This is a genomic window from Streptomyces sp. NPDC058051, assembly GCF_042885475.1.
GTDB lineage: Bacteria > Actinomycetota > Actinomycetes > Streptomycetales > Streptomycetaceae > Streptomyces.
Window position 1 is genome coordinate 1 of the sequence record NZ_JBHVRW010000008.1, and the last position, 56,707, is coordinate 56,707.

46 protein-coding genes and 2 pseudogenes (1 of these 48 cut by a window edge) are annotated in these 56,707 nt (G+C 71.1%); 15 read left to right on the forward strand and 33 right to left on the reverse strand.

Features of this window, described 5'->3' with window-relative positions:
- The first annotated feature begins 431 nt into the window (after nucleotides 1-431).
- Together ACFVUT_RS15145 and ACFVUT_RS15150 are read left to right on the forward strand one after the other, a co-directional pair.
- A complete protein-coding gene (locus ACFVUT_RS15145) occupies nucleotides 432-1,109 on the forward strand; it encodes a response regulator transcription factor (RefSeq protein ID WP_389660767.1) in 678 nt (225 codons plus the stop codon).
- Between the two features lies 1 nt (nucleotide 1,110).
- Nucleotides 1,111-2,487: a sensor histidine kinase gene (locus tag ACFVUT_RS15150; RefSeq protein WP_389660765.1), complete on the forward strand. Its 1,377-nt coding sequence runs from the start codon at nucleotides 1,111-1,113 to the stop codon at nucleotides 2,485-2,487.
- 31 nt (nucleotides 2,488-2,518) lie between these two features.
- On the opposite strand, the gene ACFVUT_RS15155 is transcribed toward ACFVUT_RS15150, so the two are convergent.
- Both ACFVUT_RS15155 and ACFVUT_RS15160 read right to left on the reverse strand, forming a co-directional pair.
- A complete protein-coding gene (locus ACFVUT_RS15155) occupies nucleotides 2,519-4,081 on the reverse strand; it encodes a N,N-dimethylformamidase beta subunit family domain-containing protein (protein ID WP_389660779.1) in 1,563 nt (520 codons plus the stop codon).
- 152 nt (nucleotides 4,082-4,233) lie between these two features.
- Nucleotides 4,234-4,389 carry a DUF6131 family protein gene (locus ACFVUT_RS15160; protein ID WP_389660763.1) on the reverse strand — a complete coding sequence of 52 codons (156 nt, stop codon included), beginning with the start codon at nucleotides 4,387-4,389 and terminating at the stop codon, nucleotides 4,234-4,236.
- A 508-nt stretch (nucleotides 4,390-4,897) separates the two neighbouring features.
- On the opposite strand from ACFVUT_RS15160, the gene ACFVUT_RS15165 reads away from it, so the two are divergent.
- Entirely contained in the window at nucleotides 4,898-5,944 is a 1,047-nt protein-coding gene (locus tag ACFVUT_RS15165; protein WP_389660761.1) for an AI-2E family transporter, read from the forward strand.
- Nucleotides 5,945-6,164: 220 nt separating this feature from the next.
- Here the strand turns inward: ACFVUT_RS15165 and ACFVUT_RS15170 are convergent, their stop codons facing one another.
- Nucleotides 6,165-8,288 carry a glycogen debranching N-terminal domain-containing protein gene (locus ACFVUT_RS15170; protein WP_389660759.1) on the reverse strand — a complete coding sequence of 708 codons (2,124 nt, stop codon included), beginning with the start codon at nucleotides 8,286-8,288 and terminating at the stop codon, nucleotides 6,165-6,167.
- A gap of 124 nt (nucleotides 8,289-8,412) precedes the next feature.
- On the opposite strand from ACFVUT_RS15170, the gene ACFVUT_RS15175 reads away from it, so the two are divergent.
- From ACFVUT_RS15175 to ACFVUT_RS15195, 5 genes are all read left to right on the forward strand, one after another.
- Complete coding sequence (locus ACFVUT_RS15175; protein ID WP_389660757.1) at nucleotides 8,413-9,462, forward strand: LacI family DNA-binding transcriptional regulator; 1,050 nt, start codon at nucleotides 8,413-8,415, stop codon at nucleotides 9,460-9,462.
- 137 nt (nucleotides 9,463-9,599) lie between these two features.
- Entirely contained in the window at nucleotides 9,600-10,844 is a 1,245-nt protein-coding gene (locus ACFVUT_RS15180; RefSeq protein ID WP_389660756.1) for an extracellular solute-binding protein, read from the forward strand.
- Between the two features lie 166 nt (nucleotides 10,845-11,010).
- Entirely contained in the window at nucleotides 11,011-11,997 is a 987-nt protein-coding gene (locus ACFVUT_RS15185) for a carbohydrate ABC transporter permease (protein WP_389660777.1), read from the forward strand.
- On the forward strand, nucleotides 11,994-12,932 hold the full coding sequence (locus tag ACFVUT_RS15190) for a carbohydrate ABC transporter permease (RefSeq protein WP_389660754.1): 939 nt from the start codon (nucleotides 11,994-11,996) through the stop codon (nucleotides 12,930-12,932). The genes ACFVUT_RS15185 and ACFVUT_RS15190 overlap by 4 nt, the downstream gene beginning before the upstream one ends.
- A 74-nt stretch (nucleotides 12,933-13,006) precedes the next feature.
- Nucleotides 13,007-13,627 (forward strand): L-threonylcarbamoyladenylate synthase, encoded by a 621-nt coding sequence (locus ACFVUT_RS15195; RefSeq protein ID WP_389660752.1) that lies wholly within the window; start codon nucleotides 13,007-13,009, stop codon nucleotides 13,625-13,627.
- On the opposite strand, the gene ACFVUT_RS15200 is transcribed toward ACFVUT_RS15195, so the two are convergent.
- From ACFVUT_RS15200 to ctaD, 4 genes are all read right to left on the reverse strand, one after another.
- Entirely contained in the window at nucleotides 13,557-16,604 is a 3,048-nt protein-coding gene (locus ACFVUT_RS15200) for a tetratricopeptide repeat protein (RefSeq protein ID WP_389660750.1), read from the reverse strand. The two genes, ACFVUT_RS15195 and ACFVUT_RS15200, sit on opposite strands and share 71 nt — an antisense overlap.
- Nucleotides 16,605-16,609: 5 nt before the next feature.
- The gene (locus tag ACFVUT_RS15205; protein ID WP_389660748.1) at nucleotides 16,610-16,924 is read right to left on the reverse strand and encodes a trypco2 family protein; all 315 of its coding nucleotides are present in this window, start codon (nucleotides 16,922-16,924) and stop codon (nucleotides 16,610-16,612) included.
- Nucleotides 16,925-17,090: 166 nt separating this feature from the next.
- Nucleotides 17,091-17,411 carry a hypothetical protein gene (locus ACFVUT_RS15210; RefSeq protein WP_389660746.1) on the reverse strand — a complete coding sequence of 107 codons (321 nt, stop codon included), beginning with the start codon at nucleotides 17,409-17,411 and terminating at the stop codon, nucleotides 17,091-17,093.
- A gap of 111 nt (nucleotides 17,412-17,522) precedes the next feature.
- Complete coding sequence (gene ctaD / locus ACFVUT_RS15215; RefSeq protein ID WP_389660775.1) at nucleotides 17,523-19,163, reverse strand: cytochrome c oxidase subunit I; 1,641 nt, start codon at nucleotides 19,161-19,163, stop codon at nucleotides 17,523-17,525.
- Nucleotides 19,164-19,822: 659 nt separating this feature from the next.
- Between ctaD and ACFVUT_RS15220 the strand changes: the two genes are divergently transcribed.
- Complete coding sequence (locus ACFVUT_RS15220; RefSeq protein ID WP_389660773.1) at nucleotides 19,823-21,649, forward strand: GAF domain-containing protein; 1,827 nt, start codon at nucleotides 19,823-19,825, stop codon at nucleotides 21,647-21,649.
- A gap of 28 nt (nucleotides 21,650-21,677) precedes the next feature.
- On the opposite strand, the gene ACFVUT_RS15225 is transcribed toward ACFVUT_RS15220, so the two are convergent.
- On the reverse strand, nucleotides 21,678-22,424 hold the full coding sequence (locus tag ACFVUT_RS15225; protein WP_389660745.1) for a response regulator: 747 nt from the start codon (nucleotides 22,422-22,424) through the stop codon (nucleotides 21,678-21,680).
- Between the two features lie 544 nt (nucleotides 22,425-22,968).
- On the opposite strand from ACFVUT_RS15225, the pseudogene ACFVUT_RS15230 reads away from it, so the two are divergent.
- A pseudogene (locus ACFVUT_RS15230) lies at nucleotides 22,969-23,073 on the forward strand (hypothetical protein); the annotation flags it as partial.
- 509 nt (nucleotides 23,074-23,582) lie between these two features.
- Here ACFVUT_RS15230 and ACFVUT_RS15235 read toward each other — a convergent pair.
- Nucleotides 23,583-24,335 carry a vitamin K epoxide reductase family protein gene (locus ACFVUT_RS15235; RefSeq protein WP_389660744.1) on the reverse strand — a complete coding sequence of 251 codons (753 nt, stop codon included), beginning with the start codon at nucleotides 24,333-24,335 and terminating at the stop codon, nucleotides 23,583-23,585.
- The gene (locus tag ACFVUT_RS15240) at nucleotides 24,332-24,811 is read right to left on the reverse strand and encodes a hypothetical protein (protein WP_389660743.1); all 480 of its coding nucleotides are present in this window, start codon (nucleotides 24,809-24,811) and stop codon (nucleotides 24,332-24,334) included. The genes ACFVUT_RS15235 and ACFVUT_RS15240 overlap by 4 nt, the downstream gene beginning before the upstream one ends.
- A gap of 286 nt (nucleotides 24,812-25,097) precedes the next feature.
- Here ACFVUT_RS15240 and ACFVUT_RS15245 point away from each other — a divergent pair, with 286 nt between their 5' ends.
- Entirely contained in the window at nucleotides 25,098-25,556 is a 459-nt protein-coding gene (locus ACFVUT_RS15245) for a pyridoxamine 5'-phosphate oxidase family protein (protein ID WP_389660771.1), read from the forward strand.
- A gap of 178 nt (nucleotides 25,557-25,734) precedes the next feature.
- On the opposite strand, the gene ACFVUT_RS15250 is transcribed toward ACFVUT_RS15245, so the two are convergent.
- From ACFVUT_RS15250 to ACFVUT_RS15270, 5 genes are all read right to left on the reverse strand, one after another.
- A complete protein-coding gene (locus ACFVUT_RS15250) occupies nucleotides 25,735-27,330 on the reverse strand; it encodes an MFS transporter (RefSeq protein WP_389660741.1) in 1,596 nt (531 codons plus the stop codon).
- 174 nt (nucleotides 27,331-27,504) lie between these two features.
- On the reverse strand, nucleotides 27,505-27,984 hold the full coding sequence (locus tag ACFVUT_RS15255) for a MarR family winged helix-turn-helix transcriptional regulator (protein ID WP_389660739.1): 480 nt from the start codon (nucleotides 27,982-27,984) through the stop codon (nucleotides 27,505-27,507).
- 886 nt (nucleotides 27,985-28,870) lie between these two features.
- A complete protein-coding gene (locus ACFVUT_RS15260; RefSeq protein ID WP_389660737.1) occupies nucleotides 28,871-29,728 on the reverse strand; it encodes a hypothetical protein in 858 nt (285 codons plus the stop codon).
- Nucleotides 29,729-30,196: 468 nt separating this feature from the next.
- On the reverse strand, nucleotides 30,197-30,736 hold the full coding sequence (locus tag ACFVUT_RS15265; RefSeq protein ID WP_389650433.1) for a transglycosylase SLT domain-containing protein: 540 nt from the start codon (nucleotides 30,734-30,736) through the stop codon (nucleotides 30,197-30,199).
- A gap of 585 nt (nucleotides 30,737-31,321) precedes the next feature.
- The gene (locus ACFVUT_RS15270; RefSeq protein WP_389650430.1) at nucleotides 31,322-31,837 is read right to left on the reverse strand and encodes a MarR family winged helix-turn-helix transcriptional regulator; all 516 of its coding nucleotides are present in this window, start codon (nucleotides 31,835-31,837) and stop codon (nucleotides 31,322-31,324) included.
- A 118-nt stretch (nucleotides 31,838-31,955) separates the two neighbouring features.
- Here ACFVUT_RS15270 and ACFVUT_RS15275 point away from each other — a divergent pair, with 118 nt between their 5' ends.
- On the forward strand, nucleotides 31,956-32,369 hold the full coding sequence (locus ACFVUT_RS15275) for an organic hydroperoxide resistance protein (RefSeq protein WP_389650422.1): 414 nt from the start codon (nucleotides 31,956-31,958) through the stop codon (nucleotides 32,367-32,369).
- Between the two features lie 305 nt (nucleotides 32,370-32,674).
- Here ACFVUT_RS15275 and ACFVUT_RS15280 read toward each other — a convergent pair whose 3' ends face one another.
- The 13 genes and pseudogenes from ACFVUT_RS15280 to ACFVUT_RS15340 all read right to left on the reverse strand — a co-directional run bounded on the left by ACFVUT_RS15280 (nucleotide 32,675) and on the right by ACFVUT_RS15340 (nucleotide 48,105).
- Nucleotides 32,675-33,202, reverse strand: a complete 528-nt coding sequence (locus tag ACFVUT_RS15280) for a flavin reductase family protein (protein ID WP_389650419.1) — start codon at nucleotides 33,200-33,202, stop codon at nucleotides 32,675-32,677.
- 104 nt (nucleotides 33,203-33,306) lie between these two features.
- Nucleotides 33,307-34,062, reverse strand: coding sequence for an alpha/beta hydrolase (locus ACFVUT_RS15285; RefSeq protein WP_389650416.1), 756 nt, complete (start codon nucleotides 34,060-34,062; stop codon nucleotides 33,307-33,309).
- Nucleotides 34,059-35,198, reverse strand: a complete 1,140-nt coding sequence (locus ACFVUT_RS15290) for an LLM class flavin-dependent oxidoreductase (protein ID WP_389650413.1) — start codon at nucleotides 35,196-35,198, stop codon at nucleotides 34,059-34,061. Before ACFVUT_RS15290 ends, ACFVUT_RS15285 begins: the two co-directional genes overlap by 4 nt.
- 139 nt (nucleotides 35,199-35,337) lie before the next feature.
- Entirely contained in the window at nucleotides 35,338-36,588 is a 1,251-nt protein-coding gene (locus ACFVUT_RS15295) for an acyl-CoA dehydrogenase family protein (RefSeq protein WP_389650410.1), read from the reverse strand.
- A complete protein-coding gene (locus tag ACFVUT_RS15300) occupies nucleotides 36,585-38,996 on the reverse strand; it encodes a molybdopterin-dependent oxidoreductase (protein ID WP_389650407.1) in 2,412 nt (803 codons plus the stop codon). Before ACFVUT_RS15300 ends, ACFVUT_RS15295 begins: the two co-directional genes overlap by 4 nt.
- Entirely contained in the window at nucleotides 38,993-40,153 is a 1,161-nt protein-coding gene (locus ACFVUT_RS15305; protein WP_389650404.1) for an LLM class flavin-dependent oxidoreductase, read from the reverse strand. Before ACFVUT_RS15305 ends, ACFVUT_RS15300 begins: the two co-directional genes overlap by 4 nt.
- A gap of 56 nt (nucleotides 40,154-40,209) precedes the next feature.
- On the reverse strand, nucleotides 40,210-41,268 hold the full coding sequence (locus ACFVUT_RS15310; RefSeq protein WP_389650401.1) for an ABC transporter ATP-binding protein: 1,059 nt from the start codon (nucleotides 41,266-41,268) through the stop codon (nucleotides 40,210-40,212).
- Nucleotides 41,265-42,314, reverse strand: coding sequence for an ABC transporter ATP-binding protein (locus ACFVUT_RS15315; protein WP_389650398.1), 1,050 nt, complete (start codon nucleotides 42,312-42,314; stop codon nucleotides 41,265-41,267). Before ACFVUT_RS15315 ends, ACFVUT_RS15310 begins: the two co-directional genes overlap by 4 nt.
- A gap of 211 nt (nucleotides 42,315-42,525) precedes the next feature.
- Nucleotides 42,526-43,413 (reverse strand): annotated as a pseudogene (locus tag ACFVUT_RS15320) (ABC transporter permease); the annotation flags it as partial.
- Entirely contained in the window at nucleotides 43,410-44,477 is a 1,068-nt protein-coding gene (locus ACFVUT_RS15325; RefSeq protein WP_389650396.1) for an ABC transporter permease, read from the reverse strand. The pseudogene ACFVUT_RS15320 and the gene ACFVUT_RS15325, both read right to left, overlap by 4 nt.
- A complete protein-coding gene (locus tag ACFVUT_RS15330) occupies nucleotides 44,474-46,054 on the reverse strand; it encodes an ABC transporter substrate-binding protein (protein ID WP_389650393.1) in 1,581 nt (526 codons plus the stop codon). Before ACFVUT_RS15330 ends, ACFVUT_RS15325 begins: the two co-directional genes overlap by 4 nt.
- Before the next feature lie 666 nt (nucleotides 46,055-46,720).
- Nucleotides 46,721-47,593 (reverse strand): DsbA family protein, encoded by an 873-nt coding sequence (locus ACFVUT_RS15335; RefSeq protein ID WP_389650391.1) that lies wholly within the window; start codon nucleotides 47,591-47,593, stop codon nucleotides 46,721-46,723.
- Between the two features lie 50 nt (nucleotides 47,594-47,643).
- Nucleotides 47,644-48,105 carry an RrF2 family transcriptional regulator gene (locus tag ACFVUT_RS15340; protein ID WP_389650388.1) on the reverse strand — a complete coding sequence of 154 codons (462 nt, stop codon included), beginning with the start codon at nucleotides 48,103-48,105 and terminating at the stop codon, nucleotides 47,644-47,646.
- A 315-nt stretch (nucleotides 48,106-48,420) separates the two neighbouring features.
- Here ACFVUT_RS15340 and ACFVUT_RS15345 point away from each other — a divergent pair, with 315 nt between their 5' ends.
- Nucleotides 48,421-48,984 carry a cupin domain-containing protein gene (locus tag ACFVUT_RS15345; protein WP_389650385.1) on the forward strand — a complete coding sequence of 188 codons (564 nt, stop codon included), beginning with the start codon at nucleotides 48,421-48,423 and terminating at the stop codon, nucleotides 48,982-48,984.
- Between the two features lie 193 nt (nucleotides 48,985-49,177).
- Here the strand turns inward: ACFVUT_RS15345 and ACFVUT_RS15350 are convergent, their stop codons facing one another.
- From ACFVUT_RS15350 to ACFVUT_RS15365, 4 genes are all read right to left on the reverse strand, one after another.
- Nucleotides 49,178-50,869 carry an acyl-CoA dehydrogenase family protein gene (locus tag ACFVUT_RS15350; RefSeq protein ID WP_389650382.1) on the reverse strand — a complete coding sequence of 564 codons (1,692 nt, stop codon included), beginning with the start codon at nucleotides 50,867-50,869 and terminating at the stop codon, nucleotides 49,178-49,180.
- A complete protein-coding gene (locus ACFVUT_RS15355; RefSeq protein ID WP_389650379.1) occupies nucleotides 50,866-51,510 on the reverse strand; it encodes a TetR/AcrR family transcriptional regulator in 645 nt (214 codons plus the stop codon). The genes ACFVUT_RS15350 and ACFVUT_RS15355 overlap by 4 nt, the downstream gene beginning before the upstream one ends.
- Nucleotides 51,511-51,766: 256 nt before the next feature.
- Complete coding sequence (locus tag ACFVUT_RS15360) at nucleotides 51,767-51,940, reverse strand: hypothetical protein (protein ID WP_389650377.1); 174 nt, start codon at nucleotides 51,938-51,940, stop codon at nucleotides 51,767-51,769.
- Between the two features lie 465 nt (nucleotides 51,941-52,405).
- Nucleotides 52,406-52,981, reverse strand: coding sequence for a hypothetical protein (locus ACFVUT_RS15365; protein WP_389650375.1), 576 nt, complete (start codon nucleotides 52,979-52,981; stop codon nucleotides 52,406-52,408).
- A 548-nt stretch (nucleotides 52,982-53,529) separates the two neighbouring features.
- Between ACFVUT_RS15365 and ACFVUT_RS15370 the strand changes: the two genes are divergently transcribed.
- A complete protein-coding gene (locus ACFVUT_RS15370; protein WP_389650372.1) occupies nucleotides 53,530-54,594 on the forward strand; it encodes an alpha/beta fold hydrolase in 1,065 nt (354 codons plus the stop codon).
- Between the two features lie 98 nt (nucleotides 54,595-54,692).
- On the opposite strand, the gene ACFVUT_RS15375 is transcribed toward ACFVUT_RS15370, so the two are convergent.
- Nucleotides 54,693-55,835: a mandelate racemase/muconate lactonizing enzyme family protein gene (locus ACFVUT_RS15375; protein WP_389650369.1), complete on the reverse strand. Its 1,143-nt coding sequence runs from the start codon at nucleotides 55,833-55,835 to the stop codon at nucleotides 54,693-54,695.
- Between the two features lie 187 nt (nucleotides 55,836-56,022).
- Between ACFVUT_RS15375 and ACFVUT_RS15380 the strand changes: the two genes are divergently transcribed.
- Nucleotides 56,023-56,707 carry the 5' portion of a LacI family DNA-binding transcriptional regulator gene (locus tag ACFVUT_RS15380; protein ID WP_389650366.1) on the forward strand. 299 nt of this gene lie beyond the right edge of the window, so 685 of the gene's 984 nt are visible here — the first part of the coding sequence; its start codon is at nucleotides 56,023-56,025; its stop codon lies off the right edge, out of view.

Below are 56,707 nucleotides of genomic sequence, written 5' to 3' on the forward strand. Positions count from 1 at the left end.
GGTCCGTACTCGATGGAGTACGGACCGGCCGCACCTGTCCCTCGGCTCCCTCGGCAGCCCTCGATTCCTCCGGCTGCCCGCGGTTCCGTCAGCCGAACGGCCGATCGGCGACGCGAGACCTGCGTACCAGGCGCTCCCGCGCTTCGGCCTTCGTCCTGTGCCGTCCCTCGGGCCGCCTGCGGTCCTGCGGGGCGGGGTTGCGCCGCTGGTCCCGGCCGTCTTCCTGTCCCCTGCTCTCCGGGGTGGCCTCGCGCCGGTCCCGGCTCCTGTCTCGAAGGTCCGTCACCGTGCTCACCCTTCCTGCCCTGTTTGCTTGATACCTCCAGGCTGTGATCGGGGCCCTGAGAGGAGGCTGAGAGCCGCCCCCCTCCTCAGCGTCCTCTCAGCACACAGCCGTTACGGTCCGAAGCTATGGTGGAGGAAGAGGCACCATGCGCATGCTGATCATCGAGGACGAGCGCGAACTCGCCGCGGCGATTGCCGACGGACTCGCCGCCGAGGGCTTCGTGGCCGATGTCGCACACGACGGACCCGAAGGACTGTGGCGGGCCCTCAACGAGCCCTACGACGTCATCCTTCTGGACATCATGCTGCCCGGCCTGTCCGGGTACGAGGTCCTGAAACGGCTGCGGGCGGCCAAGATCTGGACACCGGTGCTGATGCTCACGGCGAAGGACGGAGAGTACGACGAGGCGGACGCGCTCGACCTCGGCGCCGACGACTACCTGAGCAAGCCGTTCTCCTACGTGGTGCTCGTCGCTCGCCTCAGGGCCCTGCTGCGCCGCGGTGCGCCCGCCCGGCCCGCCGTGCTCGCCGTCGATGACCTCGCCCTGGATCCCGCACGCCGCCGCTGCCGCCGCGGGAATCGCGACATCGACCTGACCGCACGGGAATTCACGCTTCTGGAGTATCTGCTCAGGCACCCCGACGAGGTCATCAGCAAGACGGACATCCTCACCCACGTGTGGGACGAGCACTTCGACGGCGACACCAACATCGTCGAGGTGTACATCGGCTATCTGAGGCGCAAGATCGATGCTCCCTTCGACCGCCTGACCATCGAGACCGTCCGCGGTGCCGGCTACCGGCTGCGCAGCGGGGCGGGTTGAGATGGTCACCGGCGCCCGGTCCTGGTGGGCCCGCCGGTCGCTGCGGCTGCGGCTGACCGCCGCCGCGGCCCTGGTCATCGCGGCCGGGCTGGCCGGAGCCTCGGTGCTGCTGATCACCTGGCTGCACGCCAGCCTCATCAGCGGACTGGACCAGACCGCTCTGCAACGCGCCCAGATCGTGGCCTCGGACGTGAGCGGCAACCGGATCACCCCCGAACTGCCCATCACCGACCACGGAGAGGTCGCCGTGCAGGTCGTCGACAGCGAAGGGCACGTACGCGCCAGCTCCGCCAACCTGCGCGGGCGGCCACGCGTGTTCACCTTTCCGGCAAGCCCGTCGACCGACCCCCGGCCCCACACCGTCCACGACATTCCCCTGGGAGAGAACGGGACATGGCGCGCCGTCGGCGTGCCCGTCTCCGCACCCCACACGCACATGACCGTGTACGTGGCCGTGCCCACCGAGAGCGTCGACCACGGTCTCTCCCAGCTCAGCGCCGGGCTGGCCAGCACCGTGCCGGCCGTCGTCGCGCTGCTCACCGGCGTCGTATGGCTCCTCACCGGCCGCGCGCTGCGGCCCGTGGACGTGATGCGCGCCCAGACCGCTGAGATCACCACGTCCGACCTGAGCCGTCGGCTCTACGTGCCACCCGCCGACGACGCGCTCGGCCGACTGGCCAAGACGTTCAACGATCTGCTGGCCCGACTGGACACCGCGACCCGGCGGCAGCGCACGTTCATCGCGGACGCCGCCCACGAACTGCGCAGCCCCCTCAGCACCCTGCGCACCCGCCTCGATGTCGCCATCCAGCACCCCGGCTCCACGGACTGGCAGAACCTGGCACCCGGCCTGCTCCGGGAGACCGAACGGCTCAACCGGCTCGTCGACGACCTGCTGCGGCTCGCGCGGCTCGACGCCCGCCCCCGTCTCCGCGCGCGCCCCGTCGACCTGGACGAGATCGTCTTCGCCGAGGTGCGTGAGGCCCGTCGGCACACCCGGCTCGACATCGACCAGCGCGCCGTCGGTGCGGCACGGGTGGAGGGCGACGAGGACGCGCTCACCCGTGTCGTGCGCAATCTGCTGGAAAACGCTCTGCGCTACGCCCGGACGCGTGTCGACGTCAGCCTGCGGCTCGTCGGCCCCGCCGCGCGGCTGGTCGTCGCCGACGACGGACCCGGTGTCCCCGAGGCCGACAGGGAACGCGTCTTCGGGCGCTTCACCCGCTTGGACGACGCCCGTTCCCGGGGCACCGGCGGCAGCGGTCTCGGCCTCGCCATCGTGCGGGACATCGTCACGGCCCACCACGGCAGCGTCCATGTCGAGGACAACCGGCCCGGCGCCCGGTTCGTCGTCCTGCTGCGGGCGAGGGACCGGTGACCTCGGGCGGCGCGGTGCTGGGCCGTCGTGTTCAGCGAGCCGACGAGCCGTAGAGCGCGGCCACGTTGTCGCGGGGCTTCGGCCTGGTTCTGCCGCACGGCCCCGCCGCGAACGCGCGGAGCAGGTTCTCCGTGGCGCGGGTGACGAAGCGTCCGGTGCGGGCGTCCATGCCGTGGTTGCGTCCGTTGTCCCGGGTTCCGGCCATCAGGGCCTCCACCCACCGCATCGTCCCGGAAGCGAAGACGCCCGATCCGCTCGGCACGGTGTAGTACGCCGAGTCGGCGTGGCTGGACGTGCCGTTGCAGACCAGCGGGGAGTGCGCGACGACCTCCACGAGCGGCGGGGTGGGCATGTCCGGGGTGACCCGGTCGTACTCCACCCCGACCAGGTGGTCGAAGGAGTCTCCGCGCCCGACCCCGGTCCCTTCGAAGAGCCAGTGGTCACTGGCATGGACCACGTACGGGGCGTCGACCGGATATCCCTCGTAGAGGACGCCGGTCAGTGAGGACTCGGGGTCGGCCGCGGGCGGGTTCCGGAAGTCGTTGGTCGGCATGCCCGGATGGTCGGCGAGGTACGGGTCCTTGCGGTAGTCGGTTTTGTAGCAGACCACGGTGCGTGCGTCGCCGGTGGGCCCGCGCTCCAGCCTGACGCGACGGAAGCAGGCGTTGGCGCCGAGGAAGGCCACATTGGTACCGGAGTCGCGCGCCCGGGTCACGTGCTGCCGTTGTCGCGGGGTCCAGTACTCGTCGTGTCCCAGCGAGAGCACCGCGGCGGCACCGTGCAGCACGCCGGGCTCGCGGTGGACGTCCACCCCCGTGGTGTAGGCGAGGGGGATTCCCAGCCGCTCCGCGAGCACCACCGCCGCTCTCTCGTAGACCATGAACTTCTCGGCGCCGTCGGCGTCGTAGGGCCGGTCGAAGCTGACCGCGAGTGAACGCGTCGCGTACGCGCCGTCCTCACCGCGGTAGAGGCTGTACCCGCCCCACGTGTTGTACGCCTGCCAGGTCGCCGCGGCGTGCATCAGCACGGTCCGGCCCGCGCCCGACGTCGAGCGGACGATCAACGGGACGTAGCGCTGGTGCCCGTTGTCCGCGTCCAGCCGGAGCACGTAGGCGCCCTCCGGCCAGCCGTCGGCGCGCACGGCGAGCGTTCGGTTCCAGTCGGCCCGCACGGTACGCGTCGTCCCCAGCAGCCGGGGCCGGGACTGGACGGCACCGGCGACGCGATGCGATCGCCATACCAGGCGCGCCTGGTGCCCTCCGTACCAGCCGACCCGGTAGGCCGAGACGCGGAACCCGGATGCGGTGGTGGAGACGTACAGGCCGAACTGCTCACCCGGCAACACGCTGACTTTGTCGGTGTAGCCCTGGATGGCTTCGGGAGTTCCCTTCGAGCGGATGCGCCAGTCGGCGTCGCCCGCCCGGGTCCGCTCGCTCTCCGTGGTGGAAGGGGACGGGGTGTTCCCGGTGTCGGGATCCTTGCCCGTGACGGAACGGCAGCCGGCCGCCATCGCCCCGGCCATGGCGACGGCGAGGAAATGCCTGCGTTGCGGCCGGCCGTGCCCCCCGGTGTCCTGCCCCTCGGCCTGCTCCATGTCGTCCGCCAGGTGTTCCCGTCGTGGCACCGTCACGGCCCATCGTCACCTGTCAGGGACGCGTGGACGAACCGGAGCGGGCACATGGGCGTGTCCGCCGGCCCGGAACACCGTGCTCACGACGGCACGGTGTGCTGAGGCGTTCGGTCGTTCTACCAGTAATGGCGTCGCCCGCCCACGGCGTGCCCCAGAGCACCCAGGATCCACAGAATGACGCCGATCACGACGAGTGCGACACCGATGTTCCACAGGATCGAGATGCCTACCACCAGGCCGATGACGAGCAGAATGACACCGAGGATGATCATGTCGACCTCCTATGACACTTCTTTCAGTATGCGCCCGCCGGATTCGCGCAGCGACGCGGATCCGGCGGGGCGCGTGGTCTCCCGCCCCACGGCCGACACCGCCCGAACGGCCCAGGGGGTGCACGGGGAGCGGGACGGGCCGGGACATCCGTTCGTCCCGCCTCGGCGGGCAGCGGGCCCGCCGTGTCATCGCCCCCGGCCACCACCCGGCCCGGCTTCCCGGGGGAACGTCCCGGAGCTGTCGGCGGTCGGCGGCTCCGCCCGAAGAGTGACATCCCGCGCATGTCGCCGCAGGTGCCCGCGACGAGGCACTCCCTGCTGGTACCAGCAGGGAGTGCCCAGGTCATCGCATCCGCAACCCGACAACCCGGACCCCGGCGTACCGTCCGCGGGACGGCGGCGCCTCGTCCGCACGGCGTCGCGCCGGGCGCCGAGCGGCAGACGACGCCGTACGGCCCAACATCCGGGCGGGCACCACGATCCTCCCGGCCGGCGGTACGGGTCACGCGTGAACCCCACACTGGAGACGGCCGCTGCCCACGCCTGGCGCATCCTCGTCGTGGGAGCCGTCGTCTACGCCGTCTTCTCGGCGCTGGGGCGGTTCCACGAGGTGGCGGTGGCCGTCTTCCTCGGTCTCGTCGCCACCGCGATGCTGCGCCCGGTGGCGGATCTTCTGGCCGGTACGATGCCGCGGTCGCTCGCGGTCGCCGTGGCGCTGCTCGGCAGCATCGTCCTCGTCCTCGGCGTTCTGACGCTCACCGGCGAGACGGTGGCCGGAGAACGCGCCGGGCTGGAGCAGCAGTTCGGCGACGGGCTGCGCAGGATCGAGCGCTGGCTCGAAGGGCCGCCCTTCCGGCTGGATCCGAAGACGCTCGACGACCTCCAGTCGCGGATCGGGCAGTACCTGTCCAGCCATCGCTCCACCCTCATCAGCACGGCCGTCAGTGGCGTGGGCCGGCTGGTGGAGGTGCTGACGGTGTTCGTTCTCGCACTGTTCTGCTCGGTCTTCTTCATCCACTCGGGCGACCGGCAGTGGGCCTGGTTCTGCGACCAGCTTCCGGAGACGGCCCGGAGCCGGGTGGAGCTCGGGGGCCACGCGGCATGGCGGACGTTCACCGGGTACACGCACGGCATCGTCCTGGTCGCGGGGACCAACGCGGTGCTTGTCGGACTGGCCCTGTTCGCACTCGGAGTGCCGCTGGTGCTTCCTCTGACGCTGCTGGAGTTCTTCGCCGCCTTCATTCCACTGATCGGCTCACCCATCGCCCTCGCCGTCGCCGCCGTGGTGGCTCTGGCATCGAAAGGCCCGATCATCGCGGCTGTCATCATCGCGCTGATCGTGGTCATCGGCCAGATCGAGGGCCACCTCCTGCATCCGCTCGTGATGGGCTGGGCCGTCCGCCTGCACCCGGTGGTGGTCGCGCTGGCGGTGATCGGCGGCGCCATCGCGGCGGGGGTACTGGGCGCGGTGGTGGCGGTGCCGCTCGTGTCCGTCGTCTGGTCGGTCCGTCAGGCCCTGCGCGGGACGCGCGAGTCCGCGGGGACGAAGGACTGACGGGCCCACGAAGGCGCGGGCGGGTCCGAGGTCACCGGAGTCGGCGGCCGACCGGTCCCGGCACGGAACGGAAAGGAAGCGGGACGACCGGTGCGGATCGAGCCGTACCAGCGTTGCCTGACTCCCCCGAAGACCCGCGTCGGCTGCCTGACGCGTGGCGGAGGCCCGGTCCCGGCCCGCCGCGTCGGGGGGTGGGACCGGACGGCGCAGCCGCTCCGCGTCAACGGGGCGTCGTGTGCTGCCTCCTCACCACCAGGCCCTTCGGTGCCTCGATGTGCGCGCTGCCGTCGGCGTCGACCGAGATGTCCAACCGCTCGCCCGCGACGTCGAGACCCTCGACCTTCAGCGGCCGGTACGCCTTCGCGAAGGCGGGCGCGACCGTCAGCGTTCCGCCGGGGACATCGGCGGAAAGCCCGAGCACCGACTGGAGGATCATGACGGACGAGGCCGCCGCCCAGGCCTGCGGGCGGCAGGAGGCCGGATAGGGCGAGGGCACGGTGTCGGTCCCCGCGCCGTGACCGGCGAACAGTTCGGGAAGCCGTGCGTCGAAGGCTGCCGACGCGGTCAGCAGGCCCTCGGACAGCGACGCGGCCGCTTCCGGGAATCCTGCCTTCACCAGGCCGTGCACGGCGATCGCGGTGTCGTGCGGCCAGATGGAACCGATGTGGTAGCCGTACGGGTTGTAGATCACCGAGTCGCTGCTCAGGGTGCGCAGACCATGGCCCGAGTCGAGGTCGGGCGCGCCGAGCCTGGCGGCGAGCAGGGCGCTCTCCTCGTGGTCGAGCAGACCCGTGCCCAGCAGGTGGCCGAAGCCCGAGGTGACCGAGTCGACGGGCTTCCCCTCCCGGTCGAGCGCCACGGCCGGGTACGGTCCCCGCTCGTCCTCCACCCAGAAGCGGCTGCGGAAACGGTCCTTCAGTCGCTCGGCCCACTCCTCCCAGCGGTCGGCGCCGGGGCGGTCGAAGGCACGCAGCAGGGCCGCGCCGCCGCGGGCCGCCTCGTACGCGTACGCCTGGACCTCGCAGAGCGCGATCGGGGCTGCGGGGAAGCGCCCGTCACGGTAGCGGATGGAGTCGCCCGAGTCCTTCCAGCCCTGGTTGGCCAGACCCCGTCCCGAGTGGTCGATGTACTTCAGGAAGCCGTCCCCGGCCGCGTCGCCCTGGTCGCGCATCCACGCGAGGGCGGACTCCGCGTGCGGCAGGAGCTGTTCGACCTGCTCGGGCGCGAGTCCCCAGCGCCAGGAGTCGTGGAGCAGGGTGATCCAGAGCGGGGTGGCGTCGACGGTGCCGTAGTAGCAGGGCGGCAGGGCGAAGTTCTCGTTGAAGTTCTGCGTGGCACGGCGCACTTCGTGCAGGATCTTGCCGGGCTGTTCCTCGGTGTCCCGGTCCGTTCCGGTGCCCTGCCGGCGCGCGAGTGTGCGCAGCGTACCGGCGGCGAGACCGGTACCCAGCGGCAGCAGCATACGGGCCGCCCACAGGGAGTCGCGGCCGAAGAGCGTGAGGAACCACGGGGCTCCGGCGGCGAGGAACTGGTCGGCGGGCGCGGCCGGGTCGGTCAGCCGCAGCCGGTCGAGGTCGGCGGCCGACTGGTCGAGCCAGCGGTCGAAGCGCCGGTCCGCACTGCGCAGGACCGGTGTCCGCCAGGGGGTGCTGTCGGCGGGAGGTGCGGGGAACTGGTCGCCGTCCTCGTGCGTCGCGTCGCAGTGGAGCACGGCGCTCCACGACGCGCCGGGGGCCAGCTCGATGTCGTACTCCAGCCGTCCGGCGGCCGGGTCCAGGGTGGTGGGCCGCGGGGAACTGGTGAGGCGTACCGCGAAGGTGTCGCGGGACCAGTCGAGTCCGCCGCCGGTGGCAATGGCGGTGACCGGGGCCTGCGCCTGTCCGGACTTGACGCGCTCGATCGGGGCGAGGTCCGTGCCGACGGTGACGATCAGCCGGAGACGGACGTGCTCCCGTCCGGCGTTGCCGACTTCGAAGGTCTCCTCCAGGTGCCCGGGGGTGATGCGGCGCCGCCTGCGCAGGCCGACTGCCGGGTCCGGCGTCTGCTCGCCCAAGCCGCGCAGCACGCCGCGGAAGGCAGCCCGGTCCGCCCCTTCCGTCGCACCCCGGACCGGTGCGATCGCGACTCCGTCCGCCGCGACGGTCAGCACGGCGAGAGCCCTGCTGTCACCGTGGTAGAAGCCGTCCGCGGCACCGTCGATCTGTCCGTCCGCGTGGGAGATCGCGAAGCTCGGAGCGTACAGAGTCACACAGGAGTCGTGCAGGAACGGCTGGAGGCCCTCGGCCGCCGGGCCGCCCCCCGTTTCGGATTTCGTCAGGTCGTGGGTCTTGACAGTGGTGTCCAACAGAGCAGAACCTCTCAGGCATTGGAGCGTTCCAAGAACCCTAACGACGACTTCAGCACGTTGACAACGTTTTTGGAACGCTCCAATAAACTCGCCCGTTCGTACGACCGCTCTCGGAGAACTGATGCCCCGCTCCCCCGACACCCCCGCGCCCAAGGCCGGTTCAGTCACCCTGGCCACGGTCGCGCGGCGGGCCGGAGTCTCTCCGCAGACGGTGTCGAACGCGCTCAACTCGCCGGAACTGCTGCGACCCGAAACCCTGGAGCGGGTCCTCCGCACCATCGATGAGCTGGGCTATCGCCCGCACCGGGCGGCCCAGACCCTGCGTACCCGTTCCAGCAAGCTCATCGGGTACGGCATCCGGCCCACTCCGCCGGGTACCTCGGCGCCGGTCATGGACCGATTCCTGCACGCCCTGTCCCAGACCGCCGACGAGGCCGGATACCGGATCCTGCTCTTCGCCGCGCCGCCCGGCAGCGCCGGCCTCGACGGGTACGAGGAACTCCTCGACCTGCACAGCGTGGACGGTTTCGTGCTGAGCGGCACCGAGCGGGGCGACCAGCGCCAGACCTGGCTGGAGAAGCGCGGAGTCCCGTTCGTGGGCTTCGGCCGGATGTGGTCCGGCCGGCAGGTCGGCGACTGGGTGGACGTCGACGGCGCCTCGGGCACGGACGCCGCGGTCGAGCATCTGGTGAGTCTGGGACACCGCAGGATCGCGTTCCTCGGCTGGCCACGCGGCTCCGGCGTCGGCGACGACCGCGCCATGGGCTGGCAGCGCGCCATGCGGCGGCACGGCCTGCCGGTGCGCGGCAGGCGGGCACAGAGCATCGATGGCATCGCCGCCGCCCGGGACGCCGTCGGACCGCTGCTCGACGCGGGTGCGACGGCCGTGGTCGCCGCCAGCGACATGCTGGCCCTGGGCTGCTATCACGCCCTGCGCGAGCGGCGGACCGTGCCGGGCACGGATGTCGCCGTCGTCGGCTTCGACGACTCCCCCACGGCGTCGCTCCTCTCCCCCGGACTGTCCACCGTCGCCCAGCCACTGGAGGCCGTCGGCCGCGAATGCGTCCGACTGCTGCTGGCCCGGATGTCGGAACCTGACACTCCGCCCGAGCGCGTCCTGCTCGAACCGTCCCTCGTCCTGCGCGACAGCACATCCGCGTCGGACGGCTGAACCACCCCCGAGCTGAACCACCCCCGAGCCGAACAGCCCCCGCGCCGAACCACCCTCTCGCCCGTCCGCGGGCCCCGATCCACAGCACGCCCTTTCGGGCATCCGAGCCGCAAGCCCAATCCCCCTGGAGGACATTCATGGGAACCCGTACGGCCACCGCCGCCCTCGCCACCTGCGCAGCGCTCCTGGCCGCCACCGGCTGTTCGTCCAACTTCGGCGACGACAAGCAGCCGGAGCAGGACAAGGCCGCCCAGCAGAAACTGACCGTGCTCATCGCCACCTCGGGGGACGCCGAGACCCGCGCGGTCAAGGAGGCAGCCGCCGCGTACGCGAAGCAGTCCGGCAACTCGGTCACGGTCGAGGTCGCCAAGGACATGAACCAGCAACTTGCCCAGTCCTTCGCCGGGCACAAGCCGCCGGACGTCTTCTACGTCAACTCCGACCAGTTCGCGAACTACGCGAAGGGCGGCTCCCTGTACCCGTACGGGGACCGGATATCCGACGCCGACGACTTCTCCGAGCAGCTGCGCACCTCGTTCTCGTACGACGGGAAGCTGGTGTGCCTGCCGAAGGACACCTCCACTCTCGGTCTCGCCATCAACACCGATCTGTGGAAGAAGGCCGGGCTGACGGAGAAGGACTACCCGAAGACCTGGGCGGACCTGAAGACCGTCGCCGGCAAGCTCACGGGGAACGGCGTCACCGGTCTGGTCACGAGCGACGAGTACCAGCGGCTCGGGGTCTTCATGAAGCAGGCGGGCGGCTGGCTCACCGACGCGGACCAGAAGAAGATGACCGCCGACACCCCGGAGAACGCCAAGGGGCTCGATTTCGTCCAGTCCCTGCTCACGTCGGGCTCGATGAAGTTCGCCAAGCAGGTGGACACCAGCTGGGGCGGTGAGGCGCTCGGCAAGGGCAAGGCCGCCATGACGATCGAGGGCAACTGGCTCGAAGGCGGCATGAAGCTCGACTACCCCGACGTGAAGTACGCCGTCGCGCCGCTGCCCGCGGGGCCGGCGGGTCAGGGCACTCTCGCCTTCAGCAACTGCTGGGGCGTCGCCGCCGACAGCGCGCACCGCGATGCCGGGGTCGACCTCGTGAAGTACCTGACCTCGGCGAAGCAGCAGCTCGCATTCGCCGACGCGTTCGGTGTCATGCCGTCGCGGATGAGCGCGCTCAAGACGTACGCCGAGAAGCAGCCGGCCGCGAAGGCCTGGGTGGACGGCAGCACCTACGCACAGGGGCCGGTGACGATCGCCGGGTTCGACAAGGTCCTGAGCCAGTTCAACACCGACCTGCAGTCGCTGCGCACCGCCGACCCGGAGAAGATCCTCGCCGACCTCCAGCGCAACGGCGAACAGGCGATCGCGAAGGGCAACTAGCTCCATGCCCCTCCGCACGATGCACACACGCGGCATCCCCCGCACGGCCGGCTCGCCGGGCGCACCTGACGGCGCCCCGGGCAGAACCGGCACGACCGCGAAGGCCCGCGCCCGGCGCGCGGGCCTTCGCGGGGAGGGCACCTGGGGCTGGCTGTTCGTCAGCCCCATGGTGCTCGTCCTCGGCCTGTTCATGGTGCTTCCCATCCTGATGGCACTGTGGGTGAGCCTGCTGCACTGGGACGGGCAGTCCAATCCGTTCTCCGGTCAGGCCGATTTCGTCGGGCTGGACAACTACCGGACACTGCTGACCCAGGACGGACTGGATCGCACGCTCTTCGCCACGTCGCTGCGCAACAACGCCTACTACGTGCTCCTGACGGTTCCCCTGCAGACCTTGCTGGCGCTGGGTCTGGCCCTGATCGTCAACCAGAGACTGCTCCGGGCGCGCGGCGCCCTCCGTACGACGTTCTTCTTCCCGTCGGTCACCAGCTCCATCGCCGTGTCGACGGTCTTCCTCTTCCTCTTCCAGGGCAGCGGGGCCGTCAACTCCCTACTGTCCTGGATCGGGGTCAAGGGACCGAACTGGTTCGCGGACCCGCGCGGAATCCTCTCGCTGGTCCTGGGCGCCCTGGGCATCGTCGATCCCGAACGGCCCGCCGGGCTCCTGGCCGATCACTCCACGATGGGGCTGTCCTGGTTCGAGTGGCTCTCGGGCCCCTCGGTCGCGATGTGCACGCTCATCCTGCTCGCCGTCTGGACGACCTCGGGCACGTTCATGCTGATCTTCCTCGCGGCGCTCCAGAACATCCCGCGGGAGCTGGAGGAGTCGGCCGCCATGGAAGGCGTCAACCGCCGTCAGATGCTGCAGTACGTGACGCTTCCCGCGCTGCGCCCCGTACTCTTCCTGGTCCTGACCCTGGGGCTGATCTCCACCTGGCAGGTCTTCGACCAGGTGTACGTGATGGGGCAGGGCGCTCCGGGCAATACGACGCTCACGCCCGCCTTCCTGTCGTACTCCTCGGGCTTCGACGACGCGGACTTCGGGCAGGGCTCGGCGATCGCGTTCATCCTGCTCGCGCTGATCCTCATCCTGACCGCGTTCCAGCGCTGGGTGCTGCGGGAACGTGGCGCACGACCCGGGAGGAACCGATGACCGTCGCCACTACGCCCGTACGCCACCGGGCGCGACGCTCCCCGGGCCGCCGGGGCCGAAGCGACCGGGGCCGCCCGGTCCTGACCCGCTTCGGCCTGCCGTGGCGGCTGGTGGGGTACGCCGCGGTGCTGGGGCTGGGGCTGCTCTACCTGCTCCCGTTCGTCCTCCAGCTGGTGACCGGTTTCAAGACGGACCCGGACGCCGCCGCGCATCCGCTGTCCCTGCTGCCCACCACTCCGACCACGGCGGCCTACCAACGCCTGTTCGGGCTGGGCCAGGCCGTGGACGGGGTGCCCTTCCTGCGATGGCTGGGCAATTCGGCGCTGATCGCGGTGCTGGTGACGGCCGGCCGCGTGCTGTTCGACTCCATGGCGGGGTACGCGCTGGCGCGGCTCCGCTTCCGGGGCCGCTCGGTGCTGTTCGGCTTTGTGCTCGCCGTGATGGCGGTGCCCGGAGTGGCCCTGCTCATCCCGAAGTTCCTGGTGCTCAACACGTTCGGGCTCTTCGACTCGTACACCGGCATGATCCTGCCGTTGCTGGTGGACGCGGCGGGCATCTTCATCATGAAGCAGTTCTTCGAATCGGTGCCGCGCGAAGTCGAGGAGGCGGCACGGGTCGACGGGGCCGGTGTGTTCCGGATCTTCTGGTCCGTCGTCCTGCCGATGGCCAGGCCGGCCTTGATCACCCTGACGATCCTGTCGTTCCAGGGGTCGTGGAACGAGTTCACGCACTTCCTCGTCAGCACCCAGTCCGGCCAGTACGAGACGCTCACCACGGGCCTGGCCCGGTTCGTCTCGGGCGGGCTCGGCGGCGGAACGCAGTATCCGCTGAAGCTGGCGGCGGCGCTGCTCTCCACCCTTCCGGTGGCCGCGTTGTTCTTCTGCTTCCAGCGCTACTTCGTGAACGGGGCGAACGCGGGCGCCGTCAAGGAGTGAGCTCCGGCGCCGTCGGGATCCGACGGCGCCGGAACACCCGCCAGGCATCACGGGAAAGCCCTTAGACTCGGCGGATGGCCAAGTACTTCGACGTTCATCCCGAGAACCCTCAGGCGCGCACCATCCGCTCCGTGGCCGACAGCATCCGCTCCGGCGCGCTCATCGCGTACCCGACGGACTCCTGCTACGCACTGGGATGCCAGCTGGGCAGTCGTGACGGCATCAACCGCATCCGGTCGATCAGAAATCTCGACGACCGTCACCATTTCACTCTCGTGTGCCAGAACTTCTCGCAGCTGGGTCAGTTCGTGCACATCGACAACGACGTGTTCCGTGCGATCAAGGCGGCGACGCCCGGCAGTTACACCTTCATCCTCCCCGCGACGAAGGAGGTGCCGCGGCAGCTGCTGCACCCGAAGAAGAAGACGGTCGGAGTCCGGATTCCCGACCACGTCGTCACGCAGGCCCTGCTCGCCGACCTCGGCGAGCCGCTGCTGTCCAGCACCTTGCTCCTGCCCGACGAGGACGAGCCGCTGACGCAGGGCTGGGAGATCAAGGAACGGCTCGACCACGTGGTGGACGCCGTGGTCGACTCGGGCGACTGCGGCACCGACCCGACCACGGTCATCGACTTCTCCGGCGGTGAGGCCGAGATCGTGCGCCGAGGGGCCGGGGATCCCGCGCGGTTCGAGTAGCCGCGCCGCCGGCATCGTCCTGGGCCGGGGCCGCCTCGGCGCGGCCTTTGGGGCGGGGCCGTGGCAGCGCCGCGCGGGCCGGACGGTCCTCGCTCCGCAGGGCTGCCTGGTGTGCGGCACATTCGGTGAGCAGACGGCCGAAGACCGCGGGGCGTGCCGCCGCCAGGTTCTTGAGCATGGCGATGGCGCGTGTGACGGAGAGCAGCGCGTCTTCGCACAGCCCCATCTCCTCCTGCCTGACGGCGTGATTGCTCAGCGACACGGCGAGGTCGGGGAGGAACGCGTCCGGGTACGCGGTCGCCAGGCGCTCGCGGATCTCCACCGCGCGGCTGATCGCCGCGAGGGCTTCCTTGTTCCGGCCCAGCTCCGCCAGCCGGTTGGACTGGTTGTTCAGCGACAGGGCGAGGCCGGGCAGGAACACCTCGGGGCGTGCCGTCGCCAGCTCCTCACGGATCTCCACCGCACGCATGCTCGCCGCCAACGCCTCCTCATACCGCCCCAGCTCGGCGAGATCCGCCGACAAGTTGTTCAGCGACACCGCGAAGTCCGGCAGGAACACCTCAGGGCGCGCCGCCGCCAGCTCCTCACGGATCTCCACCGCACGCATGCTCGCCGCCAACGCCTCCTCATACCGCCCCAGCTCGGCGAGATCCGCCGACAGATTGTTCAGCGACACCGCGAAGTCCGGCAGAAACACCTCAGGGCGTGCCGCCGCCAGCTTCTCGCGGATCTCCACCGCTCTCGTGCCGGCCGCCAGTGCCTCGTCCCAGCGTCCCAGTTCGGCCAGCCGGTTCGAGAGGTTGTTCAGCGCGCGGGCGAGGTCCTCGCTGAGCGTGGTGTCCTTCCGGGTTCCCAGCTTCCGCCACCATGCGCGGGTGTCCAGGGCCTCGGTGTACTGGCTGACCTGACGGCCCGCCAGTGTCAGGGCGTGATCGGCCAGACGCTGGGTCTGCTCGGGCGTCGCGGCGTACAGCTGGTCGCGCAGCTCGTCCCGGAGCTGCGGGGACGAGCAGATCGGGTGCAGCGCGTCCAGCAGCGGTTCCGGGGTCTGGGCCTGCGGAGCGATGGTGATCGCGGGAAGCGCCAGCGCGACGGGGTGTGCGGCGATCAGGTCCCGCAGTCTGTCCTTGAGGGCCGCTGTGGGCAGTGGCAGTGCGAGCGCCCGGGTGAGAACGGTCAGGGCGTGGAGGGACTGGTCATGGGTGAGGTGCGGCAGGACCGCGTCGAGCAGCTCCGGGTGGTGGGTGAGGGCTCGGGCGAGGTGGTGCTCGGCCAGCCGGTCGGGGTGCACGCTTCCCCAGTAGACGTGTGGCGCGTCGGGCGGATACAGGTCGTGGATCCAGGTCGCGAGGCGCAGGCGGGTGTCTTCCGGGGTGTCGCGGAGGCCGGGTGCGAGTGCGAGCGTGTCGGCGGCCTGTGACCGGGTCGCCGCGCCCGTGAGGAGGGCTGCGGTCAGGGCGGTCAGCCGTTGTTGCTCCGAGCCGAGACCGTGGTGCTGGGCGGTGCGGCTCCAGTAGGAGTGCTCGTGGCTGAGGATGACGTCCTCGGGGCTCTCGCCCGCCGTGCCGTTGCCGGTGAGCAGTTCGGCGAGTGCGGACATGTGCAGCGTGAGGGCATGTCCGGCCCCTGGCACCGTGTCCTGGACACCGCCGGGCCCGGGGCCCGCCGCGTATCCGGGGACGCGGGCGAGCGCGGCGGCGAGCTGTCGGCGTGCCTGGTCCCGGGCGTCGGTGAGCAGGGCGCCGTCGGCGGCCTCCAGCAGGGGAAGCCGCAGCGGTTCCGGGCCGAGCGCGGCGGTGGGGGCGACGTCGCGGCGTAACTGCTGCCACCAGTCGCCGTCCGTCCGGCCCAGCATCAGGACGCGGACCGGGTGCCCGCTGGGGTGCAGGGCGAGGTGGTTGATCAGGGCCGTGGCGTACGCGGTGCGTGTCTCGGCGTAGTCGAGGATCAGCAGCAGCGGGCGGGCCGAGGACGCGAGTGCCCTGAGGTGCTCGGCGGACAGGTGCTCCGACTGGGCCGGCTGCCCCACCGCCCAGTCCACGGCGTCGAGACGAGAGGCCACCTCACGGGCCAGACGGGTCTTGCCCTGTCCGCCGGGCCCGGTCATCAGCAGACCGGACAGCATGGGCCCGGTACGGCACCACGCGAGCAGGGCGCCGAGTTCGACGCGGGGGCGGAAGGCGACGATCTCGTACTCGGGCCGCAGCAGGGAGGCCGGTGACGCGGGCGCGAGCGCCGGATACCAGGGAGTGAAGGCGTCCTGCATCTCGACCGGTTCGAGGACCAGGCGCCGGCCCGTCGCCCGCTCGACGATGCTCCGGAAGTCGCGCTGCCGTGCCAGGACTTCGACGGGTGTGGCGCTCAGGCGGTGCGAGGCGAAGCCGGGGGTGTCCTCGGTCACGACGCCCGTGATCAGGGATCCGCAGGTGACGGCCGCTCCGGAGATCCCCTGCCAGCCGGCTCGCCGGGCGTCGGGGGCCGGCCGGCCCTGGTCGGGGTGGTGGCCCGCGGTGATCAGGTGGTGATCTCCGCGCGATCCCGCCATCGGATTGATGTACCCGTCGACCTGGTCGATCTCCCGTTCGGTGCCGGTGGGTGTGAGGCTGTCCGGAAATCCGGCTGCCTGGCAGGCCACCCGGACGTCCTGGCCGATGAGACGTCCGAACCTGGCCGGCACCAGGCCGTCCGGCACATGCCAGGTGTCCGGTTCTCCGGCATCCGGCGCCGGCACGGCGAGCAGCGCCGCGTCGAGCACCGGATCCGCCCAGGCGACCCGTGCCGGACAGAGCCGCCCTCCGAGAAGGCGGACGAGCACGCGCTCGTACGTGTGGTTCCGCTCGTCGGCCACGACGTGCCAGGCGGTCAGTACGAGACGGCCGACGAGCAAGGTCCCGGTACCGAAGGAGGCCCCGCCACCGGCCTCGGGCGCCGCCCACACCTCGGCCAGACGGCGACGGTCGAACCATGCGCCTGCCATGACCCCTACTCGGCGGGCAGTTCGTCCACTCGGCTGCTCACCTTGGCCGGCCTGCCGTGGACGTCCGTCGGCTGCAGAGTGATCTTCAGCCGGTGCGCATCGGAGGTGGCCTTGCTCGCGCTGCCGCCGGCCGACAGGACGAACACCTTCGCGGTGGCGTCCCCGGCCCTCTCCTTGCGGACGTCCACCGCGAATTCGAGTTCGACGGGGCCGACTTCGAACCTGAGCGACTCGTCCCGGCCTGCGGCCATGGCCGCCTGCAGCTCTGCCCGCACCCCGCGCACGGCTTCCGCCAGACCGACCCAGACCTCGTCCGGCACCGGACACCCCCATGAGAATCGTGACGACCCGACAGGGCCCCACGCTACCGCTCGGGGTGAGCCGTACGTCACCGAACCCCCACTCCTGCCACCGGAGTCGCCGAACCCCCACTCCAACCACCGGACGCCGCCGACGGCGGGCGGGGTGGGGCGAGGCGTCGAGCGTCTACCGCAGGAGCGCGGCCCAGCGGGCCTCCTCCTCACGCTGCTCCCGGCCCCGGCGCAGTCTCGCCCGGACGGCCAGGCCCAGGGTCGCCGTGGTGCCCGCGACCACGACCGGCGCGACGGCGGACAGAGGGACCGGCAGGAGCAGGGTGAGCATCGCGAGGGCGGCCGTACCCCACCCCGTCAGTACGGCCGCCGCGGCAAGCCGGCGGGAGCGCGGCCGGTCCTGGCCCGCCCGCAGGTCGATGCAGGCGGGCAGGTACCAGACGTTGCCTGATACGCAGAGCACGGCGACGCCGAGCGCCAGAACACCATGGGACATCGGGCAGCACTTTCTTCGGGATGGGGCGGGGCGGGGCGTGCGGGGCGTGCGGGGCGTGCGGGGCGTGCGGGACCAGGGGGCGGGGGTCACCGCGGTACGGCACGACTGGGGTCACCGCGGGACGGCGGAGTCGAGTGCGGCGATCTCCGGATGGTGCAGGTCGAAGGCCGGGGACTCGCTGCGGATACGGGGCAGGGCGGTGAAGTTGTGCCGCGGAGGAGGACAGGACGTGGCCCATTCCAGGGAGCGGCCATAACCCCAGGGGTCGTCGACGGTCGCCTTCCTGCCGTACTGGGCGGTCTTCCAGACGTTGTAGAAGAAGGGCAGGAAGGCCAGTCCGAGCAGGAACGATCCAATGGTGGAGAGGGTGTTGAGGGCGGTGAAGCCGTCGGCGGCCAGGTAGTCGGCGTACCGGCGGGGCATTCCCTGCGCGCCGAGCCAGTGCTGCACGAGGAACGTGAGGTGGAAGCCGACCGTCAGCACCCAGAAGGTGATCTTGCCCAGGCGTTCGTCGAGCATCCTTCCGGTGAACTTCGGCCACCAGAAGTGGAATCCGGCGAACATCGCGTACACGACGGTGCCGAAGAGCGTGTAGTGGAAATGGGCGACCACGAAGTACGAGTCGGAGACGTGGAAGTCCAGGGGCGGTGCGGCCAGGATGACTCCGGTCAGACCGCCGAAGACGAAGGTGACGAGAAATCCGGTGGCCCACAGCATCGGTGTCTCGAAGGACAGCGATCCCTTCCACATCGTGCCGATCCAGTTGAAGAACTTCACTCCGGTCGGCACGGCGATCAGGAAGGTCATGAAGGCGAAGAAGGGAAGCAGTACACCGCCGGTGACATACATGTGGTGCGCCCAGACGGTGACGGACAGCCCGGCGATGGCGATCGTCGCGGCCACCAGACCGATGTAGCCGAACATCGGCTTCCGGGAGAAGACCGGAATGATCTCGGAGACGATTCCGAAGAAGGGCAGGGCCAGCACATAGACCTCCGGATGCCCGAAGAACCAGAAGAGGTGCTGCCACAGGAGCGCGCCGCCGTTGGCGGCGTCGAAGATGTGCGAGCCGAACTTCCGGTCCATCTCCAGCGCGAGGAGGGCAGCGGCGAGGACCGGGAAGACCAGCAGGATGAGTACGGCGGTGAGCAGTACGTTCCAGGTGAAGATCGACATCCGGAACATGGTCATTCCCGGGGCGCGCATGCACACGATGGTGGTGATGAAGTTGACCGCGCCGAGAATGGAACCGAAGCCGGAGAGCGCCACACCCATGATCCACATGTCGGCGCCGACACCCGGGGAATGGGTCGCGTCGGACAGCGGGGCGTAGGCGAACCAGCCGAAGTCAGCGGCGCCTTGAGGGGTGAGGAATCCCGCCGCGGCGATCAGGGATCCGAAGAGGAACAACCAGTACGCCAGCATGTTCAGCCGGGGAAAGGCCACATCGGGTGCGCCTATCTGGAGCGGCATGAGCCAGTTCGCGAAACCTGTGAACAGCGGCATGGCGAACAACAGCAGCATGACCGAGCCATGCATCGTGAACGCCTGGTTGAACTGCTCGTTGGAAACGATCTGCGTCCCGGGGCGGGCGAGTTCGGCGCGCATCACCAGCGCCATCACACCGCCGATCAGGAAGAAGACGAACGCGGTGACGAGATAGAGCGTGCCGATCTGCTTGTGGTCGGTCGTCGTCAGCCACGAGACGATCCGGCCGCGCGGCGAACGGCCGGGCAGATCGGTGCCGGGCAGATCGGTGCCAAGCCCCGTCCTGCCGGGGTCCGTCCTGCCGAGCTCCTTCCTGCCGAGCTCCGTCCTGCCAGGGTCCGCTCTGCCGGGGTCCGTCCCACTCCTCCGAGCGGTTCGACGACCGGGCGGCGCGGACCCCGCTTCGGCGGGGGCGGCTCCGGAGCCGTTTGGCTTCGGGCCCTCTGCGGGGGCGGCCTGATTGCCCTGCGATTCCGTTGCGTCCACCGGACCGTGTCCTCCAGCTCTGGCAGTTCTCCGAACGCGCCCCGGCCGCACCATGCTGATCGCGTACCGCGACGCTCTCCAGGGACCGACGGGCACCTTCCACGGGGCCGATCGGCCCTGCGGCCGTACACGTCCGGCAGCCGACCGGCCCTGCCCGCACCCTTCTCCGGGACCACGCACCGCCGGGCCCTCGGGCCGTCGGCGACCACGCACCGCCGGATCATCGGTGACCGCGCTGCCGTAGGCTGACCGTCCGTGGACCGGTTCCAGCCCCGCGGTGATCCGGTGAGGAACTACACCGGCACACGGCACCGGAGAACGGCACCCCGATGGCAGAGACAACGCCCCCCAAGTCCGGCTCCCCCTCCCCGATCCACTCCCCCGGACCCTCCTGCCCCGGTACGGCGGCCCGGCCGCGGCCCACCCGGCCGGACCGGATGCAGAGTCTGCTGGATGCCGTGATGAGCCTGGGGCGGGGCCTGGAACTCCCCGAGGTGCTGCGCGGCATCGTGGAAGCCGCGGTGACGCTGACCGACGCGGAGTACGGAGCGCTCGGCATCGTCGGGGACGGGCAGAAGCTCCTGGAGTTCCTGCCCGTGGGCCTGTCGGAACAGATCGCCGCGCGCATCGGGCCGTCGCCGTGCGGGCGGGGAATTCTCGGCGAGCTGATCCGTCATCCGCAGCCGCTCAGGCTCACCGATCTGAGCAGCCATCCGCGCAGCTTCGGCTTCCCGCCCCACCACCCGCCGATGCGCACCTTCCTCGGCGTACCGGTGCGTGTGCGCGACGAGGTGTTCGGCAACCTCTATCTCACGGAGAAGCGAGGCGGCGTGAGCTTCGACGCCGACGACGAGGCGGTGCTCACCACGCTGTCGATCGCCGCCGGCGTCGCCATCGACAACGCCCGGATGTACGACGAGAGCCGCCGCCGGGAACAGCGCCTGGAAGCACTGGGAGAGATCACCCGCACCCTGCTGTCGGGGACGGACGCCGACGAGGTGCTGCATCTGATCGCCGAGCGCGCGATGGAGGTGGCGGGGGCCGACCGGGCGGCGATTCTGCTGCCCGTGGCACCACCGCTGTCCTCGCCCCACCCCGGGGCCTCGGCAGCTTCGAGGGCTTCAGCAACTCCGGTGGCTTCGGCGGCTTCGGCGGCTTCGGCGGCTTCGGCGGCTTCGGCGGCTTCGGCGGCTTCGGCGGCTTCGGCGGCCGAGGAACGCCTCACCGTCGCCGTCGCCCACGGCCGGGGATCCGACCGTGTGAGAGGGGTGTCCGTTCCGGCGTCGGCGTCGCTGTCCGGGCTCGCCGCCCGCACCGGAACGCCCGTGCACTGCACCGACGTACGAACGGATCCGCGGGCCCATCCGTTCGGCGACGGCAGCGAGGACGGTCCGGGCCCGGTGGTGGCCGTGCCGTTGCAGATCGGTACCGGAGCCCTGGGCGCGCTGCGTCTGGGACGGCCGGCGGACCGCCCGCCGTTCGACGACACCGAGATCGCACTCGTCTCCGGCTTCGCCGACCAGGCCGCCATCGCGCTGGAACTCGCCCGCGGGAGGGCCGAGTCCGAGGAGCTCGCCGTGTTGCACGACCGGGACCGGATCGCCCGCGACCTGCACGATCTGGCGATCCAGCGGCTGTTCGCGACCGGGATGACCCTCCAGAGCACGACCCGGGCCATCGCGGACCGCCCGGAGGCGGCCGAGCGCGTCAGCCGGGCGGTGGATGATCTGGACACCACGATCCGGATCATCCGGTCGACCATTTTCGATCTGCGCACGGCGGACGGTACGGGACGAAGCGGGCTGCGGCACCGGATGGCGGAGACCGCTCGCGCGGCGGCGCATGCCCTCGGCTTCCGGCCCACTGTGCGGATCGACGGCCCGGTGGACACCACTGTCCCGGACGAACTCGCCGAACACGTGGTCGCGGTGGCCGCCGAGGCGGTGTCCAACGCCTCCCGCCACGCCGGTGCGAGTCGTATCGGCATCGTGCTGACGGCCGACGACGCGGTGACCCTGACGGTCACAGACAACGGAATCGGCATCGGCATCGGCATCCCCGGCGGTGAAACGGCCGGTCCCGGCGGGCGGACGACGGCCGGTCCCGGACAGCCGACGACGGCCGACAGCGACCGGCCGGCACGGCGCGGCGGCGGGCTGGCCAATATGCGTACGCGGGCGGAACTGTGCGGCGGCACGTTCGCCATCGAGCGGCCGGCGGACGGCGGCACCCGGATCACCTGGCGCGCCCCACTTCACGACTGACGCCTGAACGAACGCCCGCCGGTATCGGTCAGCTTCGCCGCACCGGGGGCTGTCCCTGGCGGTCCTTGATCCGGCCGACCAGCATCGCGGCCTGGATCCGACGGCCGACGCCGAGTTTGGCGAGGATCGCGGAGATGCGGTTCTTGACGGTCTTCTCGGCCAGGAAGAGGCGTTCCGCGATCTCACGATTGGTGAGGCCCTCACCGATGAGGTCCAGGATCTGCCGCTCCCTGGTGGTGAGCTGATCCAGTTCCGATGCCTCCGACGCCTCGACGGGCGTCGGTCGGGGGCCCCGCAGACGTGCCATGACACGCGCGGTCGTCCGGGGGTCGAGCATCGAGGTGCCGGAAGCGACCGTGCGTACGGCTGCGATCAGATCGGCCCCGTTGATCTGCTTCAGGACGTAGCCGGCCGCGCCCGCCATGATGGCGTCGAACAGTGCCTCGTCGTCGTCGAACGAGGTCAGCATCAGACAGGCCAGTTCGGGCATCAGGGCCCGCAGTTCCCGGCACACCTCGATTCCGGCGTGATCGCCGCGGGAGTCGTCGCCGAGCCGTACGTCCAGTACGGCGACCTCGGGCCTGCTCGCCGGTACGCGGGCCAGTGCCTCCCGGGCGTTGGACGCCTCACCGACGACCTCGATGCCGTCCTCGGCCTCCAGCAGATCGCGCACGCCGCGCCGGACGACCTCGTGGTCGTCGAGGATGAAGACGCGTACGGGGGCTGCGGACCGTGACGGGGCCGTGCTCTGCGGGGACTCGGCGAAGTCGTTCACATCATGCTCGATCGGCTCGGGGACAGGGGCTCGAACCCAGTATGTGCGCTCGTCCGCAGGCCGGTCCGCCGGGGTGGAACTGCATGTCGGACAGGTTCTGAACAGGGCCGGAAGGCCCTGTGGCCAGGGCCGGTCGGCAGGCCGGACGCGGTGCCATACTGACGGCCGCCGAGACCGTAAGGGCGCCGCGGACGTCTCGGTGTCCCGACCCCCCACCGTGCTGTCCCAAGGAGTCACCGGTCCATGAACACCCCGAGCGAGGACTACCACGCACTGCTCGCACGACACGACGCGATGCGGCTGCGGCGGCGCATCCTGTCCGTGCCCGGTGCCGGGTCCGTGCCGTCGCTCCCCACGCCTCCACCGGCGTACGACGGCGCGGCCGACCAGCGGCTGATCAGCGAGTTCCTGCCGCTGGTGGGCCCGTTGGAGGAGCTGATCGCCGAGCAAGCTGCGTACCCCGGATCTCGCGGTGCTGAGGGTTCGCCCCCGTCAGCCCTACGCCTTCAGGGCCGGTCAGTACGCGTCCGTGGAGTCTCCCCTGATGGAGCGGGCATGGCGCTCCTACTATCTCGCCCGCGCGCCCCATCCGGACGCCGAGCTGGAATTCCACGTACGGGCGCGGGGCGCCGGCGGGGTGAGTGACGCGCTGGTGCACGGCACTCGGGTGGGCGGCGCCGTGCGCCTGAGCGGACCGCGCGGCGCCCTCGCCCTGCCCGGTCGTACGCCCTCCGCCGACGTACTGCTGATCGCCTCCGGTACCGGATGGGCCGCGATGAAGGCGTTGCTCCAGGAGATCGACTCCCAACGGTCCCGCGCGCGCCGGGTGTGCCTGCTTCTGGTGGACGGAAGCGCGGGCGAGGTGGTGTACGACGCGGCGTATCGGGAAGCCCTCCGACACGGACGCCCTTGGCTGACCGTCCTCACGGCCGGTCGGACCGGACCGGCCCGTGCCTCCACGGACCCGGGGCTGCGGGCCCTGGAGGAGGTACTGTCGTGGCGTCCCGGGTCCGCCGCCGGGCACCAGGTCTTTCTGGCCCTGGCACCTGAGGCACCCGAGGCACCCGCGACGGACGCGGTGCGGGCCCGCCGCCCGGCTGGCCGCCGCCGGAGTCCCGGCCGCACACATCCATCACGACACCACCGGCCGCGTGGGGCTCACAGAAGCGTCCGCCAGTACGACCAGAACCGGACTGCTGTCAGCATGACGATGATCAGGCACCACGTCACCGGCACCACGAGAGGAAACTCCAGTACCGCCGCGAGGACGGCTCGCGGGGCGGGCAGCACGCCATGGCGCAGATTGTGCAGGGTGGTGTGCCAGAACATGAAGAGGGTGGCCACCCACACGAGCACGCACCACAGGCAGAGCGCGCCGATGTCGTACAGCGCCTGCGTCATCAGCCACATGCAGAAGCAGACACCGACCAAGGTGCCCAGGTTCAGCCCCAGCCAGTACCAGCGCCGGTAGCGTGCCCCCGCGAGCAGACCGGCGCCGGTCCCCAACACCGCCCCGAAGGCGATCAGTCCGATGATCGGATTGGGGAAGCCGAACACCGAAGCCTGTTCGCTGCGCATCACATTCGTGCAGGAGACCACCGGACTCACCGAACAGGACGGTACGAAGTCGGGGTCGGCGAGCAGTGCGAACTTGTCGGTGGTGATCACGAAGGAGCCCAGCAGTCCGAGGGCGGCGGTGATCACCAGCAGCCACGCGAATCCCTGGTGCGCCCCGGTGCGGCCCCGGTCGTCGGCCTGGGGCTTCTCCTGGGGCTTCTCCTGGGGCTTCTCCTGGGGTTTCTGTTGCGGCTTCCGTTGTGGTTTCTGTTGTGGTTTCTCCGGAGGATTCTTCCGGGGCTTCGCCGCGGGGTTCTCCGCCACTCGCTCCGGCCCACGTGCCGTCGCGCTCATGCCCACCCCCGTACGGAACCGTGGGGCCAGACGACCTCCACCGGAATTCCACGTGCGCGGGCGAAGGCGACCAGGTGAGCGGTGGCGTCCCGGCCGTCCGACGGCGAGCCGTCCCATACGGCGAGCACGGTCCCGCACGTCTCCACAAGGCGTTCGTCGGCACCGACACAGGCGTCGCGGTCGGCCGGGTCGAAGGCGAGCAGTCGTACGTGCTCGGCCAGTACCAGGAGTTCCCCCGCGGCACGCCGGTCGCGCTCGGACAGCACCGCGGGCACCGCGCCCTGGACCGGCAGCAGGACCGTCAGCTTCCTTCCGGCCTGTCGGGCCGCGCGCCCGAACGCCAGCGGCAGCCCCGCCCCGGCCCGTACAAGCGCGGCCACTCCCTCTGCCAGGCCGTCCAGCCTGGCTCTCAGTTCAGCCTCCACCAACTCCAGGGTTCTGTTGCTCAGATCTCCGTGTCCGACGACGGCTATCACCGCGTCCCCCTCCTGTGCGCATCCACGCCACCCGCTCCGACCGAACTCCGCATGCCGCGAACCGGCCCCGGAGCCGCCGTCGGACCGGCCCGCGGCATGCGGTCAACCGCAGTGAACCCATCGCGCGTCCGACGTGGCTAGGGCCGTTCGGCCCTGGGCCGTTCGACCCTGGCGCGGGCGCGGCGCCACGCGGTGTACTCGGGCGACAGACGCGCAGAGCAGGAGACGAGGCAGCCCCGTGAGCCACGCAGGTCATCCGTTGTCCCCCACGTCCCTGCCGTCAGCACTGCCCGCGCCGTGGGAGGAAGCCACGGCGGTCGACCCGGAAGCCATCGGGTCGTGCCGCACGGTCGAGTTGACGGAGGACCAGGCGCTGAGCCTGCTGGGCGGGGTGTCGCTCGGCCGGATCGTCTTCACCCGGCGCGCGCTGCCCGCGATCCGGCCGGTGAACCATCTGCTGGACCGCGGTCGGATCGTCGTCCGGACCCATCAGGACTCGGATCTGTTCGCTCAGGCACGGTGCCATGGGGACCGCGGAGTCGTGGTCGCCTACCAGGCCGACGAGATCGATCCGCTGACCCATCGCGGCTGGAGCGTGGTGGCGACGGGATACTGCCGCCCTGTGACCGATCCCGATGCGCTGATGCGCTATCAGCGGCTGATCAGGCCCTGGTCGGACCGGGTGATGGACTGCGCGGTTCACATCCGTCCGCATCTGGTCACCGGAATCAGGCTGACGGTCTGACGCGGCGACTCTGCCGGATGCGGTCGGTGCGGCGGATGCGGCGGGTGTGACGGGCGCGGCGGATGCGGTGGGTACAGCGGATGCGGTGGGTGGGTGCACAGCCTCTCCGCCGCATCCGGAACGTGATCGGGACCGCACGCGGATGGTGCCCGCAGGCTGCGGGCACCATCCGCTTCCGTCAGTCCTGCGCGGACCGGGAGGTGCCGCGGAGTCCGGCCGCCGCGAGTACGGCCCCCAGCAGGCAGAGGACGCCCGTCACGGTCACGGCGGTGTGCACACCGTTCATGAACGCCTGGCCGCTGCCCTCCACGACCGCTGCGCGGAGCTGTTCGTTCATGCCGCCGGAGACCGGGGCGACCCCCATGGCCACCGCGTCGCCGGCTCCCTCCAGACCATCCGCGACGGACGCGGGCACCCCCGCGCCGGTCAGCTCGTCGACGAGCGTGGAGCCGACACGGCTGCTGATGATCGAGACCAGCACCGACGTGCCGAGCGCACCGCCGATCTGCAGGGCGGTGGCCTGGAGACCGCCCGCCACGCCGCCGTCCGCGACCGGGGCCTGGCCGACGATGGCGTCGGAGGAGGCCGAGAGCACCATGCCGACGCCCAGGCCGAGCGCGATGAACGGCGGCCACATCGTGGCGTAGGACGAGCCGGTGTCCCAGGTGAGCATGCCGAAGGTCGCGGCGGCCTGCAGCAGCATGCCGAGCGGCATGGAGATCCTCGGCCCGAAGCGTCCGGTCAGCGCCGCCCCGAGCGGGGAGGCCACCAGTGAGGCGAGGCTGAGCGGCAGCGTACGCACACCGGCCTCGACGGGCGAGAAGCCGCGTACGTTCTGGAGGTAGAGCATCACGAAGAAGATCACGCCGAGCATCACGAAAAAGTTGAGAGCGGTGATGATCGTGCCGACGGTCAGCGACCGGATGCGGAACAGCCGCATCGGCAGCAGCGGGTGTTCGATCCGGGTCTCGTACCAGCCGAAACCCGCCAGGATCAGCACGCCGACAGCGACGGCGCCCAGAGTGCCGGCCGAGGACCAGCCCCAGGTCTCGCCCTTGACCACGCCGAAGACCACGCACAGCAGACCGAGTGCCAGCAGTACGACGCCGGGTACGTCGAAGCGGTGGTGACCGGTCGAGTTCCTGCTCTGTGGCAGAACGGCGGCGCTGACCAGGAGGGCGAGCACCCCGATGGGAGCATTGAGGTAGAAGACGGATTCCCAGTTGATGTTCTCGACGAACACGCCGCCGACGATGGGGCCGAGGGCCGTGGAAACGGCGGAGACCATGGCCCAGATGCCCACCGCCATGCCGAACTTCCGCGGGGGGAAGGAAGCACGGAGCAGACCCAGGGTGTTGGGCATCAGCAGACCGCCGAAGAAGCCCTGCGCCGCCCGGAAGGCGATGACGCCCTCGATCGAACCGGCCAGGCCGATGGCGATCGAGGAGAGGGTGAAGCCGACGACGCCGATCATGTAGTAGGTGCGCCGTCCGAAGCGGTCGCCGAGCTTGCCGCCCAGGATCAGCGAGCCTGCCAGGGCGAGCAGGTAGGCGTTGGTGACCCATTGCAGGTCGGCGGTGGACGCCCCGAGGGCGCGGCCGATCTCGGGGTTGGCGATCGCCACGACGGATGCGTCGAGTTGGACCATGAAGAGCCCGAAGGCGACCGCGAGGAGGGTCAGCCACGGGTTGGAGCGCCTGCCCCGGACCTCCGGCTGCGCCTGCGGTGGGGAGGCAGCGGGCAGCGAGGAGTGATCCGCGGTGGTGGAGGGCATGGAAGTGCCTTGTCTGTAGAGAGTGCTACGGGAAAACAGGGGCCGAGCGGCAGGTTGCGCACCTGCGGCCTCGGTGGCGGCCGGCCCGGTCTGTCTCCGGGCAGGGGAAGGCCCCACGGGCACGGAGACGGGGATGCTCGCGGTCGGTCGGGCCCCGGCGGTGGGACGCGGGGGCTATTCGGCTGCGGGCACGGGGTGCAGATGCCGCGTCAGCGACGTCAGCGCGCCCACGGCCGAACCGAGTGCGCCGATCTCGCCGTCGGTGAGGGACTGCAGGGCGTGCGCGAGGTGCGCGTCTTCGAGACTCCGGACCTCGGCCAGCTCGCGCCGGGCCGTGGGGGTCGGATACAGATGGGCGATCCGCTTGTCGCCGGTGTCCTTGCGGCGCTCCAGCAGGCCCTGCTCGGTGAGCTGGGAGACGAGCGCACTGACGTTGTTCGGCCGCATCAGCAGGGCTTCGGCGGCCTCGCGCACGGTGGCACCCTCCTGCTGCGTGACGAAACGCAGCAGCGCGAGCTGCCCTTCGGGCGGCTTGGGCCTCCCGAAGTCCTGCGCGACCAGACGGTCGAGGGCCCGATTCAGCGCGGGCAGGCACGCCGCGAGCGCGGAGGCCACACGGTCGAGGTCCTGGGCGGACGCGCGGGAATCAGACATGATCGATATCATAGGTCTAAAGTCATAGGTATGTCAAAAGATGTTCTGCCGATGTCCTCGTCCGAAGGCCGACCGGAGCCCTGGCCCGAAAGCCAGGAGTGCTTCCCCTGCCTCTTCGAACGGGGTGGTCGCCGCTCTGTCGCACTGCGGGAGTGAGCATCTCCGCGCGCGGTTCGACCTCCACGGCGGACAGGAGGCGGAATGCGAGGAGGTGGGGCCCTCGCGCTGAGCGAGCGAACCTCCGAGGAGCCCAACACCCTCCCCTACCCGCAATTCTCGGCCGACGTCGCAGCAAGCGCGCCCTGGACCCGGAGCCAGTCTCCGCACAGCGTGGGTTCCCAGGGTCTGCGGCAATGCGCGGGGCTACGACGCCTTTTGCGGGTGGTAGCCGTTCCTCGCGAGTCTTCGCCGTTCCCCCGCAGATCTTCGCGTTCCCCCGCAGATCTTCGCCGGTTCCCGCGGTCCTCGCAGGCGGCTGTCCGTCCTGCCGTGGGCGCGTGCGCCCGACCACGAGATCCGTCGGCACATCGACGGCATCGGTCGCGACGGCGCCATACGCGGCCGTCACGGCCGCCGGGTCCGGGCGCCCTGGCCGCCGGGTCAGTGCGTCCCGGCCCCCGGGTCAGTGCGTTCCTGCCGGGTCAGTGCGTCCCGGCTGCCGGGTCCGGTCGAGGTCGATGGCCGCGTGCGGTCCGACTGTTCCGGTCCCGGCCCGGGGGCGCCTCACCGTCCGGGTCGGTGCGGCGCGGCAGGTGTGCAAGTCGATCGGGCATGGCGCGGGTGCGGGCGCGAGGAGCGAGGGGTGCCGGTCACAATGCCCCGACGAGTACACCGCTGCCCGATTCCGGCGGGCCGGGTTCTTCGTCACACCGCGCAGAAGGCTCCGTCAGTCGAAGTCGTAGCCGTATCCATAGCCGTAGTCGTGCGCGACCACGCGGAAGCTGCCTCCCACTCCGTTGGGGACGATGATGCCTCCTTCGACAGGCTTCGCGAACACGCCGGAGGTGGAGCCGTGGGGTCCGACGACGGCAACGGGGCCGCCGTTGTCGCAGGTCGCGCCACGGAAGACCTCGACGGTCCGCCAGCTGTCATTGAAGACGTTGAAGCTCGTGGCGCCGAGGCCGCTGGCCACGGTGATGCAGCCACCGGGGAAGGCGGAATACGTCCGCTCGTTGATGTGGATCCTGCCCTCGCCGTAGCCCCGGCCCCCGTGACCTCGACCCTCACCCCGGCCGCCATAGCCGCGACCCTCGTCGCCGCCCCGGCCCTCACCGTTGCCACGGCCCTCACCGTTGCCCCGGCCCTCACCGTTGCCGCGACCCTCGTCGCCACCCCGGCCCTCACCGTTGCCACGACCCTCGTCGCCACCCCGGCCCTCGTCGCCACCCCGGCCCTCACCGTTGCCACGACCTTCGTCGCCACCCCGGCCCTCGCCGTTGCCGTTGCCGTTGCCGTTGCCGTTGCCGTTGCCGTTGCCACGACCCTCGCCGTTGCCCTGGTCGGCCTTGCCTGCGGCGCCGGCCTTGTCGGTCTCGCTCGTCTTGTTGGCTCCGCCCGCCTTGTTGGCGTCGCCCGCCTCGCCGGGAGCCGGGGCCGGAGCCGGGGCCGGAGCTGCGGCGCGAGGGGCGGCGGGGGTTTCCTCGGTGGACTCGGCAGTGGCAGCCGAGGTGAAGGTGCTGCCTGTAACAGCCAGGGCCATGGCGGCCGCGATGGCGGCGGTCACCACGGTGGAACGTGTAACCATGTCACTTCTCCTGCTCTCAGGGAGGTCGACTGGGTAGTCGACTCGTGACTGAACGTACTGACGCCCCACATGCCTGTCATATCGGACATATCAAAAGGCTGATACCGAGGATCCGACGCGAAACGACGACCGTTCGTACGCCATACGGGTAGGGGTGGATGCCTGGTCGACAACCTTTGCATGCGGGCCAATTGATGCAATGTTCGCCCGTCCGGGCGACTTCCTGATACCCACTCACCACAAGAGGCGTGTCGTTCATGGACACGCCCCGAGGAAGAACCCCCAGGCCGCGGGACCGCCCGCACCCACTCCATCCGGCGCGGCGCCGGCCTCGCGGACTCCGACCGCGGACCTCACCCGCCGCTTGTAGCGACTTGTCGCCGATGAGCAAGCCGAAGGGTCGGTGTCGGCAGCAATACTGCTGCCGACACCGACCCTGGTCCGCGAGGCGGAATCCGAGCTTGCGGCTCAGTAGGCGGAGTTGACGTTGTCGATCGACCCGTAGCGGTGGGCGGCGTAGTTGGCGGCCGCGGTGATGTTGGCGACGGGGTCGGTGACGTTCTTCGCGGTGCCGGCGACGTGGTAGGCGTCGAAGGTCGGCTGAATGACCTGAAGCAGGCCCTTGGACGGTATGCCGTTCCGCGCGTTGACGTCCCAGTTGTTCTGAGCGTTCGGGTTGCCGCTCGACTCCCGCATGATGTTGCGGTGCAGCCCCTCATAGCTACCGGGGATGCCCTTGGCCTTCATGATGGCCAGCGCCTCATTGATCCAGCCGTCGAGGTTGTTGGCGTGACCCTGGCCGCCGTTCGCCGCCGTCTTGACCACGGAGGCGCTCACCGAGGTCGTCTCGGCGGCCTGCGCCGAGGTCGACGTCAGCGTGAGGGCCGCCGCCGCGGCACCCACAGTGGCGATACCGGCGACGGACAGCGTGCGAAGGCGGGCGATGCGGCTGGTGCGGGTCTGCGTGTGCGTGGTCATACGGAAGGAACTCTCCAATGGGGACGACATGGTGTTGCCTACCGCCGGTCTCGGTCGCAGCGGCTTGGGGAGCGGAACTCCACACTGCGGGCGATGGCGAACGAATCCGGCTGATCCGCCGGTCCGGTCGCGGCTTCCCGCAACGACAGCCATGGTTAGCGGCGCCCGGGACGGTGGTCAACGATGTGACGTACTACCCAACTTCGGAGCAATGTCTGAAATGAGACGTTCTGTGGCGCTTACGAACTGTTCGGACGGGTCATGGACCTACTAAGTTCGTTAGGATGTGACGCAGCCCCTATGGGTGGCATCACACCCACGGGGCACTTTCGGGGGTCTCGACGGGACTTCGGCGCGAACCGAACGGGCGCGGGGTTCGCACTCAGAGACACGCAGCAACGGGATCGGGAGCCACGTTGGTCCGCCCACACCGCGGCGGCCTCGCACTTCTCACGCGCGGTGAAGAACTGGAACAGCAGCCGAGCGCCTTTCCTGCCACTGAGGGCGGGAGAACTTCGCGGAGCGGAGCGGACCAGCCGCTGTCGGCGCCTGACGTCCCGGTCGGCCCGCCCCTTCTGCGCTTCGTTCGATCAGAGGCCGACGTCAGCAGACGGTCTAGCGCTCGTACACCTCGTAGGCGCCGCCCAGGTCCTCCTCCAGTGCCGCCGAGTCCAGCGCCGCCGTGAGCCGGTTGAGCCGGGCCCGCAGGTCGCTGATCTCGTCGAGGTCGAATCCGGTCGCCGCAGCTATCCGGCGCGGCACGGCCATTGCCCGCCCCCGGAGCGCCGAACCCTCGCGTGTGAGGTGGATGTGCACCGAGCGCTCGTCATGGGCGCTGCGCTCACGTCGCACCAGGCCCGCCGCCTCCAACCGCTTCAGCAGCGGCGACAGCGTGCCGGAGTCGAGCCGCAGGTGTTCACCCAACGTCTTCACCGGCAGCTCGCCGTGCTCCCAGAGCACCAGCATCACCAGATACTGCGGATACGTGAGACCCAGGTCCTTGAGGAGCACGCGGTAGACGCTGCCGAAGGCGCGTGACGCCGCGTTCAGGGAAAAGCAGATCTGCTGGTCGAGACGGAGATAGTCGGCCTCGGACGAGGAATCGCGGCTCGGGCTGGGCGTGGACGTCATGGGCTCATCATAGCTCCGCACACACAACTTGATTGTGCACAATTGAATTGTGTGCTTTGCTTGCTGCGGGCGGCCGGACAGCGCCGCTGGACATGACGTCCGAGAGGAATGGTTTTCCATGGAAGCGCTCTACACCGCCGTCGCCACCGCCACCCACGGTCGTGAGGGCCGCGCCGTCACACCTGACGGCAAGCTCGATCTGCAGCTGGCCATCCCGGTGGAGATGGGTGGCAGCGGCCAGGGTACGAACCCGGAGCAGCTGTTCGCCGCCGGATACGCCGCGTGCTTCGCCAGCGCCCTGGGCGTTGTCGGCCGTCAGGCCCGGATCGACGTCAGTGAAGCCGCCGTGACCGGCGAAGTGGGTATCGGCAAGCAGGGTGAGGGTTTCGGTCTCGCGGTCACGCTGCGCGTGGAGCTGCCCGAGGCCATCGACGAGACCACCGGCCGCAAGCTGGTCGAGCAGGCCCACCAGGTCTGCCCCTACTCCAACGCGACCCGCGGCAACATCCCGGTCGAGCTGGTCATCGAGTAGTCAAGCAGCGGACCGTGACCGTTGCAGTACGGGCCCCGTCCGGGAAGTCGCCCCGGTGACCCGGTGCGTAACGGACCGGTGGCCGGAGTACGGGACGGCGTCGAGGCACCCAGGTGCCCTGGCGCCGTCCCGTCCGGGCTTTCTCCGACACGGCCCCGAACGCCCTCCGGGCGCGGCGGAGCGCTCGGCGAGCGTCACCGCCGCGCCGCGCTGCACTGACGGATTCGGGTCGGCGGCCGGTCGAGGCACCGGAAGAACTCCCCCGCCGTCATCGACGCGTCCCTGCCGGTCCCTCGGCCTCCCGGTCAGTCCGATGCCGGTGCGGGCAGCCGGTGCGCCCGGGCGAACGCCCCGTCGTGGTGCACGAGCGCGGCAGTGTCCTGGTGGACGGCGCCGGATTCGACCTCGCCGACGACGAGGAGATGGTCACCGACGCGCTGGCGCAGGGTCACGCGGGCGGTGAGCCAGGCGGGGGCGTCGTCGAGGACGGGGAGGCCGTAGTCGTACGCGGTCCAGGGCACGCCGTCGAAGCGGTTGATGCCGCTGCGCGCGAACTGCTGTGCCAGCGCGGCGTTGTGTGTGCCGAGTACGTGGACGGCGAACCGGTCGGCGTCGCATACGGCTTGCGCGGCGGATGCGCCGAGTCCCACGTAGAAGGAGACGAGCGGTGGCTGGAGGGACACCGAGGTGAAGGAGGTGGCGGTGAAGCCTGCGGGGCCGGGGACGGTGATCACCGTGACTCCGGCCGCGTGTCGGCGCAGTGTGCGGCGGAGTATCTCGTCGGTGGCGGGCGTCGCGGGGGCTTCTTCGCGGTGGTCGGTGGAGGCGGTCATGCCGGTTCCCTTCGGCTGGTCGAGCGCCGGGGCCCCGCCGGGTCCGGAGGCGGGGCCCGCTCGTGAGAGGTGGTGCGTGCTGGTGCGGTGGTGACGGGGCGGCGTCAGTCCTCGGGTTCCGCCTCGACGGTCAGGATCGGGCGCAGTGCGGTGTCGGCGCGCAGCCGCTCCAGCCAGATCACGACATGGGCGGCGGTGGTGCGGTGCGAGGCGTCGTTGAGGACGTCGTGCCGGCCCTCGTCGAGGACTCCGAAGGTGGCGTGCGGCAGACGGCGTGCGAGGGCCCGGGCCTGGTCGAGGGGGGCCAGTGGGTCGTCGGCGCCGTGCAGGATCAGGACCGGCAGGTCCGGACGCACGTCGTGCAGGAGGTGGTGCGGCACGGGTTCGGAGAGCCGGCCGCGTGCGAAGTCCGCGTCGTCGGTGATCTTCCGGCGGTGTGCCGGGCAGGCGGTGCGTGCGTCGAGTTCCGCCTCCCAGCCGGTGGCGGGCGTGGCAGTCGCCGTGGTGACGGTCCCTGTGAGGATGATGCCCCGCACCGGCAGCCGCGGGTCGGCAATCGTGGCGATGTGCAGGGCCTGGAGGGCGCCCGTGTCACTGCCGACCAGCACGAGGGGGGTGTCCGCGTCGGGCCCCACGGCGGCTGCCCCGGCGGTCAGTACGTCTTCGAGCGCGGCGTCGGATGTCGTGTCCAGGGCGTGTACGACATAGCCGTCGGCAGCCAGACGGCGGCCGAACCGTTCGTACACCAGGCCGTGTTCGCCTCGTCCGGGCAGGACGACGAGCGTGCCGCGCGGTGCGATCGCGGTGGGAGGCCGCCAGGTGCGGGCGGCGGTGCGAGGGGTGGTGTCGAGGTCGGTCATCGGGCGCTTCCGGCGGGGGTGAGGGGCGTGGCTGTGGCCGCGCGGTGGGCAAGTTCCTGGCGGACGAGGGGCAGCAGGTGGCGGCCGTAGTCGATGGCGTCGTCGAGCGGGTCGAAGCCGCGGATGAGGACGGTCGTGACGCCGATGTCGATGTAGTCGAGGAGCGCCTGGGCGACGGTCTCCGGGGTGCCGACGAGGGCGGTGGTGTTGCCGCCGGCGCCGGTCGCCGTGGCGGTCGGTGTCCACAGGGCGCGGTCGTGGAGATCGGCCTTGGCGGCAGCCGCGAGCAGCCGCTGGGAGCCGGTGTTCTGGGGTGTTGTGCTGCCGGTGTGGTGGCGTGCCTGGTCGAAGAACGGGCGTCCGGCTCCGGTGGTGATGGTGTCGAGGATGCGGTGGGCCCGCTCCCAGGCGAGTTCCTCGGTCGGGCCGAGGACGGGGCGGAAGGAGACGCTGATGCCGGGCGGTTCGGTGCGGCCCGCGGCCTGGGCGGCGGTCCGGACGGAGGCGATCTGTTCGGCGGTCTCGGCGAGCGGCTCGCCCCACAGCGCGAACGTGTCGGCGTGCTTGCCGCCCACTCGGTAGGCCGCGGTGGAGGAGCCGCCGAAGTACAGCGGGATGCCTTCGGCACGGTAGGGCAGCACCCCGGGGGTGTAGTCGTCGAAACGGTAGTGGCGGCCTTCGTGGCTGAAGGCCTCGCCGGACGACCAGGCGCGTCGCAGGATGCCGAGGTATTCGTCGGTGCGGTCGTAGCGGTCGTCCTTCGCCACGTAGTCGCCGTCGCGGCGCTGTTCGGCGTCGCTGCCGCCGGTGATGGTGTGCACGGCGACGCGGCCGCGGGTGAAGTGGTCGAGGGTGGCGAAGCTGCGGGCGGCCAGGGTCGGGGCGATGAAGCCGGGCCGGTGGGCGACGAGCAGGCCCAGGCGTTCGGTGTGCGCCGCGACGTGTGCGGCGACCTGGAGCCCGTCGGGCCGGGAGGAGCTGTACCCGATGAGGATCCGGTCGAAGCCTGCGTCCTCATGGGCGCGGGCGAAGCGGGTGGTGTACGCGGCGTCGATCAGCGGGCCTTGGGCGGGCCTGGTCTCGGAGGCGTCCTGGGTGCCGATCATGCCGATGAACTCGACGGACGGGCTGGTCATTGACGGGGCCTTTCGATGCGGAGGTGCGAGCTGGTATGGCCGTGCGGACTGGTACGGAGGTGTGGACTGACACGGAGATGCCCGCTGGTGCGGAGAGGTGTGGGCCGGCCGGGTCGCCGGAACCGGTGAACGTTTCCGGTCACAGCCCCGGGGAGGATCGGGCGGCCAGGGCGGCGCGGCCCGCGGCGGTGAGGACGGAGTCGTCCTGCGGCGTGTGGACGCGACCGCACAGCACGTCGCGGTAGTGCCGTTGGAGGGGGTTGGCGCGGGTGAGGCCGTGGTTGCCGGTGAGTGACAGGGCCTGCTCGACCGCGGTGATGGCGGCACGGGTTCCGGCGACCTTGGCCATCGGGGCCTGTACGGCGGCGACTTCGTCACCCGCGTCGATCCGGGCGGCGAGCGCGTCGACGAGGACGTCGGCCGTGGTCAGCGCGGTCTCGATCTCGCCGACAGCGGTCTGGAAGCGGGGCAGTGTGGCCAGGGGCGCGCCGAGGGCGGTGGGCACGCGTTCGTGGAGGAAGCCGATGAGCCAGTCGCGGGCGGCGGCGGCGACGCCGAGGTAGAGCGCGGTGAGGCCGAGCGCGTTCCAGGCACCGCTGACGGCATCGGGGCGGGCGCCGGGGACGGCGCCGGGGGTGCTGAGGCCGATGACGTCGGCGGCGGGCACGCGTACGTCGTCGAGTACGACGTCGTCGCTGCGGCTGGCCCGGAGTCCGATGTGGTCCCAGGTCGGTTCGACGGTGATGCCCGGGCTGCCCGCGCGGACGACGAACGTGCCCACGCGGACGTCGTCCTCGTCGGTCCGCGCGAGGACGAGCATGCGGCTGAGGCCGACGGCGCCGGTGGAGTAGATCTTGCGGCCGGTCAGGAGCCAGTGGTCGCCGTCCCGGCGGGCCGTGGTGGCGGGCAGTCCGCCGCGCACGGGGCTGCCCAGTTCGGGCTCGACGCGCAGAGCGTTGACGAGGGCGGGCCCGGTGGCGGCTTCGGTGAGGAGGTCGGCGTACGCGGCCCGCGGCCAGGCCGGAGTGCGGGCCTCGGCCGCGTGCGTGAACAGGGTCATGGCTGTGACGAGGGCGACCGCCGGGTCGCCGGCGCCGAGCGCGCGCAGGATGCGGACGGTGTCGGCCAGGCCCGCGCCGGGGCCTTGGTGGTGCGCCGCGACGGTGGCGGTGAGCAGTCCGGCATCGTGGACGAGGGCGAAGCCTTCGGTGGGAAAGGTGGCATCGCGGTCGTGCTCGGCGGCCCGGGAGGCCAGTTGCCGGGTGATGCCGGGCAGGCGGTCGAGGTCCAGGGATGGAAGGGGTGGCGGGTCGGCGACGGCGTTGTGGGCAGTGCGGGACGGAGTATCGGCGACGGCGTTGTCGGGGGTGCGGGACGGGGTGTGGCTCACGGGGTCTCCGGCCGGAAGAGGTGGGCGTGCCGGTCGTGTGCGGCCGACGAGGTGCGGGTGGTGCCTGACGCGGCGTGCGCGCTGTCGGAGTGTTCGAGCAGGCGGGGCGGTCGGCGCACTGTCACCGGTGGCGGTGGGCAGGGGTACTTCTCGGCTTCGACGAGGGTGTGCTGTCCGGTGCAGCCCTGGCTGAGCCGGGAGCTGGGGATGTCGGCGGTCAGGGTGTTGGGGTTGCCGTGCACGCACAGCGGCGGATCCGTGTCCGGCGCCGGGTCGAACCAGGCCCCGGTGGGCAGCCGCAGGACACCGGGGCGTATGTCTTCGGTGATGCGGGCTCCGGCGAGTACGGCGCCGCGGTCGTTGAAGAGGCGTACGACATCGCCGTCACGGATGGCGCGGGCGGCCGCGTCGTCCGGGTGCAGTTCGACGGGCTCGCGGTCCGCGACCTTCGCCGCGAGGCTGACCGCGCCGACGTCGTTCTGGCTGTGCAGCCGGGTGGCGGGCTGATTGGCGATGAGCAGCAGAGGGTGGCGTGCCGCGGCCGGTGCGCCCGGCCATTCGTCGGGCTCCAGCCAGGTGGGGTGGCCGGGGCAGTCGGTGAGGCCGAGGGCCGCGATGGCCGCGGACGTGATCTCGATGCGTCCGCTGGGCGTGTCCAGTGGATGTGCCGAGGGGTCGCTGCGGAAGTCCGCCAGGAGGGTGAACTCGCTCGGCCCTGGCGGAAGTTCGTACGCTCCGGCTGCCCAGAAGGTGTCGAAGTCGGGGATGGGGGTTCCTTCGGCGCGCAGGTCGTCACGCCACTGCCCGTAGAGGTGTTCCAGCCACTGGCGGGGGCTGCGGCCTTCGGTGAACCGCTCGGCGAATCCGAGCCGGTCGGCGAGTGCCGCAAGGATGGCGTGGTCGTCCCGGGCCTCGCCGACGGGGTCGACGGCTCGATGCATGGCGATGAGGTGGGTGTCGCGGCGTCCGCCGCCGAAGTCCTCGCGTTCCAGGGTGGTGGTCGTGGGCAGCACGATGTCGGCGTGGCGTGCGGTGGCGGTCCAGTGGGGTTCGTGGACGACGACGGTGTCGGGGCGGCCGAAGGCGCGGCGCAGCCGTCCGAGGTCCTGGTGGTGATGGAAGGGGTTGCCTCCGGCCCAGTGGACGAGGCGTATGTCGGGGTAGGTGCGGAGTTCGCCGTCGTACGTGTAGGGCTCGCCGGGGTGCAGGAGCATGTCGGCGATGCGTGCGCACGGGATGAACTCGCTTACGGGATTGGCGCCTTGGGGAAGGTGTGGCAGGCGGATCAGTGGTCCGTGGTCACCGACGTCGCCCATCGATCCGTAGCCGTGGCCGAAGCCGCCGCCGGGCAGGCCGATCTGGCCGAGCATCGCGGCGAGGGCGAGCGCCGCCCAGACGGGCTGTTCGCCGTGCTGGATGCGCTGGAGCGACCAGGTGACGGTGATCAGCGTGCGGGAGGCGGCCATGCGGCGGGCGAGCCGGCGGATGGCCGTGGCGTCGATGCCGCAGAGCGCGGCGGCCCAGTCGGCGTTCTTGGGCGTGCCGTCGGTGGTGCCGTCGAGGTAGCGGGCGAAGGTGTCGAAGCCGGTGGTGCAGCGGTCGAGGAACGCGCGGTCGTACAGGTTGTCGGTGAGCAGGGTGTGCGCGAGGGCGAGCATGAGTGCGGTGTCCGTGGCGGGCACGACGGGATACCAGGTGCTGTCGAGCCCGTCCGGCAGGTCGGCCCGCAACGGGCTGACGAGCGCCACGTGTACGCCGGCCGCGGCGAGTTCGGCGAGGTGCCCCGGGGAGCGGTGAAGCGTCACGCCGCCCGGCGTGACGTACACGTTCTTCTCGGGCAGACCACCGAAGGCGACGATCAGCTCGGTGCGGGCGATCAGCGTCGGCCAGCTGGACGCGGCCCGCAGCACCGCCTCGGTGCCCGCACGGCCGACGACGTGCGGCAGCAGCACGAGCGAGGTGCCGAGGCTGTAGGAGTTGCGGGACGCGGTGTATCCGCCGAACTGGGCCAGAAATCGGTGGAGTTGGCTCTGTGCGTGGTGGAATCGGCCGGCCGAGGCCCAGCCGTAGGAGCCGCCGTAGACGGCCTGGTTGCCGTACGTGTCGCGTACGCGGGCGAGTTCGGCCGCGACGAGGTCGAGCGCCTCGTCCCAGCCGACCTCGACGAAGGGTTCGCGCCCGCGCTGTCCGCTCGGCCCCGGTCCGTGTTCGAGCCATCCGCGCCGCACGGCGGGGCGGCGCACCCGTGTGGGGTGCCGCAGCGCTCCGGCCACGTTGCCGAGCAGGGGGGACGGTGAGGGGTCCTCGGGGTACGGACTGATGTCGAGGCGGCCGTCCTCGCCGGGGCGGACGCGGTAGGCGCCCCAGTGGGAGGTGGTCGGCAGCGGTCCGCCGGGGGCCCAGGTCATGCGGACACCACGGGGTCCTCCAGGGCGGCGGGGCTCACACGCCCCGGGGCCGCCGCGGCCCGCGCGCGGACGAGATCGATGAGGGTGCCGTAGTCGCGTGCGTCGGCCAGGGGGGCGAAACCGCGGATGAGCAGGGTGCTGACACCCAGTGCGACGTAGTCGAGCAGCGATTCGGCGACCTGCTCGTAACTTCCCACCAAGGCGGTGGAGTTGCCCGCCGCTCCTGTCGTCCTGGCGATCGCCGTCCACAGTCGCTTGTCGTGCACATCGCCCTGGGCGGCGTATTCCAGGAGGCGCTGGGAGCCCCGCTGTTCGCTGTGGTCGAGGGAGAACACCTTGCGGGCCTCGCCCGCCTTCTCCTTCGTCAGCCGCAGGATCTCCTCGGCCCGCTGCCATGCCTCGGCCTCGGTGGCGGCGGGAATGGGCCGCAGGCTGACGCTGAAGCGGGGGCTGCGTCCGTGCGGCGCGGCGGCGGCCCGCACCTCGCGGATGCGTTCGGCGATGCCGGCCAGGGGCTCGCCCCAGAAGGCGTACACGTCGGCGTGTCTGGCGCCGACGCGGACGGCGTCGGCGGAGGCGCCGCCGAAGTAGACGGGGACGGGCGCGGCGGGACGGACGGCGGAGATGCCGCCCTTCACCCGGTAGAACTCGCCTTCGTGGTCGAACGGTTCGGTGGCCGTCCACTCCTTGCGGACCACGTCCAGGTAGTCGTCGGTGCGTCGGTAGCGGGTGGGCTTGTCGCTGAAGTCGCCGTCCCGTGCCTGGTCGGTGTCGTCGCCTCCGGTGATGACGTGCAACGCGATCCGTCCGGGGTGGAAGGCGTCGAGGGTGGCGTACTTGCGAGCGGCGAGCGTGGGGGCCACGAAGCCGGGCCGGTGTGCGAGCAGGACGCCGAGGCGTTCGGTGTGGGTGAGGATCTGGTCGGCGACCGTGAACCCGTCCGGGCTCGCCGACGAATGGGCGACCAGGACCCGGTCGAAGCCCGACTCCTCGTGGGCGCGGGCCAGTTCGCGCAGGTACGCGGGTTGGACGACGGGGCCCGTGGCGTGTCCGGCCTCGGTCTGCGCGGAGATGCCGTCGCGGGCGGCCGGGGGCGTGCCGGCGCCGCTCTCACTGGTCTCCTGGGTGGCGGCGATGCCGATGAACTCGATGGGCATGGTGACGTACTCCGAAGGTGGTGAGGGTGGGACGGGGGGGGTGGCTGTCCCAGAGGTCAGATGACGTCCGCGCGCCAGGAACCGGCGTGGTGGCAGGCGACGCTGTGTGTTCCTGCCGGGCTGCCGGCCGCCTCCGCGCGCGCGGGTTCGGTGCGGCACCGCGCGTCGGCGAAGCGGCAGCGCGGAGCGAAGACGCAGCCTTCGTCGTCCGGCAGGGGCGCGCGGCCGACCGGGGCGCGGAGCTGCGCGGGCAGGAGTGTGCGGTCCGTGCGCACACGGGGCGCGGAGGCGGTGAGCAGAGCGGTGTACGGATGGCGCGGGTGTTCGAGGACCTGTCTGATGGGCCCTTCTTCGACCAACCGGCCGCGGTAGAGCACGGCGACCCGGTCGGCGATGCCGGCCAGCGAGCTCAGATCGTGGGAGATGACGACGACGGCGAGGCCCAGCTCGCGGCGGAGCCGGTCGAGGAGGTTCAGGACGAGATTCCGGTTGGATGCGTCCAGTGCGCTGACCGGTTCGTCGGTGAGGAGCAGCCGGGGCCGGGTGACGACAGCGCGCGCGAGCGATACGCGCTGGCGTTGCCCGCCGGATATCTGGCCGGGTGTACGGGGCCCCAGCGCTTCGGCGTCCAGGCCGACGAGTGCCAGGGCCTCGTCGGCACGCGCCGCGCGTTCCCGGCGGTCGAGCGTGCCGACGACGGCAAGCGGCTCGGCCACGATCTGCCGCACCGTCAGATCGTGGTCCTGGGAGCGCAGCGGGTCCTGGAACATGTACTGGACGCACCCCTCGCGGCGGAACGCGCGCAGTTCCCTGGCGCGCAGGGCCGTGAGGTCGCGTCCCTCGAAGCGGATGCGCCCGCTGTCGGGGGCGACGAGACCCACGGTGGCGCGGGCCAGGGTCGTCTTGCCCGACCCGGTCTCACCGATGACGCCGACGATCTCGCCGGGCCGCACCGACAGATCGACGCCGGTGAGCACACGCGTGCGGTGGGCGGCGCCACGTGCCCCGGCACGGCGGCCGTAGGACACGCTGACGCCCTCGATCTCCAGGAGCGTGCCCGCCGCGTCGTCGCTGTCCGCGCGGTGCCGCGGTTCGGCCACGGGTGCGGTGCTCATGCGGCGGCTCCTCGGGCGGTGGTGGGTTCGGCCGGTGCCGTGACGGAGGCGTCGGCCGGGACGGGGCGCAGGCAGCGGGTGCGACGTCCGTCGCTCCCGGTGCGCAGGGCGATCGGTCCCGCGCCGCACGCGGCTGTCGCGTAGGAGCAGCGGTCCTCGAAGCGGCAGCCGGGCAGTTCGGCGCCGGTCTCGGGCGGGCGTCCGGGGATGACATCGAGGGTGCGGCGTCCCCACGCGCCGATCGATGCCACGTTCAGGAGCGCTTCGGTGTACGGGTGGGCGGGCGCGGACAGCACCTCGGCGGTGGGGCCGTCCTCGACGATCTCGCCCGCGTACATCACGACGATGCGGTCGCAGCTCTCGGCGACCACGGCGAGGTCGTGGGTGACCAGGAGCAGGGCGAGGCCCTGTTCGTCGCGCAGGGTGCGCAGGAGTTCCAGGATCTCCGCCTGGATGACGACGTCCAGGGCTGTGGTGGCCTCGTCGGCGATCAGCAGTTGCGGCGCGCAGGAGACGGCGATGGCGATGAGGACGCGTTGCAGCATGCCGCCGGACAGTTCGTGCGGGTACTGGTGGTAGAGGTCGGCGGGCCGGTGCAGGCCGACGGCCGCGAAGAGTTCCACGGCCCGGGTGCGCGCCGCGGCCCGGGACAGGCCCTGCCCGACGCGCAGTTGCTCGGCGAGCTGACGCCCGACGGTCAGGGAGGGGTTGAGATACGAGGCGGGGTCCTGGAAGACCGCGGCGATGCGTCGGCCCCGGACGGTGTCCCACTGCTTGCGTGGCAGCTCCGTCAGCTCGACCGGTTCGTCGTCGGGAGTGAGGGTGATCCGGCCGCCGGTGACTCGGCATCCCTGGGGCAGTACTCCCAGCACGGACCGGCATGTCAGCGTCTTGCCGCTGCCGGACTCCCCCACCAGGCCGACGGCTTCGCCGCGGCGCAGGCTCAGCGAGACATCGCGCACGGCGCGCACACCCGCGCCGACGGTGACGTCGAGGCCGTCGACGCCGAGGACGGTGTCAGCGGCTGTTTCCGACGGTCGTGACATGGTCGTGCGCCTCCTTCTCCTCGCGGTGCGGGGCACTGCCGGCCCGGCTGCCTTCGGACTGGGAACGGGCGGACGCGTCACGTGCCGGGCCCGCATCGCCGGACTCCGAACGGACGGACGCGTCACCTGCCGGGCCCGCATCGCCGGACTCCGAACGGACGGACGCGTCACCTGCCGGGCCCGCGCCGTCGGACCGTTCCTTCTCTTGTGGCGCCCCACCGGACTTCGGGCGTGGCGCGCCGTCGGACCTGTTGCGGCCCCGCACCGGCTCGAAGCCGCCGGTTCCCGGCGCGCCGCTGTCCCGGATCGCGTCGGCGAGGATGTTGAGCGCCGCCACCGTGAGCATGATCGCGGCGCCGGGGATCAGCGGGGCCCAGGGTTGCTGGGCGAGATAGCCGAGGTCGGAGGCGAGCATGCCGCCCCAGGTCGGCGCGGGCGGCTGGACTCCCAGGCCGAGGAAGGTCAGGGAGGAGACGACCAGCAGGGCCTGGCCCACGGTCTGCGCCGTGGTGACCGCGATCGTCGGCAGGACCTTGCCCCAGACATGCGTACGCAGGATCCAGCGGCGGGAGGCGCCCATCAGTTCGGCGGCCTCCACGTACTGCGCCTGCCTGAGGCCGAGCGCGGCGGCGCGGGTCACCCGGAAGTAGAGCGGGGCGAACAGGACGCCGAGCGCCAGCATCGCCTGGTGCATCCCGTTGCCGAGCGCCCCGACCACGGCGATCGCGAACACCGTGAACGGCATGATCATCAAGGTGTCGGCGGCGCGCTGCGTCGTCCATTCGACGGTGCGGCCCAGCCACACGGACGCGAGACCGGGGACGATACCGAGAAGCATCGCGGCGCCGACGGACTCCAGCGCCCCGACCAGGGAGAGTCCGGTGCCTGCGAGGACGCGGCTCAGGACGTCCCGGCCGAGATAGTCCGTGCCCAACAGGTGCCCGGCGCCCGGCCCTTGGAGCATGTCGGTGGGGTGCTGGGCCAGCGGATCGTGCGGGGCGACGGTGCCGCCCGCCACGGCGAGGAACGCGACCAGCGCGAGGACGGCCACCGCGGCACGGGCCGAACGCATCGTCAAGGTGCGGCGCAGAACCCTCATGCGGTGCCTCCCTGTCCGGCCGGAGTCCTGCGGGCGGCCCCGCGGGGCCGCCGCCTCGCCGAGGCGGGGTTGAGGGCGGCGAGGGCCGCGTTGACGGCGATGTTCGCGATGAGCACCACGCCGACGGTGACGAGCAGCGTTCCCTGGATGACGGGGATGTCGTGCTTCTCGGCCGCCTGGAGCGAGAGTTGCGCGATACCGGGAAGGTTGAAGATCTTCTCGGTGACGACGGCGCCGCCGAGGATGACCGGCACGCTGACGCCGAGGACGGTCAGAGCGGGGCCGGCGGCGTTGCGCAGGACATGCCCGAACAGGACGCGCCGGGTGGAGAAGCCGCGCATCTGCGCGCCGGTCACATAGTTCTCGCGGAGCGCGCCGACGAGCGAGGTGCGCAGTTGGCGGGCGATGGACGCGGCCGCGTCCAGGCTGAGGGCGAGGGCGGGCAGGAACGCGTACCGCAGCCATTGGCCGGCTCCGGCGCCCAGCGGTTCGTAGCCGCCGGTGGGCAGCGCTTCGAACTGCACCGCGAAGACGACGATGAGGACGATGCCGATGAGGAACGGCGGCAGGGTGGCAAGGACGGAGCACACGAGCGTCACGGCCCGGTCGACGAGCCCTCCGTTGTCGAGCGCGGCCGCGATGCCCGCGCCCCCGCCGATCAGTACGGCGAGCAGGAGCGCGAGTCCGGCGATGGACAGGTCCACCGGCAGTGCCTGCGCGATGCTGTCCATGACCGGGACGCCGGTGAACCAGGAGACGCCGAGGTCACCGGTGACCGCGTGTCCGAGCCAGGTCAGATACTGCGCGGCGAGGGGGCGGTCGAGGCCGAACTGGGCCTCCATCCGGGCGATGTCGGCCGGTGTGGCGAGGTCGCCGAGCACCGCGGCGGCGGGGTTGGCGTCCGAGAGGGCGCCCAGGGCGAACGTCAGGAGCGAGGCGAGCAGGAACACGGTGGCGGTGGTCGCGGCGGCACGGCCCAGTGAGCGGGGCGCGGCGGCCAGGCGTGCGCGCACCGGCCGTGACCGAGGGGTGGCCCCGGTGGCTGTCACGGTCGGGGCGGTCATGAGACGGTGACCCCCTCGAAGCGCTGGACGACGCTGTAGGCGGGGATCGCGGAGACCTTGGGGTTGCGGGCCAGGATCCGCGGCACGGTGTACAGGAAGACGTTCGGCATGGTGCGTACGGCGATACCCGTGGCCTTCTGCAGGGCCTCGGGGTAGTCCGGCGAGTCGAGCGGCGTGCGGCGCACGGTGTCGAGGGCCTTCTCCAGCTCGGGTGACACGGTGCGGCCCGGGTTCATCAGCCCCTCCTTGCCGAACAGCACCTGGAATGCCTGGGTCGCGGCGTCCCGCCCGGCGAACTGGTCGACGTACAGGGCCTTCTGCCGCTGGATGTAGACGATCTGGGTGGCCTGGTCGGCGGGGATGGTCTCGATGGTGGCGGTGATGCCGACCTTCTTCAGCTGTGCCTGGATCAGCTCCGGTACGCCCTCCGCCTTCTGCGCGGAGAGCGTGATCTCCAGCCCGTCCGCGTAGCCCGCTTTGGCGAGGAGTTCCTTCGCCTTGGCCGGGTCGTACGGGAAGAGCTTGTCGAGGGCGTCGTCGTGGCCCGCGTAGCCGCGCGGGAAGGGTTGGTGGCTCACCTCGCCGTAGCCGAACGACGCCGTCTTCAGCAGTTCTTCACGGTCGACGGCGTACTTCAGCGCCAGGGCCACATCCGGGTCGGTGAACGGCTCCCTGCCGATGTGGACGTCGAGCACGGCCACGACCATGGAGGGGATGACCTGCACCTCCAGGCCGGCCGCCTTCGCGGCGTCGACCTGGCTGCCGGGTATCTGGGCGACGTTGTACTGGCCGGACTTGAGAGCGGCGACGACCGTCGAGGGCTCGGGCAGCGGATAGAGCTCGAAGTTCGGTGTCGTGATCCGGTCCGCGTCCCAGTAGCGGGGGTTGCGGCGCAGGACCGCCTTGGAGTTCTGGACGTAGCTGGTCAGTGTGTAGGGGCCCGAGCCGGCCGGTCCGGTGGCCAGACTCGCGGCATCCGACTCGAACACCTTCGGGTTGACGACCATTCCGGTCTTGCCGGCCAGGAGTGCCGGCAGCTGGAAGTCCGGTGCGGCCAAGCCCAGTTCGACCGTGTGTGCGTCGAGGACGGTCACCTTCCGCACGCCGGTGAGCTGTGCGGCGATCAGTGACTTGCCGTCGTCACGCCCGCGCTCGATGTTCTTCTTGACGGCGGTGGCGTCGAGGACGGTCCCGTCGCTGAACGTGAGGCCACGGCGCAGGGTGAAGGTGACGACGGTGCCTTCCTTGTTGTACGTCCACGATTCGGCCAGCGCCGGTACCGGGGCGCCCTTCTCGTCGAGCTTGGTCAGGCCGGCGTAGACGAGCGAGAGGGAGTGCACGTCCCAGCCCGCCGACGAGGTGACGGGATCCCATGAAGTGGGCAGGGTCCAGCCCCACTTGAGCGTGCCCTGCCCGGCCGCGCCGGCGGATGTGGACTCCCCTCCGCAGGCGGCGAGAGCCAACGCCGCTCCGGCGCCGAGGGAGAGCCCCAGGAAGGACCGGCGGCCGAGCGTCGTCCGTGGCCGGGCGGTGTCGGCGGACGGGGTACGAGGAGGAAAGGAGGGCGGATGCGACATGGGTGTGCACCTTTCTCGGCCGTTCGGCCGCGTGCGGGCGTGACCGGGCCGCGGTGGGCGCCCGGTCGGCGGTGCGGGCGCGGGAAGCGGGGCGGGGTGGGGGCAAGAAGGGCGGGCGGCGTGAGCGAGCGGGCGATTACTGCCGTCGGCGCGGTGCGGTTCGGCACGACGGCGGCATGCCGGACCGACGGTTGTGGGCAGGAGGACGGGAGACCGGAGCCCACCGCGGTGACACGGCAGGTGGATGCCGCGGTGGTGATGCCTGTGGTCCGCTCGGGCCCGCCGGTGTCCGGTGGGCCTGCCGCGGTGCTCCCGGTCCCGCAGTCGAGCGGCGAGGAGGAAGAGTCACCGCAGGTCGAAGCGGTGGATGGAGTCGCCTCGGATCAACCCGAGCGCGTCGGACGGAACCGTGCCGTCGGTCGGGTCAGCGACAGAGTGCGCTGGAGGTGCGCCGATAGTCCACGTAACGGCAGACCACGCCGGGGTGCAGCGGATGCATGCCTCGTATCTTCACGTCACGCCGCCGTCGTGTCAATGGACACCTACAGGTGTCTCATTGACCGAGACCCCGGCGACCTGCGTCTTTACCCGAACTCTTGCAGGCTGCGCCGGTTTTGGGCCCGCGCGGGACGGACCGTCGGTCCCCCGTGACCGACCTCTCTCGCGTCATGGTCGGGACGAGCGCGACGCCGGGTGGCTGCGTGCTTCATCGGGGTGGAGCCACAACGGACCGTTGGCCGTGGCGAGTTCGACGGCACCCGGCGGTGGGGCGTCCCCGCCTGTCAGGAGTTCCAGTTCGGGTCGCGTCAGGCTGCGCCAGCGGTCCAGCGCGTCGCGCGGGGACAGCCGGGTGGGCGTGGGCAGCGGCTCACCGGCGGCCTCGGCCGCGGCCTGCAGATACCGCTCCACAGGACGCCACCCCGGCACGCAGACCCGGCCGCCCGGACCCTCGAAGAGCAGGGTCGGCAGTGCGTAGCGGCACCCCTCCCCCACTTCCTTGGCCCGGCCCGGATGGGGCCCGGGACCGTCCAGCTCGCGCACTTCACGGATCGGCCTGCGGGTTTCGGCCCAGTCGGCGCGCACGGCGACGCGGGCCGACTCCATGGCCCGGCCCTCCAGCAACCGCCCGGCATCGAGTCCGTCGACTCCTTGCACGGCGTCCGCGACGGCCTGGAACGTGTCCGCGGGCCTGCCGAGGACGAACGTCGTCTCCCGCAGCCTGCGCAGCACGCACTCGGCCGCCGGCTCCCCCTGCTCCTGTGCCGCCCTGGCAACGAGCGAGGCAGGCCAGCTCGTCCGCGTCAGCCAGTGCAGCCGGGCCGCGTAGGGTGCCCGCGTGTGGGCGGACACCCCCTTCACGAAGCCCTCGTACCAGCGGGCCTCGGCATCCGGATCGGGCGCGGGGTCGTCGTCCTCGTCGAAGAGGATCCCGAACACGCGACGCCACTGCAGATACGGCGCGAGGCCCTGCCGCAGCAGCCGGAAGGCCGGTTCCGAGCCCCAGGCCCACGGGCATGCCGGATCGGTGTACTCGGTCACGCTTACGACCGGTTGCGCCGCCGGAACCGCGGCGTGCGGCGATCGCCCGGTCATGCCGGCACGCCCGCTGCCGCTTCGGGCCCCCGGCCGCCCTCGGCATGGCCAACAGCCGCACCACCCCGGGCGAGTTCCCCGATGGTGGTGCGTGCGAGCAAGGCGTGTGCGGCCGACTCGACGTCACACCACAGGTCGGCCACGCGCCCCCCGCTGCCGTGGTGGTCGAGTACCCCGGGCCGCTCGCCACGTACCGTGAAGAACTCGCCGTCCACGGCCGTCATCACCTCGGCGACCGTGATGACGTCCGCGGCACGCCCGAGCCAGTAGCCCCCCTCGCACCCCCGTTGGCTGCGAACGAGGCCGGCCGAACGCAGGTCGCGGAAGACCGACTTGAGGAATCGGAACGGGATCTCCTGTGCGGAGGCGATGCCTTCGCAGGTGAGGGGTCGCGCACTGTCCGCGGCGAGCTCGACGAGCGCCCGCACCGCGTAGTCCGCCTTCGCCGAGATCTGCATGTGCACCGTCTTCCCAGAGCGTCGATTACGTCCCGCGCCACCGCGTCGGCCTTCAACGGCCCTCACCGGAACGCCGTCCGGGAAAAGGCCGCCGGGGTCGCGCCGAAGGCCGAAGGACCCGCGCGGCAGCAATGGACACATCTTGACATCCATTCGGCCGTCTCTCTACGGTCGGCTGAGGATCTTGCGCACGCCCCGCATCGAGCGAGCCGTCGGCTGCGACGGTCCACCACTGCCACCGCCCCGACACCGGCGAGCGGCCGCCGCACTCCGGACACCGCAGCAGGCAGCCCGCCCACGACGAGCAGGAATCCCATGGCCCCGCGACCGCACTCCTCCGCCTCCTCCGCTCCGGAACCGACCACCGCTTCCGGCGACTGCTCCGGGCACGACGCCTTCCATCCCGATCTGCCCGGGCACGACCATGCCTCGGCTGTGCCCCTGCGGGCCCGACTGCACCACATCCGCGCCGACGCCCTGGACGGCGGCACCGCGCAGACCGGCGGGATGCGACGGTTCGCGGCCATCAGCGGAAGCTCCGTCGGATCGGAACGCATCTGGATGGGCCAGACCCATGTCGCCCCGGAGACCGCCTCCTCCAACCACCATCACGGCGCGTCGGAAACGGCGATCCATGTCGTCAAGGGGCACCCGGAGTTCGTCTTCCTCGACGACTCCGGCGGCACGCCCGAGGAGGTCCGCCTGCGGACGGCCCCCGGCGACTACATCTTCGTACCGCCCTATGTCCCGCACCGCGAGGAGAATCCGAGCCCGGACGAGGAGGCGGTCGTGGTCATCGCACGCAGCACACAGGAAGCGATCGTGGTCAATCTGCCCGAACTGTACGTGCTCGACAAGGAACCGCCCGCCGCACACTGATCGGCCACCGCGCGGCAACCACCCTGCACGGGCCGACGGCCGACGGCCAGCGGTCCTCGGCCGACGGTCAGCGCTCAGCGCTCAGCGATCGCCGATCGCCGATCGCCGGTCGACGGCAGGCGGCAGGCGGCAGGCGGCAGGCGGCAGGCGGCAGGCGGTCAGCGATCGTCGGTCGGCGGCCGTCGGCAGGCGGTCAGCCGACTGCCCCGGGGAGCCGGGTGATGACGCCGGACAGGTCCGCCCCCGCGGGGAGCGTGCCGAAGGCCAGCCCGCGGTCACCGGCGAGCCGTGAGGCACAGAAGGCGTCCGCCACCGCTGCGGGGGCGTGGCGGACGAGCAGAGAGCCCTGGAGCACCAGGGCCATCCGCTCGACCAGACGGCGCGAGCGAAGTGCCGCGTCGTCGGTGCGTGCCAGCTCACCGCGCAGGTGCCGCCAGGCATCGTCCAGCCGGGTGTCCGCCCCGGCGGCGGCCTCGATCTCGGTGCGGAAGGCATCCAGGGACGCGGGCTCACGGGTCAGGGCGCGCAGGACGTCGAGCGCGTTGACGTTGCCGGAGCCCTCCCAGATGCCGTTGAGCGGGGCCTCCCGGTAGAGCCGGGGCATGCCGGACGCTTCGTCGTAGCCGTTGCCGCCGAGGCATTCCAGGGCTTCGGCGACGGCCGCGGGCTGCCTCTTGCAGACCCAGTACTTGCCGACGGCCGTGGCCAGCCGCAGGAACGCCCGCTCCTGTGCGTCGCCGCGCTGGGCCCGGTCGGCCGCTCCCGCGATCCGGAGGGCGAGCGTGGTCGCCGCCTCGGATTCGAGACTCAGATCCGCGATGACATTGCGCATGAGCGGCTGGTCGATCAGCTTGGCGCCGAACACGGACCGGTGCCTGACGTGGTGAGCGGCCTGGGTCAGTGCGGTGCGGATACCGGTCGCGGAGCCCAGGACGCAGTCGAGGCGGGTCATCGTGACCATGTCGATGATGGTCCGCACCCCGTGCCCCTCCGGGCCGACGAGCCAGGCGACGGTGTCGTCGAACTCGGGCTCGCTGCTGGCGTTGCTGCGATTGCCGAGCTTGTCCTTGAGCCGCTGGATGCGGAAGGTGTTGCGGCTGCCGTCCGGCAGCACCCGCGGCACCAAGAAGCAGGACAGCCCGCCCGGGGACTGGGCCAGGACCAGGAACAGGTCGTTCATGGGGGCGCTGGTGAACCACTTGTGCCCGCGCAGTCGCCAGGTGCCGTCCGGCTGTTCCGTGGCGACGGTGGTGTTGGCGCGGACATCGGTACCGCCCTGCTTCTCCGTCATTCCCATGCCCGCGAGCAGCCCGCGCTTGCCCGCGGGCGCGCGCAGGCCGGGATCGTACACACGGCTGGTCAGCAACGGCTCGTACACTGCCGCGAGTTCCGGTGCGGAGCGCAGCGCGGGGACGACGGCGTAGGTCATGGACACGGGGCAGCCATGGCCCTGTTCGGCCGAGGTCCACACCATGAAGCCGGCCGCGCGCGCCACATGGGTGCCCGGCCTGTCGGCGGCCCACGGCGCGCCGCCCAGTCCCTCGCGGATGGCCACGTCCATCAGCGCGTGGTACGAGGGGTGGAAGTCCACCTCGTCGATGCGATGGCCGTAACGGTCGTGGGTGCGCAGGACCGGCTCGTGGCGATTGGCCTCCTCCGCCCAGCGCTGGACCTGTTCCGAGCCGGCCAGGCGGCCGACGCGGTGCAGGTCGTCGGCGTACCACTCGGCGCCCTCGCGCCGCAGCCCCTCCAGCAGCACGGCGTCGTCGGCGACGTCGTGGCCGACCAGGGGCGGGGCCTGGTTGGTCACCTCGTGCGTGCGCGAGGCGGGATTGCTGCGCGGCGCGGCGTCCTCGGTCGCGGTCACGTCGGCGATTGCGGTCATCGGAGTCCTCGGGGTCGTAGGGGCCGGTCGTCGGGCCTGGCACCCGCGCACCGCAGGGACATCACCACCAGCTCGTCGATCAGTTGATCGGCGGCACCGCCCTCGGCTGGATCGGACAGCGGATCCACCAGGACCTCGCCGATGGCACCGGTCAGCGCCGCGGCGGTCACTTCGGCGTCCTGGTCCGGAAGGCGGCCGGCGCCGATGCCCTCGCGGATCACCTCGGCGAACACCTCGCGGTACAGGCGTCGGAACAGCAATCGTTCGCGCCCGAGCGCCGGTTCGGCCGGTGCCGCGAGCAGGGCGTGGGCCAGGCCACGGGACTCCATGGCACGGCGGGCGAAGACCTCGACTCCGAGCGCGAGCCGCTCGACCGGATCGCCGGCGGCCTCCCGGAGCACCTCGCTGAGCACCTCGACCTCGCGCCCCGACGCACGGCGGAAGACCTCCACAGCCAGCGCCCCCTTGGAGGCGAAGTGCTGGTAGACCGAGCCGACCGAGATGCCGGCCGCGGCGGCGACCGCGGTGACGGAGGCGTTGGCCCAACCCACCTCGGCGACCACGAAGGTGGCCTGTTCGACCAGATGCTCCCTGGCGGCGGCCAGGCGGTGGTGCACGGCGGGCGTCTTCCGGTAGGCCATGCAAATAAGTGAACCACCGTTCAGAGTTTCGCACCACCCTCCCACCACACCCCGGCCCCCCACACACGAAGCCGTCGGCGCCGCGGAGTCCGCACCACAGCGGGTGAGTTCGCACCACAGCCGGTGAGTTCGTACGCAGCCGCGGAGTCCGCACCAGAGCCGGTGCGTTCGTACCGCAGTTGGTGCGTTCGTACCGCGGCGACCGCCGTCGCACCTCAACTCGGTGCAACGGCGGTCGCGTTGTCAGGGCTGTCGACTACAGCTCTCGCTCGATCTGGTTCTCGCTGACCTTGTCTTCGCGCATGGTCTTCTCGTTCTGGATCGCGTAGCGAGCCTGAGCGCCCGTGCCCTCGGTCTGCCGGATCTCACCCTGCTGCTTCTGGTTCTGCTGGTCGCGGTACTCCACACGCTGTCCCTGACGATATGACATGGACTCTCCAAATTCTCGTGTCGGTTGGTGGAGGGCCACCCCGCTCGTCCGGCGGGGGACGCACCTCCTGGGCGCCTGCGACTGTCGCCCGGCGCTCTCACAGCCCACCTCCAACGACGCGCCGCGGCAACAACTACGGGCCGAATGGAGGACCCACTGTCCGTCCGGCCGACGCCCCGACCACGATGATCAACTCCAGGTGAGAACAGCCAGGAAAGGCCGTCACAGGACGGCTGGAACAGCTGCGACCCCGGGAATACGCGGCCGCCGACAAGGGCTCCCGCCCCACGAGCACCCCTCCGTCCGCACCGGCGGAGGAATCACCCTCATGGCCTTGTCCGCAAGGGGCGTTCGACGTCACGCGCGGCACACGGCGGCACACGCACCCCCGGCCCCTCGTGTCGGGGTCCGGGGCGTGTGCCCCCGGGCGTCCGCACACGCACGAGAGCGCCGGACTTTCCGGCACTACCCGCCGGCGATGCGAAGAACCGCCACCACGTACGACGTGATCACCACGACGAGGAGCAGGAAACCGATCACGGTGTGGACCGTGAGGTGCCTGCGTGGCGCAAGACCCAGAAGGGCGCGCGCGGCCACCCCGACGCGCGGACCCCCAGCGTTGCCGACTGTCACGCCCTGGAGCGCGCGCTTCAGGGCGTGACGGCTCCTGACCGTGGTGAGCCCCAGACGGACGCCTTCCTCGTCGCGTACGACCAGCGTGTGATGGACGCGTCCGTATCCGAAGCCGACGTACAGCCGCACGCTCCTGATGCGACGCAGGTCCACGGTGCGCTCACCGGTGAGCGTGCGGGCCGTGACCCTGGACATCGAGCAGGTGATCAGCCGCGTCTCCTGACACAGTTCGGGCAGCAGGAGGAAGCCGAGCGGCCCGGCCACGAAGGCGCAGATCACTGCGGCACCGTGCGGCACCGGACTGACCGCCGCCAGCAGCCACACGAGGAACGGCGACAGGATCACGAGGACGACCGCCGAGCTCGCCCACCGTGCGCGCGAGCGGGCCGCTGCCGGGGAGACCGCCATGTCAGGACTCCGTCCGTGCCGGTCGGCCGGTCGGCTGTGGATGGCACCCGCGCCACAGCGTCGCCCTCCGCCAGGTCCCGAAGGAGGATGCGGCCCGGAAAGAGAATCCGATGACGTACGACATCACGCGTTCCTTCCGGCGCGCCCAGAGCCTCTTCCCTCCGACGAGAAGCGGCCGGGTGGGTTCCGAGGCTATTCCATCCCCAACGAAACCCGACCGGCGCCCCATTGAGCGATCTGCCCCGGTCGGCGCGGAGTTCGGGGCGGGCCACTGCGGACTGGACCACCACGGAGCCGTACGCAGGGGCGTCGGCGCGCGTGAGGCCGACGCGCGTGAGGCCCCGCACTCGCCGTCGGCGATCCGGCTGACGTCGCGGCGGCGCCGACAGGAACCTGTCGAACCAGAGATGCATCACCGGTTCGACAGGTGACACATCCCGTGCGGGAGTCATCGCGCGCGCATACCGTGGCGGCATCACGAGCAGTCGTCCGGCTCGGAATTCCCGCGAAGCACGGGTCCGCACAACAAGCCTCACGGAGGCATTCACATGCACAGGCGCACCTTCAACAAGGCGCTGGGACTGGGCACGGGCGCGGCAGCCGCTTCCGTGGCCGCTCCCGGCCTCCCGGCCGCCTCTGCCGCCCCCCGGAACGGGATGAACGGGGCCGGAGAACCGACCCTGCGGACGGCCGGCGCGGGCACGCCCCGCACTTTCGCCTCACTGAAACAGGTCAGGGCAGGCCTGCTGAATGTCGGCTACGCCGAAGCGGGCCCCGCCCACGGGCCCGTGGTCATCTGCCTGCACGGCTGGCCCTATGACATCCACAGCTTCGTCGATGTCGCTCCCCGGCTGGCGAAGGAGGGCTACCGAGTGGTCGTCCCCTACCTCCGCGGCCACGGCACGACGCGTTTCCTCTCCACCCGGACGTTCCGGAACGCCCAGCAGTCGGCCATCGCCGTGGACATCGTCGCCCTGATGGATGCCCTCAAGATCGAGAAGGCCGTTCTCGCCGGCTTCGACTGGGGGGCACGGACGGCCGACATCATCGCGGCGCTCTGGCCCGGGCGCTGCAAGGCACTGGTGTCGGTGGGCGGTTACCTCATCACCAACCTTGAGGCGAACCTGCGTCCACTGGCACCGAAAGCCGAATACGCCTGGTGGTACCAGTTCTACTTCTCCACGGAGCGGGGCCGGCTCGCCATGGAGGACAAGACGAAGAGGCACGATCTGACCAGACTCGTCTGGAACACCGTCTCCCCGACGTGGCACTTCGACGACGCCACCTTCGAGCGCACGGCCGCGGCCTTCGAGAATCCCGACTATGCCGACATCGTGATCCACAACTACCGCTGGCGGCTGAGCCTCGCCGACGGCGAGCGCCGCTACGACCGTTTCGAGAAGCAACTCGCCACGACGCCGGTCATCACGGTCCCGACCATCACCCTCGACGCCGATCGCGACCCCTTCACGGCGCCGGGTGACGGCTCTTCCTACCGGGACAGGTTCACGGGCGCGTACGACCACCGCACCCTCAAGGGCATCGGTCACAACGTCCCGCAGGAGGCGCCCACGGCCTTCGCGCAGGCGGTCGTCGATGTGGATCGCCTCTGACCGGGACTCCCGCCGCGGGCGGCGACGGTGCGGGCCCCGCCGCGCCCGACGGCCCGGGCAGGGGCACTCCGCTCCGGCCCCGCGTCAGCCATCGACTGCTACCAGTTGGTGAAGGCCCCGTCCATGGTGCGCAGGTGCGGTCGCTCCGACGCGGTCGCCTGGTACTTCCGTGCCTCCTCCCGGTCGATGACGACGCCGATGCCCGGCAGGCCGTTGCGTTCGACCCGCCCCGGGAGGACCGTGGGCCGCTCGACGAACAGGGCCGCGACGGACGGCTCGGGGTCGGTCTGGTGCTCCTGGATCGCCACATTGGAGCAGGCGAGGTTGAGCTGGAGCGATGAGGCGGCCGTGACCGGTCCGAGCGGATTGTGGGTGGCCAGCTTGATGTGGTGCGCCTCCGCCATCGCCGCGATCTTCTTCGCCTCGGTGAGGCCGGCGGCCACCCCGATGTCGACGCGGGCGTAGTCGATCAGGTCGTCCTCGATGAGAGTCCTGAACTCCCATTTGGAACCGTACTGTTCACCTGCGGCCAGAGGCACCGCGGAGCGTGCCCGGAGCATGCGGTAGCTGTCCGGGTTCTCGCAGCGCAGCGGGTCCTCCACGAAGTACGGACGGGCCGCCTCGATCTCCCGGCAGAGCGTCAGGGCCTCGGGCGGGTCCAGTCGCGTGTGCACGTCGAGGATCAACTCGACCTCGTCACCGACCGCTTGGCGCACCTGATGGAAGAGTTCGACGGTGTCACGGAGACAACGGCGGGCGTCCAGGACGTCGTCGGCGTCGTGCGGCGCGGCGAAGCGCAGATGGCGCCAGCCCGTCGAGACGAGCTCGCGGCAGCGGTCCAGGAACCACTCACGATCGTGGTATCCATCGCCGACATGGACGTAGGCGGGGACGTGATCGCGCACCCGGCCACCGAGGAGTTCGTGCACCGGTACGCCGAGCGTCTTGCCGCGGATGTCCCACAGGGCCACGTCCACGGCCGCGATGGCGGCCCCGAGTATCCGGTCGCCGGGAAAGAAGCCGCGGCGGAACATCACCTGCCACAGATGCTCGATCCGCGCGGGATCCTCACCGGTGATCAGCTCGGCCAGATGATGCAGCCCGCCCGCGACGGCCTTCTGCCGGGATCTGATGCCGACCTCACCCAGGCCGTGGACGCCCTCGTCGGTGTCGACCACGACGAGCATCATGCTGTCGCCGTGGTCGGGGAGAGTCAGCACTTCCAGGCCGGTGATCTTCATGCCACTCCTATGAAAACGTTCCCGCAATTGCAGAGCAATGGATGAGAACGCATCATCAGCAGCATCCCGTGCCTGACGCAAGCCCCTTGCAAGCAACGGATTTTCCTCGTGGAAACACTCTTGACACGTCTGGGAACGTTCGCAAGTATCCACCGCATCCGTCAGACATGAGGCAAGGAGAACAGCCGTGGCAGTCACGATCCGGGAGGTGGCGAGCGCCGCGGGCGTCTCGGTGTCGACGGTGTCCCGCGCCTTCACCGCACCCGAGCAGGTGCAGCCGAAGACCCGGCAGCGCATCCTCGACGCCGCGGCCAGGCTGGGCTACTCCCCCAACCCGGCGGCGCGCAGCCTGCGCGGCGGCGGCACCGGAACCCTCGGGCTGATCGTGCCGGACATCGCCAACCCGTTCTTCCCGCCGATCGTCAAGGCGATGCAGGCCCGTGCGCGGCGCCTGGGCTACACGGTCCTGGTCGCCGACAGCGACGAGCGCGAGGCCGACGAGCTGGAGACGATCGCCGCCGTGTCCAAACGGGTCGACGGTCTCGTACTGTGGGCCTCCACCCTCACCGAGGACCGCCTGCGTGAACTCGCCGCCCAGATGCCCCTGGTGATCGTGAACCGGCACGTACCCGGCATCCCGGAGGTACGCATCTCCCTGTCCGCCGGGATCACGCAGGCGGCCGAGCACCTGCGCGCCTACGGTCACCGGCGCTGCGTCTTCATCAACGCCTCGCGGGCCGAGCTGAGCCGGGGCAAGTCCATCCAGGAGTCCTTCGAGGCCCTGGACCTCTCCCTCGTCGAACTCGGCCCGTACGAACCACGGTTCGAGACGGGGGTGCTCGCGGCGACGCTCGTCGCGGCGCACCGGGCGA

Coding starts and splice junctions, on each gene's coding strand:
- ACFVUT_RS15145 (WP_389660767.1), top strand. CDS start 432: ATGCGCATGCTGATCATCGAGGACGAGCGCGAACTCGCCGCGGCGATT.
- ACFVUT_RS15150 (WP_389660765.1), top strand. CDS start 1,111: ATGGTCACCGGCGCCCGGTCCTGGTGGGCCCGCCGGTCGCTGCGGCTG.
- ACFVUT_RS15155 (WP_389660779.1), bottom strand. CDS start 4,081: ATGGAGCAGGCCGAGGGGCAGGACACCGGGGGGCACGGCCGGCCGCAA.
- ACFVUT_RS15160 (WP_389660763.1), bottom strand. CDS start 4,389: ATGATCATCCTCGGTGTCATTCTGCTCGTCATCGGCCTGGTGGTAGGC.
- ACFVUT_RS15175 (WP_389660757.1), top strand. CDS start 8,413: ATGCCCCGCTCCCCCGACACCCCCGCGCCCAAGGCCGGTTCAGTCACC.
- ACFVUT_RS15180 (WP_389660756.1), top strand. CDS start 9,600: ATGGGAACCCGTACGGCCACCGCCGCCCTCGCCACCTGCGCAGCGCTC.
- ACFVUT_RS15185 (WP_389660777.1), top strand. CDS start 11,011: ATGGTGCTCGTCCTCGGCCTGTTCATGGTGCTTCCCATCCTGATGGCA.
- ACFVUT_RS15190 (WP_389660754.1), top strand. CDS start 11,994: ATGACCGTCGCCACTACGCCCGTACGCCACCGGGCGCGACGCTCCCCG.
- ACFVUT_RS15195 (WP_389660752.1), top strand. CDS start 13,007: ATGGCCAAGTACTTCGACGTTCATCCCGAGAACCCTCAGGCGCGCACC.
- ACFVUT_RS15200 (WP_389660750.1), bottom strand. CDS start 16,604: ATGGCAGGCGCATGGTTCGACCGTCGCCGTCTGGCCGAGGTGTGGGCG.
- ACFVUT_RS15210 (WP_389660746.1), bottom strand. CDS start 17,411: ATGTCCCATGGTGTTCTGGCGCTCGGCGTCGCCGTGCTCTGCGTATCA.
- ACFVUT_RS15220 (WP_389660773.1), top strand. CDS start 19,823: ATGCAGAGTCTGCTGGATGCCGTGATGAGCCTGGGGCGGGGCCTGGAA.
- ACFVUT_RS15235 (WP_389660744.1), bottom strand. CDS start 24,335: ATGAGCGCGACGGCACGTGGGCCGGAGCGAGTGGCGGAGAACCCCGCG.
- ACFVUT_RS15250 (WP_389660741.1), bottom strand. CDS start 27,330: ATGCCCTCCACCACCGCGGATCACTCCTCGCTGCCCGCTGCCTCCCCA.
- ACFVUT_RS15255 (WP_389660739.1), bottom strand. CDS start 27,984: ATGTCTGATTCCCGCGCGTCCGCCCAGGACCTCGACCGTGTGGCCTCC.
- ACFVUT_RS15260 (WP_389660737.1), bottom strand. CDS start 29,728: ATGGTTACACGTTCCACCGTGGTGACCGCCGCCATCGCGGCCGCCATG.
- ACFVUT_RS15265 (WP_389650433.1), bottom strand. CDS start 30,736: ATGTCGTCCCCATTGGAGAGTTCCTTCCGTATGACCACGCACACGCAG.
- ACFVUT_RS15270 (WP_389650430.1), bottom strand. CDS start 31,837: ATGACGTCCACGCCCAGCCCGAGCCGCGATTCCTCGTCCGAGGCCGAC.
- ACFVUT_RS15275 (WP_389650422.1), top strand. CDS start 31,956: ATGGAAGCGCTCTACACCGCCGTCGCCACCGCCACCCACGGTCGTGAG.
- ACFVUT_RS15280 (WP_389650419.1), bottom strand. CDS start 33,202: ATGACCGCCTCCACCGACCACCGCGAAGAAGCCCCCGCGACGCCCGCC.
- ACFVUT_RS15285 (WP_389650416.1), bottom strand. CDS start 34,062: ATGACCGACCTCGACACCACCCCTCGCACCGCCGCCCGCACCTGGCGG.
- ACFVUT_RS15290 (WP_389650413.1), bottom strand. CDS start 35,198: ATGACCAGCCCGTCCGTCGAGTTCATCGGCATGATCGGCACCCAGGAC.
- ACFVUT_RS15300 (WP_389650407.1), bottom strand. CDS start 38,996: ATGACCTGGGCCCCCGGCGGACCGCTGCCGACCACCTCCCACTGGGGC.
- ACFVUT_RS15305 (WP_389650404.1), bottom strand. CDS start 40,153: ATGCCCATCGAGTTCATCGGCATCGCCGCCACCCAGGAGACCAGTGAG.
- ACFVUT_RS15310 (WP_389650401.1), bottom strand. CDS start 41,268: ATGAGCACCGCACCCGTGGCCGAACCGCGGCACCGCGCGGACAGCGAC.
- ACFVUT_RS15315 (WP_389650398.1), bottom strand. CDS start 42,314: ATGTCACGACCGTCGGAAACAGCCGCTGACACCGTCCTCGGCGTCGAC.
- ACFVUT_RS15325 (WP_389650396.1), bottom strand. CDS start 44,477: ATGACCGCCCCGACCGTGACAGCCACCGGGGCCACCCCTCGGTCACGG.
- ACFVUT_RS15330 (WP_389650393.1), bottom strand. CDS start 46,054: ATGTCGCATCCGCCCTCCTTTCCTCCTCGTACCCCGTCCGCCGACACC.
- ACFVUT_RS15340 (WP_389650388.1), bottom strand. CDS start 48,105: ATGCAGATCTCGGCGAAGGCGGACTACGCGGTGCGGGCGCTCGTCGAG.
- ACFVUT_RS15345 (WP_389650385.1), top strand. CDS start 48,421: ATGGCCCCGCGACCGCACTCCTCCGCCTCCTCCGCTCCGGAACCGACC.
- ACFVUT_RS15350 (WP_389650382.1), bottom strand. CDS start 50,869: ATGACCGCAATCGCCGACGTGACCGCGACCGAGGACGCCGCGCCGCGC.
- ACFVUT_RS15355 (WP_389650379.1), bottom strand. CDS start 51,510: ATGGCCTACCGGAAGACGCCCGCCGTGCACCACCGCCTGGCCGCCGCC.
- ACFVUT_RS15360 (WP_389650377.1), bottom strand. CDS start 51,940: ATGTCATATCGTCAGGGACAGCGTGTGGAGTACCGCGACCAGCAGAAC.
- ACFVUT_RS15365 (WP_389650375.1), bottom strand. CDS start 52,981: ATGGCGGTCTCCCCGGCAGCGGCCCGCTCGCGCGCACGGTGGGCGAGC.
- ACFVUT_RS15370 (WP_389650372.1), top strand. CDS start 53,530: ATGCACAGGCGCACCTTCAACAAGGCGCTGGGACTGGGCACGGGCGCG.
- ACFVUT_RS15375 (WP_389650369.1), bottom strand. CDS start 55,835: ATGAAGATCACCGGCCTGGAAGTGCTGACTCTCCCCGACCACGGCGAC.